Source organism: Citrobacter sp. Cpo126 (assembly GCF_030332445.1).
Lineage (GTDB): Bacteria > Pseudomonadota > Gammaproteobacteria > Enterobacterales > Enterobacteriaceae > Citrobacter > Citrobacter portucalensis.
Map to the genome: position 1 here is coordinate 115,344 of NZ_JAOWHT010000026.1, position 57,076 is coordinate 172,419.

Here is a 57,076-nt window from a genome sequence, read left to right on the forward strand (position 1 = left end):
TTGCGTCGCGATACTCAACCGTGTAGTCAAGGTTTGCGGTGGGATTCATGGCTGATTTCGCAAACTGATTTACTGTGGCCTGTGGAGTATTACCCGGTAGCTGATTGATAAAGCTTGCGAAAATATAATCGTTAATGCGTTTTGCAACGTTGGGGTTATCCGTCGAGGAAAACCATGGCACGCGATACTGCATTTCAGTGCTTCCGGGATAGCGATATTCAATACTCTTTATTTCGAGTTGCGTCGCAGTGGCATAACCGGAAAGGAGCAGTAAAGCCACTCCACTCAGATATCCTTTCATTATGATTCCTTATAAGGGAGTGGCTCGAAGATTTACTCGTAGTAGTTATAGATTCCCGCGGCCATCACCAGTTGTGACGCCACCTCGTGAGCTTTTTCGCGACTCACCAGAAGATCAATGATTTTCAAACCGAAATCAATGGAAGTCCCCGGTCCCTGGCTGGTTAACAGGTTGACGCGAGGATCCCATACGACGCGCTTGTCCTGCCACTGGTCAGCGGGAATTTGGTCTTTCAGCGCCGGAAAACCGGTCATGTTACCGATGGGGAAAATATCGTGTGGGACGAGTACGGTGGCGGCCGCGGCGCAAATTGCCGCGACAATGCGCCCGGAACGATGAAACTGTTTCACGGTTTCGATAAGCAGCGGGCTGTCGCGAAAACACTCGGCGCCTTTAATACCGCCCGGCAGCACGATAATGTCGAAATCGCCGTCAGCAACTTCGACTAATGGCGCATCCGCTAGCAGCTTCACTCCGCGTGAGCACACGATCGCCAGGTCGCCATCGCTGGCGACGCTGGCGGTCGTGACCTTAATTCCGCCGCGCACCAGCAGATCGATAGTGGTGACCGCTTCGGTCTCTTCACTACCAGGGGCGAGACATACCAGTGCTTGAGCGCTCATACTCACTTTCCTTTCTCTTTACCATTTCAAACAGTTGGGCGTTTTCCGGGACGGCGATGCCGTGCGCGCGGGCGCGTTTTAACAAATAACCGGTAATGTAGTCGATCTCAGTATGGCGCAGGGCACGAATGTCTTGCAGCATTGATGAGATATTTTCCGCCGTACTGTCAATCACTTGCTCGACATAATAGCGTAAATCGTCCACAGATGTATGGTGGCCTTCGCGTTCAATGACCGCGGCCACTTCCTCGCAGATGAGTGCTATTTTTTCAGGATGATGGCGTAACTCGCCGTTTGGGCAATTCCATAATGCGGTCAGCGGGTTAATGACGCAGTTGACGGCCAGCTTTCGCCACAGCTCGGCGCGAATAGTGTCGTGCCAGGCGACGTCCGGTAGCACCTCTTGCAGGACTTCAGCCAGATAACTGAAATCACCGTCTTGTTCACGTGCCGGACCAATGCGTGTTGTTCCCTGAGCGACATGAATGATGACGTTGCCGTCACGGCGTGCCGCGTGGGTGGTGGTGCCTATCAGCAGAGGTTGCTTAATGTTATGCAGCTCTTCAATTGTCCCCATGCCGTTGTGAATCAGCAGAATGGGAGTAGTTTCAGGCAGAATTGCGGCCAGGCTTTTTACCGCATCAGAAACCTGCCAGGCTTTCAGGGTGACCAGTAGCAGGTCACTTTTTGCCAAAAAGTCGGGGTCGTTTGCCGTCAGGGATTCATTAAAAACTGACCCATCCGTGTCGATCAGGTTTACGCTGCAATAGGGTTGCGGTACGCGTAGCCACCCTTGCACCTCATGTCCATGTTTGCATAGCGCGGTAAGCCAAAGCTGTCCTAGCGCTCCACATCCCAGTACGGTAATTTTCATTCTTCCTCCTCACCTGCAACAGCACCAGGTGTTAATCCATATCGGCCGTACCCCATTATTGTTCGCAGGTATCAGTACCACGTACAATTAAAGGATACAGCCTAGTATAGCGCTGTCTGTTGGGTAACTTTGCAGGTATTATGCTTCGCATCAAAAATGAAGGGAGAGGAAAAGATGCCATCTTTCGATATTGTCTCTGAAGTTGATCTTCAGGAAGCCCGTAACGCGGTAGATAACGCCAGCCGCGAAGTGGAGTCACGCTTTGATTTTCGTGGCGTTGAAGCGACTTTTGAGCTGAATGAGTCAAATAAGACGATTAAGGTGCTGAGCGAGTCTGATTTTCAGGTCAATCAGTTACTGGATATTCTGCGTGCCAAGCTGCTCAAACGCGGTATTGAAGGCACGTCGCTGGACGTACCAGAAACCTTCGTGCACAGCGGTAAAACCTGGTTTGTTGAAGCTAAGCTGAAACAAGGCATTGAAAGCGCAGTGCAAAAGAAAATCGTTAAGCTGATCAAAGACAGCAAACTGAAGGTGCAGGCGCAGATTCAGGGCGAAGAAATCCGTGTAACCGGCAAGGCGCGTGACGACCTGCAATCCGTCATGGCACTGGTTCGCGGCGGCGACCTCGGTCAACCGTTCCAGTTCAAGAACTTCCGCGATTAAGTCGTTATGTCAGATGGCGTAAGCCGCCATCTGACAAATCTCATCTTCACGCCTGGCTGATGGCCTGCTCAACCTCAAATCGATTGGTGACTTTGCTGTCGATTTTCACGTAGGCCGAATGCTCTTTCGCCACAATTAACACTTCGCTTATTCCTTCTTTAGCCAGCAGACGCTGCTTCAGGGTGTCATCCGCAGCAATTTCAGGTGGGATTTCCACCCGCAGGCTGCTGACATACGGCGGCTCTTTCATTGTACTTGCCACCAATAACCACACCGCCGCCAGAAGCGCACCGGCCAGGAATACGGCCTGACCATCGAACATTTCGACCACCCAACCGCCGAGCGAACCGCCAATCGCCACGCCAAGAAACTGGCTGGTGGAGTAAACGCCCATCGCCGTGCCTTTATAGCCAGCCGGAGACTCTTTACTGATAAGAGAGGGGAGGAGGGCTTCCATCAGGTTAAAGGCGAGGAAGAATATCTGCACACCCGCAATCAACCCCCAGAAACGCACGTTAGCGCTCCACAATACAATCTCTGCAATAAGTATCAGTAACACGCAGGCGAGGAACACGCGTTTCATCTTGCGCTTCACTTCGGCGTAAATGATGAACGGCACCACGGAAACAAAGGACAGCAGCATCGTCACCAGATAAATTTTCCAGTGCTCTGCTGCAGGGAAGCCTGCTTTCGCCAGTTGGCCTGGTAAAGCGACGAAGGTGGACATCAGCAATATGTGCAGACACATGATGCCAAAGTTGAGCTTCAGCAGTTTGGGTTCTGCCAGCACTTTGCTGAAGCTGCCTTTTACCATGCCCGACTCGCGGTTCAGCACGTGGGTAGTGCTATTGGGAACGACCCAAATGGTCAGCACGATACCCGTGGTAGCAAGGGCTGCAATCATCCAGAACAGCGCGTGTAGCCCCAGCGCATGGGTAACGATTGGTCCCAGCACCATCGCAATGGCGAAGGTGATACCAAAGCTGACGCCGATAAACGCCATCGCTTTGGTACGGTTTTGCTCACGGGTTAAGTCGGAAAGCAGCGCCATTACGGCAGCCGCAATGGCGCCAGAGCCTTGTAAAGCCCGACCAAGAATAATGCCCCAGATTGAATCGGAGAGAGCAGCAATTATGCTGCCGAGAACGAATACCGCCAGCCCGCCGACAATAAGCGGCTTACGGCCGATGCGGTCTGACAGCAGACCAAAAGGGATCTGGAAGATGGCTTGCGCCAGGCCATAAATACCGATAGCAAGGCCTATCAAGGCTTCGCTGGCACCCTGTAGCGCCATACCGTACGTGGTCAGAACCGGCAGGACCATAAACATGCCAAGCATGCGCAACGAGAATACGGTCCCTAAACCCCAGGTGGCGCGCAACTCACCGGGCGTCATTTTGTAATCGTTCATTCCCACCTCTGTATTAATTTCGCGCCTAGTGTAAAGCGCTAAGCAGGCTGGGTAAATATGCGCTTTATTAACAAATGTTGGGGTTGTGAGGGGCGTCGGCTGGAGACGAAAATGCCGGATAGCGATCTGAACGTAACTTATCCGGCCTACAAGCTATATGCTTTTTGGTAGGCCGGATAAGGCGTCAGCCGCCATCCGGCATAGAAGGTGTTACGATTAACTTACCAGACGTAAGTCAGCAGGTTCTGCGAGTTTGGCACCATAAAGTCGACGGACATCATCACGCTGAGCGCGGTAATGGCGATGATGGAGAAGCCGAACAGCTTGCGCGCCCAGACTCTGTCATCTTCCACTTTATAACCGCGCAGCGCCATGCCCAACCACCAGACGCTCACCGCCGCCGCAACAATCAGGTATTTATAACCTGCATAACCGCCCAGGGTTAGCATCAGCGTGGCGATAGCAAATGCCACGATATACAGCGTGATATGGTTCTTCGCGACCGAAATGCCTTTTACCACTGGCAGTACAGGGATGTTGGCAGCCTGATAATCCTTGAAGCGGAAAATCGCAATCGCGTAAGAGTGCGGCATTTGCCACAGGCTGAAAATAGCCAGCAGAATCAACGCACCGCTATCGAACTCACCGGTTACGGCACAGTAGCCAATCACCGGCGGCGCAGCGCCGGAAAGTGAGCCAATCAGCGTGCCATAAACGGAATGACGCTTCATGTACAGGCTATAAACGCCCACATAGACCACGAAGCCCATTACCCCCAGCCAGCAGGCCAGAGGGTTCGCGCCAAACCACAGTAGCATAAAGCCAGCAATACCCAGCAGGGTGGCGTATACCAGCGAGACCGCAGGGGAAATCAGACCTTTAACCAGCACGCGGTTTTTGGTCCTCTCCATCTTCCTGTCGATATCCCTGTCGATATAGTTGTTAAATACACAACCCGACGCCACAACCAGTGACACCCCAACCAGCGTGTAGATAAACAGGGGATAATCAATGCTGCCTTTCGAGGCCAGCAGGAATCCCCCAATCACCGAGATCAGGTTGCCAAAGATGATGCCTGGTTTCGTTACTTGCAGGTATTGCTTAAACATCATAATCGCCGCTCTTAGTGCATCATCATGTTGTAGTTAAGGTTCCACATAATCCAGATGGAGCCCACAACCAGGATGGCGATGATTAGCACAGTAAAGACAAAGGCCGTCATGTTCCAACCTTCATCAGATTTGCTATTCATGTGCAGGAAGCACACCAGGTGCACCAGAATCTGTACCACTGCCATTGCCAGAATAGTTCCCAGAATGACGGCCGGTGAGGCAGAACCTGTCATCACCATCCAGAACGGAATGACCGTCAGGATGATCGACAGGATAAAACCTGTCATGTAGGTTTTTACGCTGCCATGGGATGCGCCGCCGCTCTCGTTAGAATGACTCATTACATCGCCCCCATCAGATAAACAACAGTGAACACACAGATCCACACCACATCCAGGAAGTGCCAGAATAGGCTCAGGCACATGATGCGGGTACGGTTAGTACTGGTCAGACCGCGACGAGCAACTTGCACCATCAGCACCGCCATCCAGATAAGACCGGAGGTGACGTGCAGACCGTGCGTACCGACCAGCGCGAAGAACGCAGACAGGAAGCCGCTGCGATCCGGGCCCATACCGTTAACAATCAGGTGATGGAATTCATAGAGTTCCATCCCGATGAATCCGGCACCGAACAAGAAGGTCAACGCCAGCCAGGAGATAACCTGGCTCTTGTTGTTCTTGTACATGGCAATCGCTGCCATGCCGTAAGTAATGGAGCTGAATAACAGCAGGAATGTTTCAACCAGAACGAACGGCAGTTCAAAAATGTCCTTACCTGTCGGGCCACCTGCGGTGCCGTTCACCAGAACGGCATAGGTTGCAAACAGAATAGAGAACAGAATGCAGTCGCTCATCAGGTAGACCCAGAATCCGAAGATCTTGGTCTGGCCTGCATCGTGGTGCCCGTGTTCGTGCGCGTGGGCAGTCGCGTGCGTTAAAGTATCAGTTGCCATTTTTCAGCCCTGCCTTAGTAATCTCATCGAAATGCTGGTTTTCCAGTTTTTCGACTTCCGGGACCGGCACGTAGTAATCCACGTCTTCATCAAAGCTTTTCACAATCCAGCTGATGATCATGCCTGCGAAGCTTGCAATCGCCAGCCACCAGATATGCCAGATCATGGCGAAACCAAACAGTGTTGCGAAGGCGGTAATGACGATACCGGCACCGCTGTTCTTCGGCATATGAATTTCTTCATAGTGCGCAGGCTGCTTGTACGCTTCACCTTTTTCTTTCATTTCCCAGAAGGCATCACGCTCGTGAACGTGCGGCACAACGGCAAAGTTATAGAACGGAGGCGGGGAAGAGGTTGCCCACTCCAGCGTACGACCACCCCATGGGTCACCGGTCAGGTCACGGTTCTGCTCGCGGTCGCGAATAGAAACGAAGATCTGAATCAGCTGGCACAGGATACCCAGTGCAATCAGCGCGGCGCCGCATGCGGCAACGACCAGCATCGGATGGAACTGTGGATCAATCTGCTGGCTGAGACGACGGGTCATACCCATGAAGCCCAGCACGTACAGTGGCATAAATGCTACGAAGAAGCCGATGATCCAGAACCAGAATGCGCGTTTACCCCAGGTTTCGTTCAGCGTGAAGCCAAACGCTTTTGGCCACCAGTAGGTCATACCAGCGAAGCATCCAAATACAACGCCGCCGATGATAACGTTATGGAAGTGCGCAATCAGGAACAGACTGTTGTGCAGAACGAAGTCCGCACCCGGCACCGCCAGCAGTACACCGGTCATGCCGCCGACTGAGAAGGTGACGATAAAGCCAATCGTCCACAGCATTGCTGAGTGGAATACGATACGGCCCTGATACATGGTGAACAGCCAGTTGAAGATCTTCACCCCGGTCGGGATGGCGATAATCATGGTGGTGATACCGAAGAAGGCGTTTACGTTAGCGCCTGCACCCATGGTGAAGAAGTGGTGCAGCCAAACAACGAACGACAGAACGGTGATACACACGGTTGCCCACACCAGCGAGGTGTAACCAAACAGACGTTTACGCGAGAAGGTTGCTGCGATTTCGGAGAACACGCCGAAGACTGGCAGAACCAGAATGTACACTTCCGGATGGCCCCAGGCCCAAATCAGGTTGATGTACATCATCATGTTGCCGCCCATATCGTTGGTAAAGAAATGGGTGCCCAGATAGCGATCCAGGGTCAGCAACGCGACGGTAACCGTCAGGATTGGGAAAGAAGCGATAATCAGGATGTTTGCACACAGAGATGCCCAGCTAAACACTGGCATCTTGAACATGGTCATTCCTGGTGCACGCATCTTAATGATGGTCACAAAGAAGTTGATACCGGTCAGAGTTGTACCAATACCGGACAACTGGACTGCCCATATCCAATAGTCGACCCCGACGCTTGGACTGTACTCTATTCCCGAAAGTGGCGGATACGCCAGCCAACCGGTCTGCGCGAATTCACCCACGCCCAGAGAAAGGTTAACCAGGATTACGCCGACAACGGTGAACCAGAAGCTCAGGTTGTTCAGGAACGGGAATGCAACGTCACGTGCGCCGATCTGCAGCGGAACCACCAGGTTCATCAGACCGATAACAAATGGCATTGCCACGAAGAAGATCATAATCACGCCGTGAGCCGTGAAGATCTGGTCGTAGTGGTGAGGTGGCAGGAAGCCCGCTTCACCTGCAGAAGCCAGCGCTTGCTGACTACGCATCATGATGGCGTCGGCAAAGCCACGAATCAACATGACGATTGCGACGATGACATACATGATGCCAAGGCGTTTGTGGTCAACAGAAGTCAGCCACTCTTTCCACAGGTAGGTCCACTTACCGAAGTAAGTGATAAGGCCCAGTAAGGCCGCACCACCGATGATAATGGCAGCAATCGTAACCATGACAATAGGTTCATGGAACGGAACTGCATCCAGCGTCAATTTTCCGAACATCGTATTCTTCCTCGGCCCCTTAGTGAGCGGATTCCGCGTGGCTCATGTCCATGCCTTCCATTCCTTCGTGTGCGCTGTGCTCACCTTCGGGTTGGGTCATGTCCATGCTCTTACCGTGAGCCATAAATTTGTTAATAACGTCTTTAAACAAATCCGGTTTCACGTTGGAGAAGTATTCCACCTGGTTGTATTCGCTTGGCGCAGCCACTTTCTCGAACGCTGCCATGTCGCTCATGGTGTTCGTGGACTGTTTAGCTTTAGCAACCCATTGGTCGAATTCGGCGCGGTCCTTTGTTGCGATAGCCTTGAACTTCATACCGGAGAAGCCTGGTCCGCTATAACTTGCGGAGATACCATCATAAGTACCGACTTCGTTGGCGATCAGATGCAGTCGAGTCTGCATACCTGCCATGGCATAAATCTGGCTACCCAGACGCGGGATAAAGAAGGAGTTCATCACGGAGTTGGAAGTCACTTTGAATTCAACCGGAGTATTCGCCGGGAAGGCGATTTCATTCACGGTAGCGATACCCTGTTCCGGATAGATGAAGAACCATTTCCAGTCCATGGAAACCACTTCGATGGTAATGGGCTTCTCGTCATGCGCCAGCGGTTTGCTTGGCTCAAGAGCGTGAGTGGTTTTCCAGGTCAGAACGGCAAGGAAAATGATGATTAAGATCGGCACCGTCCAGACCACAGCTTCCACTTTATTGGAGTGTGACCAGTTCGGGCTGTACTTCGCATCTTTATTGCTTGCACGATACTTCCAGGCAAAACCAACAGCCATCAAGATGGCGGGAATAACGACAATCAACATCAGGCCAAATGCCGTCAGTATCAATGACCGTTGTTCCAGTCCAATCTGTCCTTTAGGGTCAAGCAGCGCAGAATTACAGCCACTGAGTAATGCAGTGCCTGCAATTAATGACAACCATCCCAAACTTTTATTGTATTTCCTGAGTCTCATTTAACGACCTCAATTCCACGGGACCGGGTGGCGTTTAAAGTGTGAGGGCATTTTACGGGAAGGTTACATTACTGTAAACATCTCTAGATCTGTGTTACTGGGTTCTGCCGCGCATGTCACATATGTTGCAATATATGTCGCTTTGGCTTTAAGAACCTGTTGCAACATCACGTTATAACGAAAGCGGGCAGGTGGGGGGCGTACTGAGGGCAATTGGTATAACCAATACTAAAATAAAACAATTGCTTAACAATTGATTATCAATAAACGGACAATTGAGGAACAAAAAATAAATCTTTCGTGGCTGAATCGAGTAAGGGAAATAGTATATATAAAAGGCGTCAATAATTTCCAAATTCTTTGGCGCACAAAATAACAAATATTATTTTTAGCAGTTGTTGCTTATTTCGCCGTTATAATTACGCAGGGTGATTACAACGACCAAATATGCTCGTCATACTTCAAGCTACGGGTGTGTTGGCTTTCCTCGCTCACCCCAGTCACTTACTTATGTAAGCTCCTGGGGATTTGCTGCGTCGCCGCCTTCCCGTAACTCGAATTATTTAGAGCATAAATATGCAACATCATGCCAGACGGGTTTTGCGCAATGCCAGATAATCAAGCAATCCACCAAAAACGACCCCGCAGACAGCGACCACCACTGAGACTTCAAGCAGTTCCGGCAGGAAGGAGAAGTTGGTGTAATCCAGCGCGTTCATGGTTAACAGCAGCAGCCAAACCAGCAGCAGGCAGCAGCCCGCAACTAGCGTCATTAATGCCAGACTGTATGCTCCACGAAATTCCGTGCGCGGAATGAAGCTTTCATTTTGCCAGCTATGTTCCAGGGTCTGGCGACATACCAGCAGCAGTATCAGGCCGGGGATCGCGGCAAATACGGAGAACAGATAAAACGTCGGCCAGCCGTGTGCTTCGACAAACCAACCCGCTACCGGGCCAACGTAAACGCGACCAACGGCTGAAAGCGCGGAGAGCAGGGCGAACTGGGTCGCTGAGAAGGACTTATTGCACAGCGTCATTAATAAAGCGACAAATGCCGCCGTGCCCATTCCGCCGCACAGGTTTTCAAAGAAGACGGCCGCCGCCATGCTGAACATGTGTTTGTTAGTGATGGACAGTAGCCAGTAGCCCGCATTCGACGCCCCTTGCAGGATGCCGAAAATAAGCAATGCGCGGAACAGAGAGAGGCGCTGCATCAGGATCCCACCGTACAGCGCGCCAACAATGGTCGCCAGTAGCCCCAGCGTCTTATTCACCACGCCAACTTCACCCGCATCAAACCCAACGCCGCGGATTAAAAAGGTGGTGGTCAGGCTCATGGCGAAAGCATCCCCGAGCTTATACAGCACAATAAGCAGCAGGATCAGCCATGCGTTGTTACGACCAAAGAAGTCTCGCAGCGGAGCCGCAACTGCCTGTTCCAGCGTTTTAGGCACTGGAATGGTGTCAGTCGGTTCAGGTGCTAACAGGGTGGCGATGATACAGGGAATCAACAGCGCAGCCATCAGCCAGTACATCCCTTGCCAGCCCAGCCAGCGATCGGCCATCCACAAGGCCAATCCGCCTGAAACCAGCATCCCTAGTCGATAGCCCAGCACGCTGATAGCTGCGCCGGTGCCGCGGTCTTCTGCGGGCAATACGTCGGTTTTCCAGGCATCAAAGACGATATCCTGCGATGCCGAGCAAAAAGCGATCACTACTGCGAGTGCGGCCATCCAGCGTAACTGTGTGCCAGGCTCCAGAAAGCCCATCGCGGCGATAGAAATTAACAACAGCACCTGGGTCGCCAGCAGCCAGCCGCGACGTCGACCTAAAAACGGTGGCGTGTAACGGTCCATCAACGGGGACCAGAGAAATTTAAATACATAGGCCTGACCGACCAGGGAAAAGAAACCGATGGTTTTAAGATCGATATTCTCGACGGTCATCCACGCCTGAAGCGTACCGGAGGTGAGTGCGAGCGGTAAACCGGAGGCGAACCCCAGAATGAGCAGGATAGCTGAACGTGGTTGCTGAAAAATACGTAAGTATTGACTGGACATGGGCTTCTATAGGCCCGACGAACGCCGGGCCATATGGGCAGAAATTAACGAGCGTTCTGCTTGATGAAATCGTGAACGCTGGTGTCCTGAGACATATCAGCGATGGTGTCGGTCAGTACGCTGTTAACGGCGTTAGCGATATTTTTGTTAGAGGCCTGCAGGGCACCTTCAACAGAATAGCTTGCGCGGTAGTTTTTGGTCATCTTGTTGCCGTTGGCGGCGGTCGCGATGATGGCGATGTCTGCTTTGGTTGCGATGTTATAGCGCACGCTACCCTGAGACACGTCAGCATACAGCTGGTTAACAATGATTTGCAGGTTGACTGCACCGTTTGGTCCAATCATATAACCACGTGCGGTCATCTGTTTTTCCAGCACTTCTTGTAGCAGGAAACGCAGATCGCGGGACGCGGTCAGGGTTACCAGCTGGTTGTCACGGGTGACTTTTGCCAGCGCTTGATCCTGGCGCTGGTCGGCACCGTTGATGCTAACGGTCACACCCATCAGGCTCGGGTCCTGCTGCGGCAGGGTAATTTTCGGGGAGACTTCAATAGTAGTCGGCGGCGTTGCGCATCCAGCTAACATAAACAGTGCGACAAACGGGACGAGGATTTTTTTAAACATGCCAGGGCTCTCAGCGAATCTAAATTGTATGGTTAGAGAAAATTCCCGCCATCATAACATCGCCAACGATGAGGGGAAGTGGGTAACGCATGTAAATTCATTGTGTTGTCCGTTTTATGACTTTGTGGAGACTATAAACGGACTTTTTGCAATAAATTGGAGTGAGGAATCAGTGAACTTCATCCGTTTGAATGAGAAAATCAGACAAGCGCTAATTTTTTGTTGCTAAGGTGTAATGAAAACGGTAAAAGCGGCTAGTATTTAAAGGGATGGGTGACATCTCAGCGTTGTCGGAGGAAAAATTTCATGATGATTCGTGAGCAAATAGAAGAAAAATTAAGGGCAGCGTTCGAACCCGTGTTCCTCGAAGTTGTGGATGAAAGCTATCGTCACAATGTCCCGGCTGGTTCTGAAAGCCACTTTAAGGTTGTACTGGTTAGCGATCGCTTTACAGGTGAACGTTTTCTTAATCGTCATCGGATGATTTACAGCACGTTAACGGCGGAGCTTTCCACAACCGTTCATGCGCTTGCCCTGCATACCTACACTATTAAGGAGTGGGAAGCGTTGCAGGATACGATTTTTGCATCGCCTCCGTGTCGTGGAGCGGGAAGCATCGCGTAAAAACGGATTTGCAACAACCGACGCTTTTCCAGTATGTTGCTACAGATTATGTGAAAACGGCCTGCGGGCCGTTTTGTTTTGTCTGAATTCTGGGGCAGTCGTACAGTATTCAGACAAAAATTAGCCGGGAATTGTGAAAAAAGCCGCAGCAACGCGCGATAACCGTTCTCGACTCATAAAAGTGATGCCGCTATAATGCGCGTCTTATTTTTCGGAATGTCTTCGGGATGATTCTGACGACAGGGAATGTGATTGCTTATGAGAACATCCCAGTTCCGCGAAGCCAACAACCTGTGCTTGCGGAGAAGAGTTGACCGAGCACTGTGATTTTTTGAGGTAACAAGATGCAAGTTTCAGTTGAAACCACTCAAGGCCTTGGCCGCCGTGTAACGATTACTATCGCTGCTGACAGCATCGAGACCGCTGTGAAAAGCGAGCTGGTCAACGTAGCGAAGAAAGTGCGTATTGACGGTTTCCGCAAAGGAAAAGTACCGATGAATGTTGTTGCTCAGCGTTATGGCGCGTCTGTTCGCCAGGACGTTCTGGGTGACCTGATGAGCCGCAACTTCGTTGACGCGATCATCAAAGAAAAAATCAATCCGGCTGGCGCACCGAACTACGTTCCGGGCGAATACAAACTGGGTGAAGATTTTACTTACGCGGTAGAGTTTGAAGTTTACCCGGAAGTTGAGCTGACTGGCCTGGAAGCAATCGAAGTTGAAAAACCGGTTGTTGAAGTTACCGACGCTGACGTTGACGTAATGCTGGACACCCTGCGCAAGCAGCAGGCTACCTGGAAAGACAAAGACGGCGCTGCTGATGCAGAAGACCGTGTAACCATCGACTTCACCGGTTCTGTAGACGGCGAAGAGTTCGAAGGCGGCAAAGCGTCTGACTTCGTACTGGCGATGGGCCAGGGTCGTATGATCCCGGGCTTTGAAGAAGGCGTTAAAGGCCACAAAGCTGGCGAAGAGTTCACTATCGACGTGACCTTCCCGGAAGAGTACCACGCTGAAAACCTGAAAGGTAAAGCTGCGAAGTTCGTTATCAACCTGAAGAAAGTTGAAGAACGCGAACTGCCAGAACTGACTGAAGAATTCATCAAACGTTTCGGCGTTGAAGATGGTTCCGTAGCAGGTCTGCGCGCTGAAGTCCGTAAAAACATGGAACGCGAGCTGAAAGGCGCTGTGCGTAACCGCGTTAAGTCTCAGGCGATCGAAGGTCTGGTAAAAGCTAACGACATCGACGTTCCGGCTGCTCTGATCGACAGCGAAATCGACGTTCTGCGTCGTCAGGCTGCACAACGTTTCGGCGGCAACGAGAAACAAGCTCTGGAACTGCCGCGTGAACTGTTCGAAGAACAGGCTAAGCGTCGCGTAGTTGTTGGTCTGCTGCTGGGCGAAGTGATTCGTACCAACGAACTGAAAGCTGACGAAGATCGCGTTAAAGGCCTGATCGAAGAGATGGCTTCTGCTTACGAAGATCCGAAAGAAGTTGTTGAGTTCTACAGCAAAAACAAAGAGCTGATGGACAACATGCGTAACGTCGCTCTGGAAGAGCAGGCTGTTGAAGCCGTTCTGGCGAAAGCGAAAGTGACTGAAAAAGCCACTTCCTTCAACGAACTGATGAACCAGCAGGCGTAATTCGTCGCTTTTTTAGCTCGAATTTCGTACGCAAGCCCGTCACCTTTTGGTGGCGGGTTTTTTTTTGTCACGCATTTTGCATGGGAAGAGTGCGAAAACAGCGTTTCAGTGTTAGCGTTACAACAAAAGATTGTTATGCTTGAATTATGGCGATGTCGTACCCATTACTGAGGGACTAGCTGATAATCCGTCCATAAGGTTACAATCAGCACAGCAGGTTTTTTCAAATTTTATCCAGGAGACGGAAATGTCATACAGCGGCGAACGAGATAACTTTGCACCCCATATGGCGCTGGTGCCGATGGTCATTGAACAGACCTCACGTGGTGAGCGCTCTTTTGATATCTATTCTCGTCTACTTAAGGAACGCGTCATTTTTCTGACCGGCCAGGTCGAAGACCATATGGCTAACCTGATCGTGGCGCAGATGCTGTTCCTGGAAGCAGAAAACCCAGAAAAAGATATCTACCTGTACATCAACTCCCCTGGTGGAGTGATCACTGCCGGGATGTCTATCTATGACACCATGCAGTTTATTAAGCCGGACGTCAGCACCATTTGTATGGGCCAGGCGGCCTCAATGGGCGCGTTCCTGCTGACCGCCGGGGCGAAAGGCAAACGTTTTTGCCTGCCTAACTCTCGCGTCATGATCCACCAGCCTCTGGGCGGTTACCAGGGCCAGGCAACGGATATTGAAATTCATGCCCGTGAAATCCTGAAGGTAAAAGGGCGCATGAACGAACTTATGGCGCATCATACGGGTCAATCTCTTGAGCAGATTGAACGTGATACCGAGCGCGATCGCTTCCTCTCCGCTTCTGAAGCGGTAGAGTACGGTCTGGTTGACTCGATTTTGACCCATCGTAATTAATGCCCAGTGCGCAGGTGTGCCGCTATAATTACCTGGAGCGGCACAACGCTGACTAGCGTCTTGCGCCTGAGAATGGCATTTGCGTCGTCGTGTGCGGCACAAAGAACAAAGAAGAGGTTTTGACCCATGACAGATAAACGCAAAGATGGCTCGGGCAAATTGTTGTACTGCTCTTTTTGCGGCAAAAGCCAGCATGAAGTGCGTAAGCTGATTGCCGGTCCATCCGTGTATATCTGCGACGAATGTGTTGATTTATGCAACGACATCATTCGCGAAGAGATTAAGGAAGTAGCACCGCACCGTGAACGCAGTGCGCTGCCGACGCCACATGAAATTCGCAACCACCTGGACGATTACGTTATCGGTCAGGAGCAGGCGAAGAAAGTGCTGGCGGTCGCGGTATACAACCATTACAAACGTCTGCGCAATGGCGACACCAGCAATGGCGTCGAGTTGGGCAAAAGTAACATCCTGCTGATTGGCCCGACGGGTTCCGGTAAAACGCTGCTGGCTGAAACGCTGGCGCGCCTGCTGGACGTTCCGTTCACCATGGCTGATGCCACCACGCTGACCGAAGCCGGTTATGTGGGTGAAGATGTTGAAAATATTATTCAGAAACTGTTGCAGAAGTGCGATTACGACGTGCAGAAAGCACAGCGTGGGATCGTCTATATCGATGAGATCGACAAGATTTCTCGTAAGTCTGATAACCCATCTATTACCCGTGACGTTTCCGGCGAAGGCGTACAGCAGGCGCTGTTGAAACTGATCGAAGGGACGGTTGCTGCCGTTCCGCCACAGGGTGGTCGTAAACATCCTCAGCAGGAATTCCTGCAGGTTGATACCTCCAAGATCCTGTTTATCTGCGGTGGTGCATTTGCCGGTCTGGATAAAGTGATTGCTAACCGTGTTGAAACCGGCTCCGGCATTGGTTTTGGCGCAACGGTAAAAGCACAGTCTGATAAAGCCAGCGAAGGTGAACTGCTGTCGCAGGTCGAACCGGAAGATCTGATCAAATTTGGTCTGATCCCTGAGTTCATCGGTCGTCTGCCGGTTGTGGCAACACTGAGCGAGCTGAGCGAAGAAGCGTTGATCCAGATCCTCAAAGAGCCGAAAAACGCCCTGACCAAGCAGTACCAGGCGCTGTTCAATCTTGAAGGTGTCGATCTGGAATTCCGTGAGGAAGCGCTGGATGCGATCGCTAAGAAAGCGATGGCGCGTAAAACCGGTGCTCGTGGTCTGCGTTCTATCGTCGAAGCCGCGCTGCTCGACACCATGTACGATCTGCCTTCTATGGAAGACGTCGAAAAAGTGGTGATCGATGAGTCGGTGATTGGCGGTCAGAGCAAGCCATTGCTGATTTACGGTAAGCCGGAAGCGCAGCAGGCATCTGGCGAATAATTCATCAATTCATACAGACATTTAATTAAAAAGGGGGGATTTTATCTCCCCTTTTATTTTTCCGTAAACATGGCGTTGAATGTGTGGGAAACATCCCCATATACTGACATACATGTTAAAGGTGGTGTGAAGCACAGTCGTACCATCTGATTACCTGGCGGAAACTAAACTAAGAGAGAGCTCTATGAATCCTGAGCGTTCTGAACGCATTGAAATCCCCGTATTGCCGTTGCGCGATGTGGTGGTTTATCCGCACATGGTCATACCCTTATTTGTAGGGCGGGAAAAATCTATCCGTTGTCTGGAAGCGGCTATGGACCATGATAAAAAAATCATGCTGGTCGCACAGAAAGAAGCGTCAACGGATGAGCCGGGTGTAAACGATCTTTTCACCGTCGGGACCGTGGCCTCTATTTTGCAGATGCTGAAACTGCCTGACGGCACCGTAAAAGTGCTGGTCGAGGGGTTACAGCGTGCGCGTATTTCTGCGCTGTCTGACAACGGCGAGCATTTCTCTGCGAAAGCAGAGTACCTTGACTCGCCTGCTATTGATGAGCGCGAACAGGAAGTGCTGGTGCGTACCGCTATCAGCCAGTTCGAAGGCTATATCAAGCTGAACAAGAAAATCCCACCAGAAGTGCTGACGTCGCTGAACAGCATTGACGATCCTGCACGTCTGGCGGATACCATCGCTGCACACATGCCGCTGAAGCTGGCTGACAAGCAGTCCGTGCTGGAGATGTCCGACGTTAACGAACGTCTGGAATATCTGATGGCGATGATGGAGTCTGAAATCGATCTGCTGCAGGTTGAGAAACGCATTCGCAACCGTGTGAAAAAGCAGATGGAAAAATCTCAGCGTGAGTACTATCTGAACGAGCAGATGAAAGCTATTCAGAAAGAACTCGGTGAGATGGACGATGCACCGGACGAAAACGAAGCGTTGAAGCGTAAAATCGACGCGGCGAAAATGCCGAAAGAGGCAAAAGAGAAAGCGGAAGCAGAACTGCAGAAGCTGAAAATGATGTCTCCTATGTCGGCGGAAGCGACCGTGGTGCGTGGCTACATCGACTGGATGGTACAGGTGCCGTGGAATGCGCGTAGCAAGGTCAAAAAAGACCTGCGTCAGGCGCAGGAAATCCTCGATACCGACCATTATGGTCTGGAGCGCGTCAAAGACCGTATCCTTGAGTACCTCGCGGTTCAAAGCCGTGTAAATAAAATCAAGGGGCCGATCCTGTGTCTGGTTGGACCGCCGGGGGTAGGTAAAACCTCTCTGGGGCAGTCCATCGCTAAGGCAACTGGGCGTAAATACATCCGTATGGCGCTGGGCGGCGTGCGTGATGAAGCCGAAATTCGCGGTCACCGCCGGACCTATATCGGTTCTATGCCGGGTAAACTGATCCAGAAAATGGCCAAAGTGGGCGTTAAAAACCCGCTGTTCCTGCTTGATGAGATCGACAAAATGTCTTCCGACATGCGTGGCGATCCGGCTTCCGCACTGCTTGAAGTGCTGGATCCAGAGCAGAACGTGGCGTTCAGCGATCACTACCTGGAAGTGGACTACGATCTCAGCGACGTAATGTTTGTTGCGACCTCTAACTCCATGAATATTCCAGCACCGTTGCTGGATCGTATGGAAGTGATCCGTCTGTCCGGTTATACCGAAGACGAAAAGCTGAACATTGCCAAACGTCACCTGTTGCCGAAACAGATTGAGCGTAATGCGCTGAAAAAAGGTGAGCTGACGGTCGACGATAGCGCCATTGTGGGCATTATTCGTTACTACACCCGTGAAGCAGGCGTGCGTAGTCTGGAACGTGAAATCTCTAAACTGTGCCGTAAAGCGGTGAAACAGCTGCTGCTGGATAAATCGCTGAAACATATTGAGATCAATGGCGACAACCTGCACGACTATCTGGGTGTACAGCGCTTTGACTATGGCCGCGCGGACAACGAAAACCGCGTTGGTCAGGTGACGGGTCTGGCGTGGACGGAAGTGGGCGGCGATCTGCTGACTATCGAAACCGCCTGCGTACCGGGTAAAGGTAAGTTGACCTACACCGGTTCTCTGGGTGAAGTCATGCAGGAGTCGATTCAGGCTGCGCTGACCGTGGTGCGTGCGCGTGCGGAAAAACTGGGTATTAACCCGGACTTTTACGAAAAACGCGACATCCACGTTCACGTACCTGAAGGGGCTACGCCGAAAGACGGTCCAAGTGCGGGTATTGCTATGTGTACTGCGCTGGTTTCTTGTCTTACCGGTAACCCAGTTCGCGCCGACGTGGCGATGACGGGTGAGATCACCCTGCGTGGTCAGGTTCTGCCTATCGGTGGTTTGAAAGAAAAACTGCTGGCGGCACACCGTGGCGGCATTAAGACGGTCTTAATTCCCGATGAGAACAAACGTGACCTGGAAGAGATTCCGGACAACGTAATTGCCGATCTTAATATTCACCCGGTGAAACGTATTGAGGAAGTTCTGACTCTTGCATTGCAAAATGAACCCTCTGGAATGCAGGTTGTGACGGCAAAATAGTGACCTCGCGCAAAGAGCATTAATAAAAACAGGGCTGGCAGGCCATTTCGGGCTTGCCAGCCTTTTTTTGTATAGCTAATTTAGATAACGGATTAGGCTTGCCATCATTAACGGGTGTTGTAAGGGCATGGCAGGCCTGATATAACTGCTGCGCGGTCGCACTTTGAAGGATTCAGGTGCGATATAAATTATAAAGAGGAAGAGAAGAGTGAATAAATCTCAACTGATCGACAAAATTGCTGCAGGGGCTGATATCTCTAAAGCTGCGGCTGGACGTGCGTTAGATGCAATTATTGCTTCTGTTACCGAATCTCTGAAAGAAGGTGATGACGTAGCGCTGGTAGGTTTTGGTACTTTTGCCGTTAAAGAGCGTGCTGCCCGTACTGGTCGCAACCCGCAAACAGGTAAAGAGATCACCATCGCCGCGGCTAAAGTACCGGGCTTCCGTGCAGGTAAAGCACTGAAAGACGCGGTAAACTAAGTGATTTCCCCTTTGGGGATGTGACGAAGTACAAGGGCGCATCGACTGATGTGCCTTTTTTATTTGTAATTCCGGTACTTTCTACGCGTTGTGGGCTGACAATTGCCCCTGTTTCTTGTCACAATAGACCTTTGTGCGCAGCGTTCAGGAAACGCTATGCTGCGTGAAGCATATATACTCAAAATCCTTGTTGCCGTTGTTGTCATCAACGCGGGAGCAGCAGAGAGGATAACGCGTATAGTCATCTACAGCGGAGTGTGGTTACACCATGATGGACAGCTTACGCACGGCTGCTAACAGTCTCGTGCTCAAGATTATTTTCGGTATCATTATCGTGTCGTTCATTTTGACCGGCGTGAGTGGTTACCTGATTGGCGGAGGCAATAACTTCGCCGCCAAAGTGAATGGCCAGGAGATCAGCCGCGGGCAGTTCGAGAATGCGTTCAACAGCGAACGTAACCGCATGCAGCAACAGCTGGGCGATCAATACTCCGAGCTGGCCGCGAACGAAGGTTATATGAAAACGCTGCGTCAGCAGGTGCTGAATCGTCTTGTTGACGAAGCACTGCTGGATCAGTATTCCCGCGAGCTTAAGCTCAATATCAGCGACGATCAGGTTAAACAGGCCATTTTCGCCACGCCTGCGTTCCAGGTGGACGGCAAGTTTGATAACAACCGCTACAACGCGATTGTCAATCAAATGGGAATGACTGCAGACCAGTACGCTCAGGCATTACGTAATCAGCTTACGACACAGCAGCTGATTAACGGTGTTGCCGGTACGGACTTCATGCTGAAAGGTGAAACGGACGAACTGGCGGCGCTGGTCGCACAGCAGCGTATCGTGCGCGAGGCGACGATTGACGTTAACGCACTGGCCGCGAAGCAGTCTGTTACCGAGCAGGAAGTTGCCAGCTACTACGAGCAGAATAAAAACAACTTTATGACGCCGGAACAGTTCCGCGTGAGCTACATCAAGCTGGACGCTGCTGCAATGCAGGAGACGGCCAGCGATGCTGATATTCAGTCTTACTATGACCAGCATCAGGATCAGTTCACTCAGCCGCAGCGTAACCGCTACAGCATCATTCAGACCAAAACGGAAGATGAAGCCAAAGCGGTACTGGACGAGCTGAACAAAGGTGGTGATTTTGCTGCGCTGGCGAAAGAAAAATCTGCCGATATCATCTCTGCCCGTAAAGGCGGCGATATGGGATGGCTGGAAGATTCCACCACCCCGGATGAGCTGAAAAATGCCGGTCTGAAAGAAAAAGGCCAACTGTCTGGCGTAATTAAGTCTTCCGTTGGTTTCCTCGTTGCGCGTCTTGACGACGTACAGCCTGCGCAAGTTAAACCGCTGAGCGAAGCCCGTGACGAGATTGCGGCAAAAGTGAAGCAGGAAAAAGCGCTGGATGCGTACTATGCGCTGCAGCAGAAAGTCAGCGACGCGGCCAGCAATGATAACGAATCTCTGGCGGGTGCAGAGCAGGCTGCGGGTATGAAAGCGGTTGAAACGGGCTGGTTTAGCCGTGACAGCCTGCCGGAAGAACTGAATTTCAAACCAGTCGCTGACATCATTTTCAATGGTGGTCTGGTTGGTGAGAACGGTACGCCTGGCAGTAACTCCGATATCATCACCGTGGACGGCGATCGTGCGTTCGTGCTGCGTATTGCAGAGCACAAAGCCGAAGCCGTGAAGCCACTGGCTGAAGTGAAAGAGCAGGTAACTGCGCTCGTTAAGCACAATAAAGCAGAGCAGCAGGCGAAGCTTGATGCCGATAAACTGCTGGCGGATCTGAAAGCCGGTAAAGGCGATGAAGCGATGAAAGCGGCGGGTCTGAGCTTTGGCGAGGCGAAAACGCTGAGCCGTACGGGTCAGGATCCGCTGAGCCAGGCTGCCTTTGGTCTGAGCCTGCCGGCGAAAGACAAACCGAGCTACGGCGTCGCGAACGACATGCAGGGTAACGTTGTTCTGTTGGCGTTGGACGAGGTGAAAGCCGGTTCTATGCCTGAAGCGCAGAAGAAAGCGATGGTTCAGGGGATCACTCAGAACAACGCGCAGATTGTCTTCGAAGCGCTGATGAGCAACCTGCGTAAAGCCGCAAAAATTAAAATCGGTGATGCGCTGGAACAGCAGCAATAACCGAGGCAGTTCGCAAAAAATTGCAAAAAGTTGTATCTACCAAAGGCCGCTTTCGCGGCCTTTTCCATTTCTGATATTTGCCGTTTGTCTGCCGTTCTGCACCTCGCTATCGTGATTCCACTGTTAACAAACAAGGAGAAAACAGTATGAAACATGGAATCAAAGCTCTGCTTATCACTCTTTCATTGACCTGCGCTGGTATGGCCCAAACCGCATTGGCGGCTGAGCCTGTCGCCAAAAGCCTGGCGACTCAAACCAAAGCGGAAAACTCAGGGGCGGCACAAAGCAAAGCCACACTGCCCGCTAAAGCAAGTGACGATGAAGGCACCAGGGTAAGCATCAACAGCGCTTCTGCGGAGGATTTAGCGCGAGTTATGAATGGCGTGGGTCTAAAGAAAGCGCAGGCGATTGTGAGCTATCGTGAGGAGTACGGGCCGTTTAAAACGGTGGACGATTTAAAGCAGGTGCCGGGCATGGGTAGTTCGCTGGTTGAGCGTAATCTGGCAGTTTTAACACTTTAATAACTTGCAGAGCGCTGAAAGTTTGCCAGACTGTAGAGGTCATACCAGTTATGACCTCTTTACCCTAAAGTCTGTTCCTATAAAAACAACGTAAGGCTCCTGCGCTATGCAAACACAAATCAAAGTTCGTGGTTTTCATCTTGATGTCTATCAGCACGTTAACAATGCCCGCTATCTGGAGTTTCTGGAAGAGGCCCGCTGGGATGGTCTGGAAAACAGCGACAGCTTTCAGTGGATGACCGCACACAACATCGCTTTTGTGGTCGTGAATATTAATATCAACTACCGCCGTCCTGCGGTGCTGAGCGACCTGCTGACTATCACCAGTCAGGTTCAACAGTTAAATGGCAAAAGTGGTGTGTTAAATCAGACCATTACCCTGGAGCCGGAAGGGCAGGTGGTGGCTGATGCGCTGATTACGTTCGTCTGCATTGATTTGAAGACGCAAAAAGCGCTGCCGCTGGAAGGGGAGTTGCGCGAAAAACTGGAGCAGATGGTGCAGTAGTGGCTGCGACTGCCGGAAGGCGACGCTCAAGCGTCTTATCCGGCCTACAAGAGTTGCTGCAACTGCATGTAGGCCGGATAAGCAAAGCGCCATCCGGCAATACAATCACTTTAACCCGGTTTTCTGCTTCATTGCCGCCATCACTGCCGATTTATCCGCCAGATAATGGTTCAGGCCGTTGGCACGCAGATTACACGCCGCACAGTGACCGCAACCGTCACCTTTGATGCCGTTATAGCAGGTCAGCGTTTCTTCGCGTACCAGGTCCAGCTTGCCCCAATAATCGGCCAGTGCCCAGGTTTCGGCTTTATCGATCCACATCAGTGGGGTTTCAAAGCGAATATCTTTCGCCATCCCCAAGCTTACAGCATGGTTCAGGGCTTTAACGAACTCATCGCGACAGTCCGGATAGCCGGAGAAATCGGTCTCACAAACGCCGGTAATGACCGCCTCTGCCTGCACCTGGTACGCGTAAATTGCTGCCAGCGTTAAGAACAGAATATTGCGTCCTGGCACAAAGGTATTGGGAATGCCGTTCGCATCCGGTTCGTAATCGGGTACCGGAATGTTATCGCGGGTCAGGCTGCTGACAGCCAGTTCACTGAGCAATGTGACATCAAGCACTTTGTGCGCGCGCGCGCCAAGTTTTAAGGCCAGGTCACGTGCGACATCAATCTCAGCGCGATGGCGCTGACCATAATCAAAGGTCACGCAGTGCACTTCATCATACTGATGCAGCGCTTGCGCCAGACAAGTCGTGGAGTCCTGACCTCCACTGAATACAACAACGGCACGTTTCATGGCTTTTCCTGACAAAATAACGAAGCCCTTATGGTAGCGCCTGGGCGTGCCGTCGACCAGCTTCTTCACGCGGAAGGAGGTGGCAGCCAGGCTTCGGTAAACTCGAACCAGCCACGAGGATTCAGGCGTACGCCGTTCACGCCCGGTGGCGCGCTGATGCGATAGTGATAATTGAACAGTGGCGTCAGGGTAGCGTTATGCATTAGCGTGGCGAAAACTTGTTGTAAAGCCGCGTGGCGATCGTCCTCATCGGCCTGAATTTGAAGGGCATCCAGGGTCGTTTGCAAATGTGTGTATGTTGGCGCATTCAATACATGTGACCAGAGCTGATCGCAGCGCAACCACTGTTCGAGAGTATATTCAGGTGCCTCACCAATCAGCCTGTCGCCCATCATCAGGTCGGCCTGGGCTAAGGGATGATCGCCATCCCAGTTTTTAGCATTATGAAAAATAAGCGTTAATTCACAGCCGAGCAGCGCCAACGCCTGGCGAAGCTGTTCAGCCATAGCGTGAAGTTCTACCGGCAGGTGATAAGCCAGCGTCAGCTTTTCCGGCAGCGCTACCTCGTCGAGTTCATCCCATTGCGGGATAGTCCATCCGGGGAGCAGTGCATTGCTTGGCGTGATCAGATTTTCATCCACTTCAAGCGTTTGTAGCAGGGAAGAACGGTGGATGATATTGATCAGTCTACGGGCCTGCTGCGTATTCAGGCGCGCGCTTTTTCTGAGCGTGAGATAGCAAAAACCAAGACTGATCCCGCTGCTTACCTGGCTTAGCATAGGCAACTCTTCGGGTTTACCAATCGCAATTTGCACCGGATGGCGACAGCTGGTGCCCAAATCCTGGGAGAAGAGCTGCGGGGTTATCCAGTATTCAATGGCTTTTAGCAGCGGATGACTCAGATGGTAGTGATCGTGGCTCTCGATACGCACCAGCTCAGGAGTAAACAGCGTCAGCCGGAACGGGCCGGTACCCACAAACGGGTGCTCAGGATGCGCCAGGTGACTGCTGTAGCTTGCCAGACGGTGCGCCAGCCAGAAGTCGGGACGATGCAGAATAAAGGTCAGACACTGGGGATGCGTCACCTCAATGCGCTTTACGCTGATAAACAGCTTATTCAGCGCGGGGAGTTCTAACAGCTTCAGCAACTGCTGATGTAGCTGTGTGCTGCTGACCGCATCGCCGTTATGCCAGTACAGGGTGGAACGAATATAGAAATCCCAGCGCAGGCCGTCAGCGGAGATATTCCAGTGGTGGGCTAAGTCTCCACAGGGACGTTGCGTAGTGCTGTCAAACCGGGTCAGGCCAGAGAAAACTTGTCCAGCGAGGTGTTGCTCCGCGCGACCGGGGAGAAACCCGGGGTGCAAGGGGTCGAGCGGGCGGTAATAGGGTATACGCAGGGTTGGCGTGTCGTTTTGCCACTGACCGCCCATAAACGGTTGTAACAGTGTTCTTAATTCACCCGGCGCCAGCTGAGCCAGTTCCAGTACGCTAAGCTGCTCGCCCTTTTGCAGCGCCTGTTCCATCATGGTGTTGCGCAGTGAATCTGGCGTCACTAAAAACCGCAGCTGCCCGCGTTTCCCGCGCCCCGACTGGGCATGCCACTCCAGCCAGCCTGCATCCTGCGCTTGCTTTAGCAGGGTACGCACATGGCGTTCGCTACAAAAACAGCGTTCGGCCAGTTCCCCGACGGTCACCGACTGCGGTTCGCCGTTCGAGGGCAGCCACAGGCGTTGGTACTGGTTCAGGCGATTAAGCAGACGCATTGATACTTTTTCCTTCAGGATGTTCGTTAACGGTTTATGCGTAGAGAAACCCGGAACAATTCATTTTATCTATTCACTATTACTTCCGTATATCTCAGGTGATACTGGATCACAAGTTAACCGCGTCACAGTGTGGAGAAAGAAATGGCTCGTCTGGCTGCATTTGATATGGATGGCACCCTTTTGATGCCGAATCACCATTTAGGTGACGAAACGCTTTCAACGCTGTCGCGCCTGCGTGAACGCGATATTACTCTGACATTTGCTACCGGTCGCCATGTGCTTGAGATGCGCCATATTTTAGGCTCGATCTCGCTGGACGCCTTTTTGATCACGGGTAATGGCACGCGCATTCACTCTCTTGAGGGCGATGTGTTACACCGTCAGGATCTGGATCCGAATGTCGCGGACATTGTGTTGCATCAGAAGTGGGACACTACCGCCAGCATGCATGTCTTTAATGACAATGGCTGGTTCACCGGACAAGAGATCCCCTCGCTGCTGCAGGCGCATGTATATAGCGGATTTCGCTATCAGATCGTCGATGTGAAACGTATTCCGGCGCATCAGGTCACCAAAGTCTGCTTCTGCGGCGATCATGACTCTCTTATCCAGTTGCGCATTCAACTGAATGAAGCGCTGGGTGAACAGGCGAATCTCTGTTTTTCCGCGTTTGATTGCCTTGAGGTGCTGCCGCTGGGCTGTAATAAAGGATCGGCATTGGCGGTGTTGAGCGACCATTTAGGTTATTCACTGGCCGAGTGTATGGCGTTTGGCGATGCCATGAACGATCGTGAAATGTTAGGCAGCGTTGGGCGCGGCCTGATTATGGGTAACGCGATGCCGCAACTGATTGCTGAACTGCCTCATTTATCGGTGATTGGGCATTGCCGTAATCAGGCAGTGTCACACTTTTTGACGCATTGGCTGGACAATCCACATCTACCTTATTCCCCCGAATGAGAGATCCCTTCCAGCAAGCCAGACTTCGCGTCTGGCTTTTTTTTATCCCATTAATGGGTGTTCAGTAGTTGGGCAAGCTCCGCTTTCCACGGCGTTAAATCACCGATGTGCGCGTCGACCCACTGTGGGTTGTAGTAGGTTTCCAGATAGCGTTCGCCGCTGTCACACAACAGTGTCACCAGCGAACCGGTAACGCCTGCATCGCGCATACGGGCGGCAAGTTGTAGCGTTCCCCACATGTTTGTGCCGGTAGAGGCGCCGACCTTGCGGCCCAACTGCGTTTCCAGCCAGTGTGCGGTGGCCACGCTTGCGGCATCCGGCACGCGCAGCATTTCATCGACCACGTCAGGAATGAAAGACGGTTCGACACGCGGGCGGCCAATGCCTTCAATTTTACTTCCTACCGGACTGCGTAACGTGGCATCGCGATCCTGCCAGAAGGGCAGAAAGACCGAGTTTTCCGGGTCTACCACCATCAGTTGAGTATCGTAGCCCTGACAGCGAATATAGCGGCCAATGGTTGCTGAGGTGCCACCGGTTCCGGCGCTCATCACAATATGGCGGGGAACGGGGTTGGGCTCGCACTGCATCTGACGAAAGATGCTGTCGGCGATATTATTATTGCCGCGCCAGTCGGTGGCGCGCTCAGCGTAAGTGAACTGGTCCATGTAATGACCGTTCAGCTCACGCGCCAGTTGCTCAGAGGCTGCATAGATTTCGCAGGCGCTTTCCACGAAATGACAGCGACCGCCGTAAAATTCAATCTGTTCAACTTTACGTTTTGCCGTACAGGAAGGCATGACGGCAATAAATGGCAACCCTAACAGTCGAGCGAAATAAGCCTCAGAGACCGCCGTTGAACCGGACGATGATTCAATGATGGTGGTGCCTTCTTTGACCCAGCCATTGCACAATCCGTACAGAAACAGTGAGCGCGCCAGACGATGCTTCAGACTCCCGGTCGGATGCGTGCTCTCATCTTTTAAATAGAGCTGAATGCCCGGGAACGCCGGTAGCGACAGGCGAATGAGATGCGTATCCGCAGAACGCTGATAATCCGCGTTGATTTCATTGATGGCGTTTTTAACCCAGGAGCTATTCATCATTAATAGATATCCATTTGTCATTTTGTGCCCAGAATAGCGAAAAGCACGGAAAAAATTGTTGCCATTTAGCCTTTAAAATAGAATGTAAGGAGAAAATTCTTCTCTGTGGAGTGGATATGTTAGACAAAATTGACCGCAAGCTACTCGGCTTACTGCAACAGGACTGCACCCTTTCTTTGCAGGCATTAGCAGATGCCGTTAATCTGACTACCACCCCTTGCTGGAAACGTCTCAAACGACTCGAGGATGACGGTATCCTGCTGGGCAGAGTCGCCCTGTTGGATCCAGAAAAACTGGGGCTGGGCTTAACGGCGTTTGTGCTGATCAAAACTCAGCATCACAGTAGCGAATGGTATTGCCGCTTTGTCACTGAAGTGACCGGAATGCCCGAGGTTCTGGGGTTCTGGCGTATGGCAGGGGAGTATGACTACCTGATGCGAGTGCAGGTTGCTGATATGAAAAGCTATGATGAATTCTATAAGCGCCTGGTGAACAGCGTACCGGGCCTGTCTGACGTCACCTCCAGCTTTGCCATGGAACAGATTAAATACACAACTGCTCTACCTATTGAATAATTCTCCCGGCGCTTATTGCCGGAAATCTTGTCAGGATATAACGCGTGCGATTATTTGCTCAATTAAGCTGGTACTTCCGCCGGGAGTGGCGTCGCTACCTCGGGGCAGTGGCCTTGCTTATCATCATCGCTATCCTTCAGCTTATTCCGCCGAAAGTGGTCGGGATCATTGTGGATGGCGTGACGACTCAACGCTTCACCACCGAGCGGCTGCTGATGTGGGTGGGGACAATTGCCCTGATTGCCGTGGTGGTTTATTTGCTGCGTTATGTCTGGCGCGTGCTGCTGTTTGGCGCATCCTACCAACTGGCGGTTGAACTGCGGGAAGATTATTACCGTCAGTTGAGTCGCCAGCATCCAGAATTTTATCTGCGTCACCGTACGGGCGATCTGATGGCGCGGGCAACCAACGATGTCGATCGCGTCGTATTTGCCGCCGGAGAAGGGGTGCTGACGCTGGTGGATTCGCTGGTAATGGGGTGTGCGGTGCTGATCGTGATGTCAACGCAGATAAGCTGGCAACTGACGCTCATTGCGCTGCTGCCGATGCCGGTGATGGCGTTGATGATCAAACGTTACGGCGATCGACTCCATAACCGTTTTAAGCTGGCGCAGGCGGCGTTTTCCAGTCTCAACGATCGTACTCAGGAAAGCCTGACCAGTATTCGTATGATCAAGGCCTTTGGGCTGGAGGATCGGCAGTCGGCATTATTTGCCGCTGATGCTGAAGATACCGGTAAGAAAAACCTGCGTGTGGCGCGCATTGACGCCCGCTTTGATCCTACGATTTATATCGCCATTGGTATGGCTAACCTGCTGGCGATTGCTGGGGGAAGCTGGATGGTGGTTCACGGCTCGCTGACGCTCGGGCAGCTCACCAGCTTTATGATGTATCTCGGTCTGATGATTTGGCCGATGCTGGCGCTGGCCTGGATGTTTAATATCGTCGAACGCGGCAGCGCCGCGTATAGCCGAATTCGCGCCATGCTGGCAGAAGCGCCGGTAGTGGATGACGGTACTGAACCGGTGCCGGAAGGACGCGGCGAGCTGGCGGTAGCGATTCGCGAATTTTGTTACCCGCAAACCACCCACCCGGCGCTGGAAAATGTGAATTTCCAGCTCAAACCTGGACAGATGCTGGGCATCTGTGGTCCGACCGGCGCGGGAAAAAGTACGGTGCTGTCGCTGATCCAGCGTCATTTTGATATCACCCAAGGCGATGTGCGCTTTCATGATATCCCATTAACGCGCTTACAGCTGGATAGCTGGCGCAGCCGACTGGCGGTTGTCAGCCAGACGCCATTCCTGTTTTCCGATACCGTCGGTAATAACATCGCCTTAGGACGTCCGCAGGCCACGCAGGAAGAGATCGAGCATGTGGCGCGCCTTGCCAGCGTTCATGAGGATATTTTACGTCTTCCTCAGGGCTACGACACCGAAGTGGGCGAACGCGGGGTGATGCTGTCTGGCGGGCAAAAACAGCGTATTTCTATCGCTCGAGCGTTATTGCTGAACGCTGAAATTCTGATTCTGGATGATGCGCTGTCGGCGGTGGATGGTCGTACCGAACATCAGATCCTACATAACCTGCGCCAGTGGGGCGAAGGCAGAACCGTGATTATCAGCGCACACCGTTTATCGGCTCTGACGGAAGCCAGCGAGATTATCGTGATGCAGCATGGGCATATTGCTCAGCGCGGTGAGCATGAATCTTTAGTGCAACAGCCCGGTTGGTATCGCGACATGTACCGCTATCAGCAACTTGAAGCGGCGCTGTCTGATGCACCAGAGATAAACGAGGAGGCGGCTAATGCGTAGTTTCGGGCAATTATGGCCAACTCTGAAAAGACTGCTGGCGTATGGTTCCCCATGGCGAAAACAGCTGGCGATTGCGGTAGTTATGCTGTGGGTGGCGGCTGCGGCGGAAGTCAGCGGTCCGCTGCTGATTAGCTATTTTATCGATAACATGGTGGCGAAGAACAATCTGCCATTGGCGATGGTTGCCGGGCTGGTTGCGGCCTATGTCGGTCTGCAACTGCTGGCGGCAGGTCTGCATTACGCTCAGTCATTGCTGTTTAACCAGGCGGCGGTTGGCGTAGTACAACAGTTACGCACCGACGTAATGGACGCTGCGCTGCGTCAGCCGCTCAGCGCTTTTGATACTCAGCCCGTCGGGCAGCTTATCTCCCGCGTGACCAATGATACTGAAGTTATTCGCGACTTGTACGTGACGGTGGTCGCAACGGTCCTGCGCAGCGCGGCCTTAATCGGCGCGATGTTGGTGGCAATGTTCAGCCTGGAATGGCGCATGGCGCTGGTGGCAATGGCCATTTTCCCAGCCGTGCTGGTGGTGATGGTGATTTACCAACGCTACAGCACCCCGATTGTGCGCCGGGTGCGCGCTTATCTGGCGGATATTAACGATGGCTTTAACGAAGTCATCAACGGCATGAGCGTTATCCAGCAGTTCCGCCAGCAGGCAAGGTTTGGCGAGAGAATGGGTGAGGCCAGCCGCTCGCACTATATGGCGCGTATGCAAACCCTGCGACTGGATGGTTTTTTGCTGCGTCCGCTGCTGAGCCTGTTCTCGGCACTGATCCTCTGCGGTTTGCTGATGCTGTTCAGTTTTACCTCTGGCACCTCCATCGAGGTTGGCGTGCTGTACGCGTTCATCAGCTACCTCGGCCGTTTGAACGAACCGCTGATCGAGCTGACCACCCAGCAATCAATGCTGCAGCAGGCGGTTGTCGCTGGTGAGCGAGTGTTCGAACTGATGGACGGGCCTCGTCAGCGCTATGGTGAAGACGATCGCCCGCTCAAAAGCGGAGACATTGAGGTGGATAACGTTTCATTTGCCTATCGCGACGACAATCTGGTGCTGCAAAACATCAGTCTGTCCGTGCCTTCGCGCAGCTTTGTGGCTTTGGTCGGACACACAGGCAGCGGCAAAAGCACGCTGGCCAGCCTGCTGATGGGATATTACCCGCTGACGCAGGGGGAAATCCGCCTTGACGGACGTCCGTTGTCTTCTCTGAGCCACGGTGCGTTACGTCAGGGCATCGCGATGGTGCAGCAGGATCCGGTGGTGATGGCGGATACCTTCCTGGCAAACGTCACGCTGGGTCGCGATATCTCAGAAGAGCGGGTCTGGCAGGCGCTGGAGACTGTGCAACTGGCAGAACTGGCTCGGGGTTTGAGCGAGGGGATTCATACCCGGCTGGGCGAGCAGGGCAATAATCTCTCCGTTGGGCAGAAACAGCTGCTGGCGCTGGCGCGGGTATTGGTTGAAACGCCGCAGGTGCTGATTCTCGATGAAGCCACGGCCAGTATTGATTCCGGTACTGAACAGGCCATTCAGCACGCGCTGGCGGCGGTCCGTGAACACACTACGCTGGTGGTGATTGCGCATCGGTTATCGACGATTGTCGATGCGGATACCATTCTGGTGCTGCATCGCGGTCAGGCGGTTGAGCGTGGTACGCACCAGCAATTACTGGCGGCGCAAGGCCGTTACTGGCAGATGTATCAGCTGCAACTGGCGGGGGAAGAGTTAGCCGCCAGCACACAAGAGGATTCTGTTATCGCCTGACGGCGCAGTGCTTATCCGGCCACGCGGTATCGTAGGCCGGGTAAGGCGTTTACGCCGCCATCCGGCAATCAACAATCTGGTGCAAAAATGTAACGCACTATGCACCGTTATAGTGCGTTTTTTCTTTTTCTCTCCCGGCAGTACCCGGCGAACCTGAATCATTCCGCGTTTTTCATTCCTGGCACACCCCTTGCAATATTCCTCTCGTGTATCTGCAGCCACTACTGAATTCTGACTGGAGGGGATCTATGAAGCTGGTTACCGTGGTAATCAAACCGTTCAAACTGGAAGACGTCCGTGAAGCACTGTCGTCTATTGGTATTCAGGGGCTGACCGTCACCGAAGTGAAGGGGTTTGGCCGACAGAAAGGTCATGCTGAGCTGTACCGTGGGGCTGAATATAGCGTCAATTTTCTGCCAAAGGTGAAGATTGATGTGGCGATTGCCGACGACCAACTGGATGGCGTGATTGATGTCATCAGTAAGGCGGCATACACCGGAAAAATTGGCGACGGCAAAATCTTCGTCGCCGAGCTGCAACGTGTGATTCGTATTCGTACCGGCGAAGCCGACGAAGCCGCACTGTAACTTCTGGCACACAGTGATAGGAAACCAAAAAATGAAGATAGCAACGATGAAAACGGGTATTGCTTCACTGGCGCTACTGCCGGGACTGGCAATGGCGGCACCGGCGGTTGCGGATAAAGCAGATAACGCTTTTATGATGATCTGTACCGCGCTGGTGCTGTTTATGACTATCCCTGGCATTGCGTTGTTCTACGGCGGTTTGATTCGCGGTAAGAACGTGCTGTCGATGCTGACTCAGGTGACGGTGACATTCGCTCTGGTTTGTATTCTATGGGTGGTTTATGGCTACTCACTGGCCTTTGGCGAAGGGAATAATTTCTTCGGCAACTTCAACTGGGTATTGCTGAAGAACATCGCGCTGACGGCGGTCACGGGGAGCTTCTACCAGTACATTCACGTTGCTTTTCAGGGGTCTTTTGCCTGCATCACCGTTGGGCTGATTGTTGGGGCGCTGGCTGAGCGTATTCGTTTCTCTGCGGTGCTGATTTTTGTGGTGGTGTGGTTAACGCTGTCGTACATCCCCATTGCACATATGGTCTGGGGCGGCGGATTGCTGGCTTCTCACGGCGCACTGGATTTTGCGGGCGGGACGGTCGTGCACATCAACGCAGCGATTGCCGGTCTGGTTGGCGCGTATCTGATTGGCAAACGCGTCGGTTTTGGCAAAGAAGCCTTTAAACCGCATAACCTGCCGATGGTCTTCACCGGTACCGCTATTCTCTACATTGGTTGGTTTGGCTTTAACGCCGGTTCAGCGGGAACGGCGAATGAAATTGCTGCACTGGCCTTCGTCAATACCGTGGTCGCCACCGCTGCCGCCATCCTCGGATGGATCTTCGGTGAATGGGCGCTGCGTGGTAAACCGTCTCTGCTGGGCGCCTGTTCCGGTGCTATTGCAGGTCTGGTGGGCGTAACACCTGCATGTGGCTACATCGGTGTCGGCGGGGCGCTGATTATCGGTGTCGTTGCGGGGCTGGCTGGCCTGTGGGGTGTAACCATGCTGAAGCGTTTTCTGCGCGTGGACGATCCGTGTGACGTGTTTGGCGTGCACGGCGTGTGCGGTATTGTTGGCTGCATCCTGACCGGGGTTTTCGCTGCCAGCTCACTGGGCGGCGTGGGCTTTGCTGAGGGCGTGACCATGGGGCATCAGCTGCTGGTGCAACTGGAAAGCGTGGCGATCACCATCGTCTGGTCCGGCGTGGTGGCCTTCATTGGCTATAAGCTGGCGGATATGACGGTGGGTCTGCGCGTACCGGAAGAGCAAGAACGCGAAGGTCTGGATGTGAACAGTCACGGCGAGAACGCTTACAACGCTTGATGTTTCAATCTGCCGGATGGCAACGCTTTTGCGCCACCATCCGGTAATTCTCAATTGCGATTACGCATTACCCCTTCCTGCACGGTAGAGGCGACCAGCACGCCGTCCTGCGTATAAAACTCCCCGCGTACAAAACCTCTGGCACCGGAGGCAGAAGTACTCTCGACGTTATACAACAACCACTCATTAATATTGAACGGACGGTGGAACCACATTGAATGGTCAATGGTGGCGATCTGAATCCCTTTTTCCAGAAAACCAATCCCGTACGGTTGCAGCGCTACAGGTAGGAAGTTCAGGTCTGAGGCATAACCCAGCAGATATTGATGGACGCGCAGATCGTCCTGCAGCTCGCCGTTTGCACGGATCCATACCTGGCGCGCCGGAGGTGCGACGTGACCTTTTAAGGGGTTATGAAATTCAACCGGGCGCACTTCCAACGGACGATCGTTGATAAATTTTTCTTTCAACAGCGGCGGCAGCAAATGCGCCACTGAGCGGGCAATTTCTGTTTCTGATTTCAGCTCATCGGGACCCGGCGCATCCGGCATGGTTTTCTGATGCTCAAATCCGTCTTCCGGTGCCTGGAAAGAGGCGGTCATGTAAAAAATGGGTTTACCATTCTGAATTGCGGCAACGCGGCGCGCGCTGAAGCTGTTACCATCACGCAAGACTTCTACATCATAGATGATGGGTTTTTGGCTATCGCCGGGGCGTAAAAAGTAGCTGTGGAAGGAGTGCACCAGACGCTCTTCCGGTACGGTTTCTTTGGCGGCATACAGCGCCTGACCAACAACCTGTCCCCCAAAAACCTGACGTAACCCTAAGTCTTCACTTTGGCCCCGAAAGAGTCCTTCTTCAATTTTTTCCAGATTTAACAATGTCAGCAAATTTTTCAGCGCCAGACTCATACGTGCTCTCCAGGTTATATCGATCTCGCAGCGAGGTAGGCAGAGTATAACGCAATTTTGAAAGTGGTCCGATGGGTGCAATTGTCTGAATTAAAGGCCTATTACAGGCAAAAACAGCTGTCTTGTGCCACACTTAGTCACGTTATGTTTTTGTTAACCACTCTTCTGGCGAGGAAAGTTCTCGCTGGTGCATAGATGATAAGGAGAATTTAATGAAACTCGTGCACATGGTAAGTGGTTTAGCGGTTGCGGTCGCTCTGGCGGCCTGTGCTGATAAAAGTGCAGATATTCAGACACCTGCGCCAAGCCCTAATACGTCAATTGCTGACACACAGTCTAAAATTCAACAGCCAAATGTTTCTGGTACGGTATGGATCCGCCAGAAAGTGGCCTTGCCACCCGATGCGGTGCTGACCGTCACGCTGTCAGATGCGTCGCTGGCCGATGCACCGTCAAAAGTGCTGTCGCAAAAAGCAGTCCGTACTGAAGGTAAGCAGGCGCCATTCAGCTTTGTATTACCATTTAACCCGGCAGATATTCAGCCTAACGCCCGTATTCTGCTGAGTGCGGCAATTACGGTTAATGACAAACTGGTCTTTATTACTGATACCGTTCAGACGGTCATTAATCAGGGTGGTACGAAAGCCGATCTGACGCTGGTTCCTGTACAGCAAACAGCAGTACCGGTTCAGGCAAGCGGTGGGGCAGCCACCACGGTGCCGTCAACGTCACCAACCCAGGTGAATCCTTCTTCTGCCGTTCCTGCTCCCACGCAGTACTAAGGCAGTCGTAACCCTCTCCGCCTGGAGAGGGTTAGTACACCCAGCGATAGCGCTGTAAATCGATCTGCCCGCTTCCTGAAACCACTATTCCTTCTGCCAGCAACGCCTGACGCTGCCGTTGTAAGTCGGGGCCGGTCAGCGAAATGGCACCATGACGATTAACCACCCGATGCCAGGGCAAAGTGCTGCCTTCGGGGAGACGCTTAAGCACGCCGCCGACCTGGCGCGCAGCGCGCGGCGAACCGGCAAGCCTGGCAACATCGCCATACGTGGTGACGAAACCTTCGGGGATTGACGCGACGATTTGCCAGACGCGTTGGGGGAAAGTGTCTTGTATATCCATTATTTATTCCTGCGCTAATCCTCCAGCATAATGCCGAATGGCGAGGGAGTGAAGCCGCATTGCACAAGAAAACAGCATCCGATGCTGGATGGGTTGCAATTACAGGGTGCAGCAGTGATAATGCGCCTGCGCGTTGGTTAACAACGCTCTCAATGGGGGCTCTGTTGGTTCTCCCGCAACACTACTCTGTTTACCAGGTCAGGTCCGGAAGGAAGCAGCCAAGGCAGATGACGTGTGTGCCGGGATGTAGCTGGCAGGGCCCCCACCCAATTCTGCCGTCCGGCAATTTCCCTTCTTCTTATCTTCTTTTCTTTGTCATCGTATTGTCATTTTATTGTCATCAAATGCTGTCAATGTGTTTCGGGGATGTTATTTGTTGCTTTTGCCGCCGCCATCGCGCTGTAACGACAGGGTCTTACATCCGGTGTGTTTTGGCTGACCACAAGGATTTTCTACGATGTCGACCGCTGTATTGAATGTCAAAATTGATGAGGCGCTAAAAGAAAAGCTTCGCCATTACGCTGAAGTGCATAACGAAAATTTAAGTGTTGCGACGGAAAAACTGCTGCTGATTGCGTTTACCGCCGTTGAAGAGGCAGGAGTCTCCGCTGAGGATATCGATAGCCAGCATACGGAAGAGTCCGTAGTTGAAGCACTGACTCCTAAAGAAATCAAAGCATTGCGCAGACTACTGAAGAAGAAAAAATGAAACAACAACCGCTCTCAACCGCCAGTAATTACGGCGAAGCTTGTGATTTACTACGCTCCGGTTATGTGAAACATGTCCGCCTGAGCTGGAATGTCGGCAGCGATGAGTTCTTCCGTATTGCCTCAGACTGGTGTGATGCTGGGGCAAAAATTAAGAAAGACGGTGAAAATTTCGTGATTTCACTGAAGGGTTTTCCGGTTCCCCCTCAGCGGTAATATCACCGGGACTCTCTCATCCATCCCGGCTTATAAGGGCGAGTCCTTTGACTCGTCGCTTAGATTATTTTGCGTACTTTCCCGCTGCTGGCCTGCAAACGCAGGTTATCCCAAATGGGTTGTAACACCCTGAAGGCGGCACGCGCTGTGTCATCCGGCAACGTGAAAGGCATACGCAAAAAACGATCGAATGCGCCATCAAGCCCAAACCGCGTACCGGTTCCTAATTGAATGCCTACGCTTTCGGCGCGCGTAGCGAATAGCGTTGCCAGCGTATCGGGCAGTTCAACCCAAAAAGAGAGTCCTCCCTGTGGCTGGGTAAACTGCCACTCCGGGAAATGTGCGTTCATCAGGCTTGAGCACAGATCGCGCTGCGATGTGAGTAGCCGTCTTCTGTCAGGAAGAAAGTCGGCGGCGTTATCCAGCAGCCAGCTGGTGGCAAGTTGTTCAAGCACGGGGGAGCCTAAATCGAAGGTGTCGCGGGTTTGTACCAGCGCCGCAATGGTTCGCGCCGACGCCCGGATCCAGCCCAGACGTAATCCCCCCCAAAAGCTTTTCCCGGCCGAACCCAATAGAATGATCGGCGCGTCGCGATTGAATGTGGCAAGCGGCGGCGGCGGCGGGGCGTCATACCACAGGTTCACCATCGTCTCATCGACCACCAGGGTAGTGCGGGTTCGTTCGGTAATATCCGCCACGACCTGGCGAGTTGCAGCGTCCATGCAACGCCCGGTCGGATTGTGAAAGTCCGGCATCAGGTAGGCCATTCTCGGTGCGGTTTGCGCGATGGTGGCGACCAGACCCGCGGTATCCCAACCGTGCTCGGGTAGCGACACGCCGACGGGGCGACAGGATGCGCCTTGAATCGCGGCAATCGCCAGCGGATAAGTGGGGTGATCTACCACTACGCGATCGCCGGGGCCGGTGAGCAAACGCAGGATCAGCGCCAGGCCGCTGACTGCACCATTCACGACCATGATTTCATCGGGCTGCGTCGGGAGCCCGCGATCGCAATAATGCCGGGCGATGGATTCACGTAATACCGACAACCCCTGCGGCAGATACCCGGAGCTCAGCAAATGCTGTGGCATAGCAAACAGCGCCTGCTGGTAAGCCTGATGAATTTCGGGACCGGCACTTAGAGCCGCCGTGGACAAATCAAGTGCTGTGCCGGTACTGGTCCGGGTTGGCACATGGCGAATATGTTCCGGCAGGATCACCCGTGAACCGCTACCATGACGGCTTTCCAGATATCCCTCTTCACGCAGTTGCGCCATAGCGCTGGCGACGGTAGTTCGACTTACTTGCAGGACGACGGCGAGCTCGCGTTCACCCGGTAAGCGGCTATCCAGCGCCAGTCGACCATCGAGAATAAGCAGACGTAACGCTTCTGCCAGCTGTCGCCAGATGGGCGTTCGCGAGGGGCTTTCCAGCCAGTGTCCGAGCAGGCGTTGCAAAGACTGACTTCCATAACGGCGAGATGACATAGCAGTCCACTTTTTGAAAACTGGACATTAATCATAGTGCCAATTGCGGTGAAGATGAAAGTTATCCGAGAGTGAGAGGGGAAAAGCATGCTGCGTCGTTTACTTCAGCTGTTTATCGGGCTGACGCTGTACGGTGTGTCGACGGCGATGTTTGTCCGTGCTGATTTAGGGGCCGATCCGTGGAACGTGTTTCACCTGGGTGTAGCCAATTTATTGTCGATGAATATCGGCGTGGTGATTATTGCCGTTGGCGTGTTGGTGTTGCTGGCGTGGATACCGCTGCGCCAGCGTCCAGGCTTTGGCACGCTGAGCAACGTGATTATGATCGGGCTGGCGGCAGATGCCGCGCTGCTGGTGATTCCTGGATTTGAATCTCTGCTGGCGCGCAGCGGGCTGCTGGTGTCAGCGGTAATATTGAATGCGTTAGCAACCAGCCTGTACATTGGCGCAGGTTTTGGCGCCGGTCCGCGTGATGGTCTGATGACAGGTATCCACGCGCGTACCGGCTGGCCAGTACGACGAATTCGAACCGCAATCGAAGTGTCGGTGCTGCTTATCGGTTGGCTGCTGGGGGGAACCGTGGGGGTTGGTACGGTGCTGTATGCCTTGGCAATCGGGCCGCTCATTCAGCTTTGCCTGCCGTGGTTTCGGCATCAGCCGCAGTCATGTACGCGTATCAGGAATGCACCTGGGGCGCGATCGCCTACTGGCGACTAAACTTAACCTCGACTGACGCGGCCGGAATCGGCTTGCCGCGCAGTACACTTCGGAGGTTTTTCTCATGAAGTATGTTGATGGCTTTGTGGTTGCCGTACCCGCTGAAAACAAGGAGGCGTACATTGCGATGGCGGCAAAAGCAGCTCCGCTTTTCAAGGAGTTCGGTGCATTGCGCATAGTGGAGTGCTGGGCAGATGATGTCCCCGACGGCAAACTGACCGATTTTCGCATGGCTGTGAAAGCACAGGAGCATGAAGAAGTGGTATTCAGCTGGATTGAATACCCTTCCAAAGAGGTCCGCGATGCGGCGAATCAGAAGATGATGTCCGATCCCCGTATGAAGGAGTTCGGTGAATCTATGCCATTTGACGGCAAGCGAATGATCTACGGTGGATTTGCGCCCATTATGGAAGAGTGATGTGACTGGCTGTGCGGCGTGCCGCCAGCCATCTCAACATCAACAGCAATGTTAAAGCCGTTTTTCTGCCCACAGAATAAATTCCGCCTTCGGCAGCGCTTTGCTGTAAAGCCAGCCCTGACCGTACTGCACGCCATGCTGGCGTAGCCAGGCTTCCTGATTCTCGGTTTCGATACCTTCCGCCACCATCTCAAGTTTCAGCGTTTTTGCTATCTCGATGATATGCGGCGTCACGTTGTTGTATTCCAGTGCATCAACGAACGATTTGTCTATCTTCAGGATGTCGACATCCAGATCCTGTAAATAGCTCAGGCTGGAATAGCCGGTGCCAAAGTCATCAATATAGATTGAATGACCTGCCTGACGGTATTTGGCAATAAACGGCGCGCTGTTTTTCGGGTCGGCAAACTCGCGTTCGGTTAGTTCCAGCGCGATTTGCGTAGGCTTAAGTTGCCAGTGGTTCACTTTCTGACTTAACAGAGCAGGAAGCGTTTCGGAGGCCAGATCGGCTGACTCAAGATTGATGGATATATGCTGGTCTGGATGCTGACGCAGCCATTTACCTAAATCTTCAAATGCGCTTTCAATAATCAACCGTGTGAGAGGCTCTGTCAGCCCGGTTTCATGCGCCAGCGCGACGAAAACTTCCGGCGACAGATAGCTTCCGTCGGCCTGCTGCCAGCGAGCCAGCGCCTCTGCTCCAACCACTTTCCCCGTTTTGAGCGAGATAATTGGTTGGTAGTGGACTTTGATGTCCCGATGCTGGATAGCGTCCTGTAATTGGTGATGGGGCGACTGTAAGCGGCGCAAAATACGCAAAACAAAGGCGGCGGTGAGCAAGCCTATAAGAATGCCTGCCGGGAGCCAGATCAGTGCCTGCCGGTGCCAGGTTTTTTGCAATGGCAGGGTAGATGCCCAGGTTACGATCGTAATACCCAACTCAGGAAAGGGGCGGGCGTTATAAATGCTGCCATCTTTTTTAAAATGAGTAATCGATTTTTCTTGCTGTACATGCTGTAAAACGTCCGATGGCAGGTTGGCGCTACTGGCAACAACAACGTTGCGCACGGTGCCAATGATAGTCACTTCAATCGGCCATGAGCCAAAAGGGATGACGTCAATGAAAGAACCCGGATCGACCATCACAACATAATGTTCGCTCCCTAATGCTGCCATAAAGCGCTTGATGCCCAAATCATTTTGCGTGGTAAGCCATGCGCGATATCCATCAGGCGTGACTTTCATTGCGGGTGGAAATGCGTCTGCCTGGCTTCTTTTTTCCAGAGATGAGCATTGCGGAACATTATCTTTGAGGTACAGCACTTCCTGAATATAGCGGTAGCTATAGGACAAACGACGCATTTCCAGCAAATGCTCGTCACTGCAAGGCACCCCCTGAAATGCTTCAATATGGCGTAATGCTTTTTTCGCCTGCTCGCCTACGCGTTCCGTACGTAGTGCGACTCGTGTTGAGAACATGTCGAGTTCATCGATAAATTTCGTTTCGACCTGTCGATGTGCCAGCCACAGGCTTAAACCTACAGGCGCGAGGATGGAAAGGAACAGTACCCCAGTCACCAGGCTTATCAAATGTCGTGTTGTCACAGTGATATCCTTATTTACACAGTGTAGGGAAAGTATATCCGAAACCCCAAAAAGCTATTCGATTGGCATCATATATTTACGGCCATTTATCATCCCGTTTGACTCCCTGTAGCGTAAATCAGGTTGTGGTTTATACAAGAGTGGTGTATTTTAATGGTTATGTTATAACGTATCAAATTGAGGTTGCCATGAAACCGGATATTCATCCTTTTTACCGTACCGTAGTGTTTCACGATACCAGTGCCAATGAATTCTTTAAGGTCGGTTCGACCATCAAGACTGAGCGTGAAATTGAGTTTGAGGGGAAAATGTACCCGTACGTGACCCTCGATATCTCTTCTAAATCACATCCGTACTATACCGGGAAACAAAAAACCTTTGATAATGAAGGTAGTGCAGCACGTTTCCAAAAACGTTTTGGTCATTTTATTGGCGTTAAGCGGGGTTAAAATGCAGGTACTCAATTCACTTCGCAGCGCAAAACAGCGCCATCCTGACTGCCAGATAGTAAAACGCAAAGGGCGTTTGTACGTTATCTGCAAAACGAATCCGCGCTTTAAAGCAGTACAGGGGCGTAAAAAAAGACGTTAGTTTCTTTGCCAGCATTTCAGGGATTAAAGTGCGTTACCTTCGCAGGAACGCACTTTTTTTATCTGTGCTGAGATGCCGTTACTGGCTGGTCTGGGCGCGGGTAAGCGTAAAGATATCGTAAAACGAGAGTTCGCCTTTTCGCGATATCATCTTTTGCAGCTGTGCTTTATGTTCGCTATCCACGGACGGTGAGTGCAGGATAGTATCGATGAGAGAGGAGGGGACAAAGCGAGTGTTGTACCATTCTCCGTTATAGCAAACTCTAAAATCCAGAACGTCGATATCTTCAAAGCGGTATCGTGGCGCAACGTCGAAAAAGAAAAAGCCGTTGAGTACAACGAACAGTACCACCAGCAGCCATACCGAATCGACTAACGTTTCTGACTGTAGCATCACCGCCAACGTGGCAAACCACGCAACATACATGCCGATAAACAGCCCAGGGTGTTTGCGAATAAAGCTGATGCTAAAGCGCGGTTTGTTGTCGCGCTTCTCGCGAATATTTAAGTCGTCGATTGTTTCAGTAAGCAGGCGCTGTATTTCTGTCATCTCTTGCCTTCGTGATATCTGCAAAATTCAGGAGGGATCGCCCTATTTTAAAAGGGGATACCCTTTGAAGAAAGTAACAGATTAACCGCAATTTAGCATAACAGTTACATTTAAGATCACAGCGTTTTGATGATCCTTGCGGGATTGCCCCCAACCACGGTGTTTGCCGGAACGCTTTTAGTGACCACTGCGCCTGATGCCACAACCACGTTATCGCCCAGCGTGACGCCGGGATTGATCACTGCACGGCCACCTATCCAGACATTATTGCCGATAGTCACGGGCTTTCCGAACTCCAGGCCACTGTTGCGCTCGGTAGCATCCAGCGGATGGGTCGCGGTATAGATATGAACGCCTGGTGCCAGCATGCAGTTGTCGCCAATATGAATTGGACAGACGTCGAGCATAACGCAGTCGAAGTTGGCGTAAAAGTCTTTACCAAGATAGATGTTATAACCGTAATCACAACGGAAAGAGGGTTCAATATAGGCTCCCTCACTCTGACCTAACAGATCGTGCAGGATTGCCTGACGCTCATTTTTTTCATCGGGAGCGGTGAGATTGTAGCGATGGATCAACTGACGAGCGCGTAGTCGGTCACTGCGCAGCATTTCATCTGCCGGGCGATAGTATTCGCCGGCGATCATTTTTTGCTTTTCATTACGCATTACGAATTCCCTGTGTACTGAAGGTTATTTCAGCACAGTAAAACGTAATGCAAACAAGGGGAACGTTCCCGCTCCTTTGCTGTGATCATAGTCACGCGATTTGAATTAAATAACCATTGTAAATACGAAAATGGTCAGCCAGACAACGGTACCGCTATACCTGACTTAACCTTGAGTGCAATTAGCGAATGAATTTCCAAACAGAAGTTGGAATCTTGTCGTAAAGCTTATTCATGGTCAATTCAGCAAGGCGATGATCTGCTGCTGAGTAAAATACAGCCAGTTCGTTGTCGGACAATTCATATTTATTTTTTTCAATAACGCGCTCTAGCGTATCAATTGTCTGGCAACGTCGCAGGCGCATCAAATAATCTGTTTTAGTTAATGGTTTATCGGACATAACTCTTACCTATGATTGTAATAATTTTTAACAAGACAAACTAACAGGATTAGCCCTGGTGGCATTGACAAAACAGCGAAACAGTCGATTACCTGACTTCCGCCATTTCTGCAGATCCTGCGTATTAATACCATAACTGCTGAACAACATAAAAGTGTCATCCAGGTATTCATCTATCTGCGCGATCAGCTTATTGTCCTCATTGTACTTAATTTTATAATTAAGTGCGAAGGTTGCAATATGCTCTATCAGTTCATTGAGCTGCAAGCTGGTTGCAGAGGTAGGGTCATTAACCCAGCCATGGTTACTTTGTTCAAGGTTTGCAAGACAGTCATGATACAGAGTTTCGCAGAGAAATTTAAGCTGCGCGATATCATGTCTTTTGGGTGAGTATTCATCCATAACGCATCCCCTTCTTAGTGGCTTAAACTAACCGAACACCTTTCGGGATGGATACAACAACTACCTGGAACTTGCCCGCGACTCCTGATGATTTAACTATAATCTACTCTAAAAAAGATTTCATCGTCATATCACGAAAAATTACAATTATGTAAAATTATGATGCTACGTCATTTTTACATTTTAACAGATAAATGCCGCTATTCGAAATGGGACAATTTCTTTATTCTTCGGGCAATCATCGGGTTATCTTGTTTAGGTTTAGCAACGAAAGGCAACAACCGACAATGTGAACCAGTGGATAGGATTAATCTTAATATTTATTAAAGTAAATAAGAACTCTCGCTGTTTTTTTAAGAATAGCCTTTAAGGCTGCAAGGATTATATCGCTTATTTATCCGATAGAAAATAAACGGAATGGCAATAAGTGATTTTTATGATTTTTCCAGAAAAAAGGCCGCTTGCGCGGCCTTATCTTTAGAGATGTATCAATGATGCTCTACTGAGTGGCTATGCTCAATATCTTCATTTTTGCGGCTAAAGCGGCGGCGTACCACCACAAAGAACACCGGAACAAAGAAGATCGCCAACACGGTTGCCGTCACCATCCCGCCCATTACGCCAGTACCAACGGCGTTCTGTGCACCGGAACCTGCGCCGGAGCTGATGACCAGCGGCATTACGCCCAGAATAAAGGCCAGTGACGTCATCAGGATTGGACGTAAACGCATGCGTACTGCGTCCAGCGTCGCCTCTATCAGACCTTTACCTTCTTTATCCATCAAGTCTTTGGCGAATTCGACGATAAGTATCGCGTTCTTCGCCGACAACCCAATGGTTGTGAGCAGGCCTACCTGGAAGTAAACGTCGTTGGTCAGGCCGCGGAACGTTGCTGCCAGCAATGCACCGATAACACCCAGCGGTACAACCAGCATTACGGAGAACGGAATTGACCAGCTCTCGTACAGCGCTGCCAGACACAAGAACACGACAATCAGTGAAATGGCATACAGGGCAGGGGCCTGGTTGCCGGACAGTCGTTCCTGGTAGGACATACCGGTCCAGTCATAACCGATACCGGATGGCAGTTTGCTGGCCAGTTGCTCCATCATGGCCATGGCTTCACCGGTACTTTTACCCGGAGCGGCCTGGCCTAAGATTTCCATGGACGGCAGACCGTTATAGCGTTCCAGACGCGGTGAACCGTATTCCCAACGTGAGGTAGAGAAGGCGGAGAACGGTACCATCTGTCCATCGCTGCCGCGGACATACCAGTTTCCAATATCTTCCGGCAACATACGGTATTTCGCTTCAGACATGACGTAAACTTTCTTCACACGACCACGGTCGATGAAGTCATTCACGTAGCTTCCGCCCCATGCTGCACCCAGCGTTGTATTAATATCACTAATGGAAACGCCCAGAGCCTGCGCTTTTTCCTGATCGATATCGATCTTGAACTGCGGCGTATCTTCCAGACCGTTAGGACGAACACCGACCAACAGATCAGGATGCTTCGCGACTTCACCAAACAGTTGGTTACGCGCCTGAGTCAGCTTCTCATGGCCCAGACCTGCCTGGTCAATCAACTGGAAGTCAAAACCGGTTGCGGTCCCTAACTCCACAATCGCTGGCAGGTTAAAGGCAAAGACCATCGCGTCTTTGATCTGCGAGAATGCGCCCATTGCACGTTGAGTAATCGCTTCAACTTTGTTCTCTTTACCTGGACGTTCACTCCAGTCTTTCAAAGAGACGAATGCGATACCGGTGTTCTGACCACGACCTGCAAAACCGAAGCCGTTAACGGCAAACACCGATTCAACGTTCGCTTTTTCTTTGGTCAGATAGTAATCCGTCATTTCGTCCAGCACCTTCTGGGTACGCTCTTGCGTTGCACCCGCTGGCAGCTGAGCCATAGACAGGAATACCCCCTGGTCTTCGTCTGGCAGGAACGAACTTGGCAGACGAACGAACAGATAGGCCATGCCCACGACGATGATCAGATACAGCGCCAGATAACGACCGGTGCTGCGCAGAATACCGCCTACGCTATCGGTGTAATGGTGCGTACTCTTATCGAACATGCGGTTAAACCAGCCGAAGAAGCCTTTTTTGCCTTCTCCGTGATCGCCTTTAGCAATCGGTTTGAGCATGGTCGCACACAGGGCAGGGGTCAGAATCAATGCCACCAGTACAGACAACGCCATCGCGGAAACAATGGTGATGGAGAACTGACGGTAAATTGCACCGGTAGACCCCCCGAAGAACGCCATTGGGATAAATACCGCTGACAGTACCATCGCGATACCCACCAGTGCGCCCTGAATCTGGCCCATTGATTTACGCGTTGCTTCCTTCGGCGGTAGTCCTTCCTCAGCCATTACACGTTCAACGTTCTCGACCACAACGATGGCGTCATCCACCAGCAGGCCGATGGCGAGCACCATCCCGAACATCGTCAGGGTGTTTATCGAGAAGCCGAAAATCGCAAGGACGGCAAACGTACCCAAGAGCACCACCGGCACGGCGATAGTCGGAATCAGCGTCGCGCGGAAGTTCTGCAGGAACAGATACATTACCAGGAACACGAGGATGATTGCTTCCGCCAGCGTTTTCACTACTTCGTGAATAGATATTTTCACGAACGGCGTGGTGTCATACGGGTAAACGATCTTCAGACCTGACGGGAAGAACGGTTCCATCTTCTTCAGTTCATCGCGGATAGCGTTTGCTGTATCCAGGGCGTTAGCACCTGTCGCCAGCTTGATACCCAGACCGGATGCCGGTTTACCGTTGAACTTCGCAATGATGTCGTAGTTCTCACCGCCCAGTTCCACTTTCGCCACGTCACGCAGACGAACCTGGGAACCATCCTGATTCACTTTCAGCAGAATTTTGCTGAACTCATCAGCGGAGGTCAGACGGGTTTGCGCGATGATTGACGCGTTAAGCTGCTGGCCTTTCACCGGTGGTGTACCACCTAACTGACCGGCTGCAACCTGGGCGTTCTGCGCTTTGATGGCGCTGATTACATCAACCGGCGTCAGCTGGAAGTTGTTCAGTTTGTTCGGATCCATCCAGATACGCATCGCGTACTGAGAACCGAACAGCTGAACATCACCCACACCTGAAGTACGGCTGATGGCATCCTTCATGTTGGCGCCAACGTAGTCGGAAATATCCTCCTGCGTCATGGTGCCGTTGGTGTTGATAACACCGACAACCATCAGGAAGCTGCTGGATGACTTCTCAACGCTAACCCCTTGTTGCTGTACTTCCTGAGGCAGCAACGGCATGGCCAGCTGCAGTTTGTTCTGCACCTGTACCTGCGCGATATCCGCATCAGTACCAGACTGGAAGGTTAGGGTGATCTGCACGGTACCCGTGGAGTCACTGTTAGAGGACATGTACATCAGGTTATCGATACCGTTCATGTTCTGTTCGATAACCTGCGTAACAGTATCCTGTACTGTTTTGGCATCAGCGCCAGGGTAGGTCGCGGAGATCGTCACTGCTGGCGGTGCAATAGTCGGATATTGCGCTACCGGCAATTTGAGGATCGCGAGCCCCCCTGCCAACATGATGATAATGGCGATCACCCACGCAAATATTGGGCGATCGATAAAGAAATTAGGCATGTCTTAACGGCTCCTGTTTAAGTTAAGACTTGGACTGTTCAGGCTGGCTACCGCTTTGGCCTTGCTGGTTGTTATCAGCGGTGATTTCCTGCGCTTTTACCTGCGCGCCAGGACGTACTTTCTGCAGCCCAGTGACAATCACTCGGTCGCCCGGCTTAAGTCCATCAGTGACTAACCATTTGTCGCCAATCGCTTGTGCCGCGACAATTTGACGAGTTTCAACTTTGTTGTCTGCACCGATAACCAATGCACTGGCATCGCCACGCGGTGTACGGGTAACGCCTTGCTGTGGAACCAGTAATGCCGTTGGGTTAATCCCTTCTTCCAGACGTGCGCGAACGAACATACCCGGCAGTAAGGTGTGATCCGGGTTAGGGAAGATGGCGCGTAACGTAATCGACCCGGTAGTTTGATCAACCGTCACATCAGAAAATTCCAGCGTGCCGGACTGCGGGAATTTAATGCCGTCATTGGTTACCAGTTCGACTTTCGCTTTGCCGTTCTCTTGCTTCAGCGTGCCGTTGGCCAGCTCTTGCTTCAGGCGCAGGAAGTCGTTGCTTGACTGCGTCACGTCCACGTAGATCGGGTCCAACTGTTGAACGGTCGCCAGCGCGGTCGCTTGACCGTTTTGCACCAGAGCACCTTCCGTAACGGATGATTTACCAATGCGGCCGCTGATCGGCGACGTCACTTTGGTATAGGCCAGATTGATGCGTGCAGTTTCTACCGCGGCTTTCGCGGCGACAACGGCGGCGTTTGCCTGCTGTGCGTCTGCCAGCGCGCTATCATAGTCCTGTTGACTGATGTACTTGGTACCCAACAGTTTCTGATAACGTTTAACCGTCAGTTGAGCGATATTTGCTGCGGCTTGTGCTTTGGCCAGATCGCCTTTTGCGCTTTCATAAGCGGCCTGGTAAGTTGCAGGATCAATCTGATAGAGAGATACACCCGCTTCGATATCGCCACCTTCCGTGAAATTACGCTTCAGGATAATACCGCTAACCTGAGGACGAACTTCTGCAATGCGAAACGCACTGGTGCGACCCGGAAGCTCAGTTGTTATCTGTAGAGGTTCAGTTTTGAGCGTAACAACTCCAACCTCTGGCATCTGCTGGCCCCCTTGTTGGGCCTGTTTGTCGTCACATCCTGTTAGCGCTAAGCTGCCTGAGAGCATCAGAACGACTGCCAGAGGCGTTAACCCTCTGTTTTTGTTCATATGTAAACCTCGAGTGTCCGATTTCAAATTGATCAATGGCTTAAAGCCCATAAACCCATTGCTGCGTTTATATTATCGTCGTGCTATGGTACATACATTCACAAATGTATGTAAATCTAACGCCTGTAAATTCACTGACATATGGCACGAAAAACCAAACAACAAGCACAGGAAACACGACAGCATATTCTCGATGTTGCTCTGCATTTGTTTTCGCAACAAGGGGTATCATCCACCTCGCTTGCGGAGATCGCAAAAGCCGCTGGTGTCACGCGCGGCGCAATCTATTGGCATTTCAAAAACAAGTCGGATTTATTCAGTGAAATCTGGGAGCTAGCAAAACCTAACATTGATGAGTTAGAGACTGAGTATCAGGCAAAATTCCCCGACGATCCACTATCAGTATTAAGAGAAATTTTAATTTACGTTCTTGAAGCTACCGTGACAGAAGAACGCCGACGTTTGTTGCTGGAAATTATATTCCACAAATGCGAATTTGTCGGGGAAATGGCCTCTGTTCAGTTAGCTCAACGCCATCTTTGTATTGAAAATTACGATCGTATCGAACAAACATTGCGACACTGTATGGATGCCAATATGCTGCCGGAAAACCTGAACACCCGTCGCGTGGCGGTCCTGTTGCGCAGCTATATTACCGGAATCATAGAAAACTGGTTATTTGCCCCCGAATCGTTTGATCTGAAAAAAGAAGCTCGGGAATACGTCGCTGTGCTGCTGGAGATGTGCCTTATGTGCCCAACTCTGCGGCTTGGCGTGGCGGAAATCCACTAAACGTTTTGGGCCTGTACCAGGAATTCTCCTGGTCGTTTTGCCTGCTGCTATTCTGCCGGTCACAGCCGTGATATTCTTGCCGCTTGACTATTTTCGGTCACTTTTCCGGTTCAGAAACGTTCATTCTCATGACTATGTTGCAGCTCTATAAACGTTCACAGCATCTTATTGCTATTACCATTCTTTTCTTCATTCTCTTGCTATCTTGCCAGTCGTCTGCTTTTGCGCGGGCGCAACAGAGTGGTGAACTGCCGACGAAAGCGGATATTCAGAGCCAACTGGACGCGCTGAGTAAACAAAAAGATCTCTCCGCGCAGGATAAGCTGGTCCAACAGGATCTCATCGATACCATCGCCACGTTGGATAAAATCGATCGCGTGAAAGATGAGACCGTACAGCTTCGCCAGAAAGTTGCCCAGGCACCGGAGAAAATGCGTCAGGCGACGGATGCGTTAAATTCGCTCAGCGATGTCGATAACGACGATGAAACGCGAAAAACGCTGAGTACACTCTCCTTGCGACAGCTTGAGTCGCGCGTGGCACAGGTTTTGGATGACCTGCAAAGTGCGCAAAACGATCTTGCCGCTTACAACAGCCAACTGGTGTCGCTCCAGACGCAGCCAGAGCGTGTGCAGAATGCGATGTACACCGCGTCGCAGCAAATGCAGCAAATTCGTAATCGACTCGATGGCAACAATGTGGGAGAGGCTGCGTTACGCCCCAGCCAGCAGGTGTTGCTGCAGGCACAGCAGGCGCTGCTGAGTGCGCAGATCGACCAACAGCGTAAGAGCCTCGAAGGTAATACTGTTTTGCAGGATACCTTGCAAAAACAACGTGATTACGTAACAGCTAACAGTAACCGGCTTGAACATCAGCTCCAGCTTCTGCAAGAAGCGGTGAACAGCAAACGACTGACGTTAACCGAAAAGACGGCTCAGGAAGCGGTAACGCCGGATGAAGCCGAACGTATTCAGTCAAACCCGTTAGTGAAGCAGGAACTGGACGTTAACCATCAGCTCAGCCAGCGTCTGATTGCCGCGACCGAAAACGGCAACAACCTGATGCAGCAGAATATCAAAGTCAAAAACTGGCTTGACCGCGCGCTGCAATCCGAACGCAATATTAAAGAACAGATCGCCGTCCTGAAAGGCAGTCTGCTGCTGTCGCGTATTCTGTATCAGCAACAACAAACACTGCCGTCGGCGGATGAACTTGCCGATATGACCAACCGGATCGCCGATTTGCGTCTGGAGCAGTTTGAAATCAACCAGCAGCGTGATGCGCTATTCCAGAACGATGCGTTTGTCGCCAAACTGGAAGAAGGGCACAGCAACGAAGTGAATGGTGAAGTCCATGATGCCCTGCTGCAGGTTGTGGATATGCGCCGTGAACTGTTGGATCAGCTGAACAAGCAGCTGGGCAACCAGTTGATGATGGCAATTAACCTGCAAATCAATCAACAGCAGCTAATGAGCGTGTCGAAGAACCTGAAAGGGATCCTCACGCAGCAAATCTTCTGGGTTAATAGTAACCGTCCGATGGACTGGGACTGGATCAAAGCCTTCCCGCAAACGCTAAAAGACCAGTTTAAGTCGATGAAAATCACAGTGAACTGGGAAAAAGCCTGGCCCGCCGTCTTTATTGCGTTCCTGGCGGGGCTGCCACTGCTGCTTATTGCCGGGTTAATCCGCTGGCGTTTGAAATGGTTGAAAGAGTATCAGGCGAAATTAGCCGCCGCAGTAGGGAATCTGCGTAATGACAGTCAGCTCAATACACCAAAAGCGATTCTGATCGATCTGATCCGAGCGTTACCTGCGTGCCTGATTATCCTCGCCTTGGGCCTGATTCTGCTTACCATGCAGTTGAATATCAGCGATCTGCTGTGGGCGTTCAGTAAGAAGATGACAGTCTTCTGGCTGGTGTTTGGTCTGTGCTGGAAGGTGCTGGAAAAAGATGGCGTGGCAATTCGTCATTTTGGTATGCCAGCGAAACAGACAAGCCACTGGCGCCGCCAGATCGTGCGTATTAGCCTGGCGCTGTTACCGCTCAACTTCTGGTCGGTCATTGCTGAGCTGTCGCCGCTTAATTTGATGGACGATGTGCTGGGTCAGGTAGTTATTTTCCTCAACCTGCTGCTGATCGCCTTCCTGGTATGGCCAATGTGTCGTGAAAGCTGGCGCGACAAAGAGTCGCATGGCTTGCGTCTGGTTACCATTACTGTCCTCTCAATTATCCCGATTGCATTAATGGTGCTGACGGCGACAGGGTATTTCTACACCACGTTGCGCCTGGCCGGTCGTTGGATTGAAACGGTCTATCTGGTTATCCTTTGGAACCTGCTGTATCAGACGGTACTGCGTGGATTGAGTGTGGCGGCACGTCGTATCGCCTGGCGCCGTGCCTTAGCGCGTCGTCAGAACCTGGTGAAAGAAGGGGCGGAAGGAGCCGAGCCGCAGGAAGAACCGACCATTGCGCTTGAGCAGGTTAACCAGCAAACGCTGCGTATAACAATGCTGGTGATGGTTGCCCTGTTTGGTATTCTGTTCTGGGCAATTTGGTCCGATCTAATCACCGTGTTCAGTTATCTCGATAGCATTACGCTCTGGCATTACAACGGCACCGAAGCGGGAGCTGCGGTGGTGAAAGACGTCACCATGGGCAGCCTGCTGTTTGCGATTATTGCCTCAATGGTCGCGTGGGCGCTGATCCGTAACTTACCCGGCCTGCTGGAAGTGCTGGTGCTGTCGCGACTGAAGATGCGTCAGGGCGCTTCGTATGCGATCACCACGATCCTTAACTACGCGATCATCGCCATCGGCGCGATGACGGTCTTCGGATCGCTCGGTGTTTCATGGGATAAGCTACAGTGGCTGGCAGCAGCCCTGTCGGTTGGTCTTGGTTTTGGCTTGCAGGAAATCTTCGGTAACTTTGTTTCGGGTCTGATTATTCTGTTTGAACGCCCGGTCCGCATCGGCGATACCGTGACTATCGGTACGTTCTCAGGAACGGTCAGCAAGATCCGTATCCGTGCCACCACTATTACCGACTTCGATCGCAAAGAGGTGATCATCCCGAACAAAGCATTTGTGACGGAGCGTTTGATCAACTGGTCGCTTTCCGATACCACCACGCGTCTGGTGATCCGCATCGGCGTGGCCTACGGTTCGGATCTGGATAAAGTGAAGAAAGTGCTGCTGCAGGCGGCGATGGAACACCCGAAAGTGATGCACGATCCAGAGCCTGCGGTGTTCTTTACCGCCTTCGGTGCCAGCACGCTGGATCATGAACTGCGTTTATACGTGCGTGAACTGCGCGATCGTAGCCACACGGTTGATGAACTGAACCGTGCGGTCGATCGTTTGTGCCGTGAAAACGACATTGATATCGCCTTTAACCAGCTCGAAGTGCATCTGCATAACGCGAAAGGTGATACCGTGACTGAGGTTAAGCGTGACATTATTAAAGGTGATGATCCGACGCCTTCAGTAGGTTAAGTTGCAATCAGGGCGGCATATTTGCCGCCCTGATTGCATTTAGTGCGCCAGCGCGACCAGTTCTTCCTGCGTCAGGCCTGTAAGGTGCGTAATCAGCTCCAGTTCCAGGCCGCGGGCGAGCATTTTTTGTGCGATATTACGCGCTTCAACCTGCCGACCTTCTTCTAACCCTTTTTCCAGCCCTTGTTGTATGCCTTCCACTCTGCCTTTTTCTTCCAACCATTCGGCAATCGTCATCAGCTGTTCCTTGTACTGTGGCGCACTCTGCGCCAGATGGCGGACAAGTACGCCGGGTTCCGTGGTATTTCCTGCTTTAAGCATGTAATTAATCAAAACGTCGATTTGATATTCTGTCAGATGCTCTTGTGTTAAGAGTGTGACCAGTTGATCCAATAGCTCACTCAGATCCCGTCGACGAATATGTTTTTGCAGGAGTTCCAGCATCGCTACCCGTTGATGCTGCAAGATCTGATTATCTGGCATTACGGTCAGGTCTACCAGTGTAAATTCATTGCCGTAAAGCGCTTTCGCAAGCTTTGGTTCGCTAAACAGGTGATGCCAGTTAAGGGTATAAGGCCACGGACTTTCCATACCATGGTAAAACAGGATAGGAACGACCAGAGGTAATGTCTTATGCCCGGCGTTAAGATGGTGTTGCATGGCGGCAATTGCGTAGCGCATCAGGCGAAAGGCCATGAATTTATCGGGCTTACTCTGATGTTCAATCAGTGCGTAAACGTAGCTGGGTCCATGTGTTGTTTGCAGGGAATAGAGGATATCTGAATAGCTGGTATGTAAATCGTCCTCAATAAAGCTGCCTGATTCCAGCGTTAATGTATCCATATCGCATATATTGAGAAATGCTTCAGGCAAATGGATCTGCAAAAAATCTCGGGCAACTTCCTTTTGCGTCAGCATTTGCCGAAAGACCGCGTCGTGGGGTGTGGTGGGGAGTCGTTCCATGATCTGTCCGTTATCGTCGTGATGTTGCGACGACTCTGACACCGAAGCCAATGGCAGACCAGAGGGCAATTAATCAGTTTGCGAGGTGCCTTCCGCAGTTTTAAGTTTGTTTTCATAATCACGCATGACGATCTCCAGCGCGCGTAGCACCGTTCGTGCTGGTAGCTGATTTTCCTCAAGTAAAACAATCAAATCGACGGCCAGTTTGACCTCGTCCGGGGCGTTCTCTAATGACATAAATTCTCCGGGGATTAACGGGTTAAACGCGCCAGCACGTTTTCTATTCTTGCCAGAGCATGGCGACAACGCGCCAGTCGCGCCTCGAATGCTTCTACTTCACGATGCAGTTTTTGCTGTTCTTCAAAGCCGGTAGCCTGAGCCAGACGCTCTTTGCGTTCACGCGTCATTTCAACCAGACGGCGTTCAAATTCCTGATGTTGGACCCGCTTGCGCTGCCAGCGCGCCAGACCTGGAGAAGCGCTGTCCCACTCTCGAAGGGACCAACTGGCGGTTTCACGTGAAATCGCCTCTAACTGTGAGGCAAGGTGTTCCGCAAGCCAGGTGATTTGTGGGAGTTGTTGCTGCTCAACGGCGCGACGCAGGGCAGTAAGATTATCGTCAGCCTCATCCAGACAGGCCTGCAGCAACGTGCTGCGCGTGTGAAACAGATGCCTGTCAAAGCGGGCGCTAAGCGTTGTGTGGTGCGCCAGCGGGGCGCAGTGTTGTCGCAAGCGGTTAAGCTGGTTTTCGAGCGTCTGTAACAGCATGGCGGTTTTCACAACAACACTCCGATGAAAATGAGAACCGTTATGCTAAAGTAGCGATTCTCTGTGTTAAGTACTCATATTATGCAACGCATTATTCTAATCATCATTGGCTGGATAGCGGTAGTGCTAGGTACGCTGGGCGTTGTATTGCCTCTGTTGCCGACGACGCCGTTTATACTGCTGGCTGCCTGGTGTTTTGCCCGCTCATCGCCGCGTTTTCACGACTGGTTGCTTTACCGTTCGTGGTTCGGCGGGTATTTGCGCCACTGGCAAAAACACCGTGCGATGCCGCCGGGAGCAAAACCGCGCGCTATTTTGTTGATCCTGGTGACGTTTGGTATTTCACTGTGGCTGGTCAATATGATGTGGGTACGCGGCCTGCTGCTGGTTATTCTCGCCTGTTTACTGATTTTTATGTGGCGGATCCCGGTGATTGATGAAAAACAACAAAAGCAGTAAAGCGTAATAATCGCTGTTGCAATTGTCTCTCACAGCCAGTAAATTCGACCGTTTTCGAGCACAGGCGCAGGTGGTCAAAGGTTAAGCAAGTGTAACCTTGGCTCTTATATAGACACAAAATCATTCAAGATACGTCGAGGATGAAGTGTTTAGTGCGCCGTGAAGTAATACTGTATTAATCAGGCACAAACTTATGACCGCGACAGCACAGCAGCTTGAGTTTCTCAAAAATAGCATCAAAAGCATCCACGACTACCCAAAACCGGGCATTCTATTTCGTGATGTCACCAGTTTACTGGAAGACCCGAAAGCCTACGCCCTCAGCATTGAATTGCTGGTTGAACGCTACAAAAATGCGGGTATCACTAAAGTGGTTGGCACCGAAGCGCGTGGCTTCCTGTTTGGCGCGCCGGTAGCGTTGGGTCTGGGCGTCGGCTTTGTTCCGGTACGCAAACCCCGTAAGCTTCCGCGTGAAGTTATTGCTGAGACCTATGAGCTGGAGTACGGCACCGATCAGCTGGAAATCCACGTTGATGCCATCAAACCTGGCGATAAAGTGCTGGTTGTGGACGACCTGCTGGCAACTGGCGGCACGATTGAAGCGACCGTAAAGCTGATCCGCCGTCTGGGTGGTGAAGTTACCGATGCTGCTTTTATCATTAACCTGTTTGATCTGGGCGGCGAACAGCGTCTGGAAAAACAGGGGCTTACCTGTTATAGCCTGGTTCCATTCCCGGGCCACTAATTTAGGGCTATCTTTTTTGCCATTTTGGCCCCGGTCAGTGCTCGAAATCCTCACGTACTGCGTGTACGCTCCGGTTTCTGTGCGCTGCCCGAAACCAAACTGACTGCAACGATAACGCCCGAATATAACGTGTCAACCTCGCCGTCGCTGCGAGGTTGTGTTAGCATTATCCCCCTGTGAATCCACCCTCCAGCCTTTCAGAGCCTGCCAATGAGTTATCAGGTCTTAGCCCGAAAATGGCGCCCACAAACCTTTGCTGACGTCGTCGGCCAGGAACATGTGCTGACGGCACTGGCGAACGGCTTGTCGCTAGGGCGTATTCATCATGCTTATTTGTTTTCCGGCACCCGTGGCGTCGGGAAAACCTCTATCGCCCGCTTGCTGGCGAAGGGATTAAACTGTGAAACCGGCATCACCGCCACGCCGTGTGGCGTGTGCGATAACTGCCGGGAAATCGAGCAGGGGCGTTTTGTCGATCTGATTGAAATCGATGCCGCCTCACGCACCAAAGTCGAAGACACCCGTGACCTGCTGGATAACGTCCAGTATGCGCCTGCGCGCGGTCGCTTTAAGGTCTACTTGATCGACGAAGTGCACATGCTGTCGCGCCACAGTTTTAATGCCTTGCTGAAAACGCTCGAAGAGCCGCCCGCGCACGTTAAGTTCCTGCTGGCGACTACCGATCCGCAGAAGCTGCCGGTGACTATCCTGTCGCGCTGTCTGCAATTCCACCTTAAAGCGTTGGATGTCGAACAGATTCGCCATCAGCTTGAGCATATCCTCAAAGAAGAGCATATCGCCCATGAACCACGTGCACTGCAACTGCTGGCTCGCGCCGCGGACGGTAGCCTGCGTGATGCGCTGAGCCTGACCGATCAGGCGATCGCCAGCGGCGATGGTCAGGTCTCGACCGAGGCGGTCAGCACCATGCTCGGCACGCTGGACGACGACCAGGCGCTCTCGCTCGTTGAAGCGGTTGTGGCTGCGGACGGCGAACGCGTTATGGCGCTGGTAAACGACGCCGCCGCGCGCGGTATCGAATGGGAAGCGCTGCTGGTTGAGATGTCGGCTTTGCTGCATCGTATTGCCATGGTTCAGCTTTCGCCTGCCGCGCTCGGCAGCGATATGGCCGCCATTGAACAGCGTATGCGTGAACTGGCGCGAATTGTTCCGCCAACCGATGTGCAGCTTTACTACCAGACTTTGTTAATCGGCCGCAAAGAACTGCCGTATGCACCGGACAGGCGAATGGGCGTCGAAATGACGCTGCTGCGTGCGCTGGCTTTTCATCCGCGCATGCCGCTCCCGGAACCTGAAGTTCCACGACAGTCGTTTGCCCCGGTCGCACCCACGGCGGTGATGACCCCGACGCAGGTGCAGCAGCAGCCCGCGCCTGCACAACAGCAACAGAATGTGCCGCTCTCCGATGCCACCAGTCAGGTGTTGGCGGCGCGTAACCAGCTGCAACGCGCTCAGGGAGCAACCAAAGCAAAAAAGAGTGAACCGGCAGCCGCTTCCCGCGCGCGGCCGGTGAATAATGCTGCGCTGGAAAGACTGGCTTCGGTGTCGGAACGTGTTCAGGCGCGTCCGGCGGTCTCTGCGCTGGAAAAAGCACCGGCGAAGAAAGAAGCGTATCGCTGGAAAGCGACCAATCCTGTTGCAGAAGTTAAAGAAGTCGTTGCCACGCCGAAAGCGCTGAAAAAAGCGCTTGAGCATGAAAAAACGCCGGAACTGGCGGCAAAGCTTGCGGCTGAAGCCATTGAACGCGACCCGTGGGCCGCCCAGGTGAGTCAGCTCTCGCTGCCTAAACTGGTGGAGCAGGTGGCGCTTAATGCGTGGAAAGAAGAGAATGGCAACGTGGTTTGCCTGCACCTGCGTTCCACGCAGCGACACCTTAATTCCAGCGGCGCGCAGCAAAAACTGGCTGAAGCACTGAGTTCCTTAACGGGGTCAACGGTTGAATTGACCATCGTTGAAGATGATAATCCAGCGGTGCGTACGCCGCTGGAGTGGCGTCAGGCCATTTATGAAGAGAAGCTCGCGCAGGCGCGTGAGTCGATTATTGCGGATAATAACATCCAGACGCTGCGTCGTTTTTTCGATGCGGAGCTGGACGAAGAGAGTATTCGCCCCATTTGATCGTGAGCCTAATGGTTTGACGGTCGTCATCCCTTAACGTGATTGAGAGAGAAGCCTATGT

The 57,076-nt window shown here is 52.1% G+C and carries 55 protein-coding genes, 1 other RNA gene, 1 pseudogene and 1 other annotated feature (2 of these 58 only partly in view); of the genes and pseudogenes, 30 read left to right on the forward strand and 27 right to left on the reverse strand.

What is annotated here, in order from left to right; genetic code table 11:
• The 3 genes in view from OGY17_RS04690 to panE are tightly spaced (at most 32 nt apart) and all read right to left on the reverse strand, a layout consistent with a single transcriptional unit that may run on beyond the window.
• A protein-coding gene (locus OGY17_RS04690) for a hypothetical protein (RefSeq protein ID WP_286606510.1) crosses the window boundary here: on the reverse strand, positions 1-301 show its 5' portion. The gene continues 782 nt to the left of window position 1, outside the view; the window shows 301 of its 1,083 coding nt (coding positions 1-301); the start codon lies at positions 299-301; the stop codon falls past the left edge of the window.
• A 32-nt stretch (positions 302-333) separates the two neighbouring features.
• On the reverse strand, positions 334-924 hold the full coding sequence (gene yajL, locus OGY17_RS04695; protein WP_032942530.1) for a protein deglycase YajL: 591 nt from the start codon (positions 922-924) through the stop codon (positions 334-336).
• A complete protein-coding gene (panE, locus tag OGY17_RS04700; protein ID WP_060682658.1) occupies positions 887-1,798 on the reverse strand; it encodes a 2-dehydropantoate 2-reductase in 912 nt (303 codons plus the stop codon). Before panE ends, yajL begins: the two co-directional genes overlap by 38 nt.
• 174 nt (positions 1,799-1,972) lie before the next feature.
• Between panE and OGY17_RS04705 the strand changes: the two genes are divergently transcribed.
• A complete protein-coding gene (locus OGY17_RS04705; RefSeq protein ID WP_003831002.1) occupies positions 1,973-2,464 on the forward strand; it encodes a YajQ family cyclic di-GMP-binding protein in 492 nt (163 codons plus the stop codon).
• 46 nt (positions 2,465-2,510) lie between these two features.
• Here the strand turns inward: OGY17_RS04705 and OGY17_RS04710 are convergent, their stop codons facing one another.
• From OGY17_RS04710 to OGY17_RS04745, 8 genes are all read right to left on the reverse strand, one after another.
• Positions 2,511-3,875: an MFS transporter gene (locus tag OGY17_RS04710; RefSeq protein WP_234103281.1), complete on the reverse strand. Its 1,365-nt coding sequence runs from the start codon at positions 3,873-3,875 to the stop codon at positions 2,511-2,513.
• Positions 3,876-4,096: 221 nt separating this feature from the next.
• Positions 4,097-4,987 carry a heme o synthase gene (gene cyoE / locus OGY17_RS04715; RefSeq protein WP_003831005.1) on the reverse strand — a complete coding sequence of 297 codons (891 nt, stop codon included), beginning with the start codon at positions 4,985-4,987 and terminating at the stop codon, positions 4,097-4,099.
• Between the two features lie 11 nt (positions 4,988-4,998).
• A complete protein-coding gene (locus OGY17_RS04720; RefSeq protein WP_003831006.1) occupies positions 4,999-5,328 on the reverse strand; it encodes a cytochrome o ubiquinol oxidase subunit IV in 330 nt (109 codons plus the stop codon).
• On the reverse strand, positions 5,328-5,942 hold the full coding sequence (locus OGY17_RS04725) for a cytochrome o ubiquinol oxidase subunit III (protein ID WP_003831007.1): 615 nt from the start codon (positions 5,940-5,942) through the stop codon (positions 5,328-5,330). The genes OGY17_RS04720 and OGY17_RS04725 overlap by 1 nt, the downstream gene beginning before the upstream one ends.
• Complete coding sequence (gene cyoB / locus OGY17_RS04730; RefSeq protein ID WP_003831008.1) at positions 5,932-7,923, reverse strand: cytochrome o ubiquinol oxidase subunit I; 1,992 nt, start codon at positions 7,921-7,923, stop codon at positions 5,932-5,934. The genes OGY17_RS04725 and cyoB overlap by 11 nt, the downstream gene beginning before the upstream one ends.
• A 19-nt stretch (positions 7,924-7,942) precedes the next feature.
• On the reverse strand, positions 7,943-8,890 hold the full coding sequence (cyoA, locus tag OGY17_RS04735; RefSeq protein WP_032942534.1) for a cytochrome o ubiquinol oxidase subunit II: 948 nt from the start codon (positions 8,888-8,890) through the stop codon (positions 7,943-7,945).
• Positions 8,891-9,474: 584 nt separating this feature from the next.
• On the reverse strand, positions 9,475-10,950 hold the full coding sequence (gene ampG / locus OGY17_RS04740; RefSeq protein ID WP_204557172.1) for a muropeptide MFS transporter AmpG: 1,476 nt from the start codon (positions 10,948-10,950) through the stop codon (positions 9,475-9,477).
• A 44-nt stretch (positions 10,951-10,994) separates the two neighbouring features.
• Complete coding sequence (locus OGY17_RS04745; RefSeq protein WP_032941838.1) at positions 10,995-11,573, reverse strand: lipoprotein; 579 nt, start codon at positions 11,571-11,573, stop codon at positions 10,995-10,997.
• A gap of 306 nt (positions 11,574-11,879) precedes the next feature.
• Here OGY17_RS04745 and bolA point away from each other — a divergent pair, with 306 nt between their 5' ends.
• The 9 genes from bolA to fadM all read left to right on the forward strand — a co-directional run bounded on the left by bolA (position 11,880) and on the right by fadM (position 22,301).
• A complete protein-coding gene (gene bolA, locus OGY17_RS04750; protein WP_003021619.1) occupies positions 11,880-12,197 on the forward strand; it encodes a transcriptional regulator BolA in 318 nt (105 codons plus the stop codon).
• Between the two features lie 344 nt (positions 12,198-12,541).
• A complete protein-coding gene (gene tig, locus OGY17_RS04755) occupies positions 12,542-13,840 on the forward strand; it encodes a trigger factor (protein ID WP_003021622.1) in 1,299 nt (432 codons plus the stop codon).
• A gap of 247 nt (positions 13,841-14,087) precedes the next feature.
• Positions 14,088-14,711 carry an ATP-dependent Clp endopeptidase proteolytic subunit ClpP gene (gene clpP / locus OGY17_RS04760; protein WP_003021624.1) on the forward strand — a complete coding sequence of 208 codons (624 nt, stop codon included), beginning with the start codon at positions 14,088-14,090 and terminating at the stop codon, positions 14,709-14,711.
• 126 nt (positions 14,712-14,837) lie between these two features.
• Entirely contained in the window at positions 14,838-16,112 is a 1,275-nt protein-coding gene (gene clpX / locus OGY17_RS04765; RefSeq protein ID WP_003831013.1) for an ATP-dependent protease ATP-binding subunit ClpX, read from the forward strand.
• 184 nt (positions 16,113-16,296) lie between these two features.
• Positions 16,297-18,651, forward strand: a complete 2,355-nt coding sequence (gene lon / locus OGY17_RS04770) for an endopeptidase La (RefSeq protein WP_003831014.1) — start codon at positions 16,297-16,299, stop codon at positions 18,649-18,651.
• Positions 18,652-18,841: 190 nt separating this feature from the next.
• Positions 18,842-19,132 carry a nucleoid-associated protein HU-beta gene (gene hupB, locus OGY17_RS04775; RefSeq protein WP_219352570.1) on the forward strand — a complete coding sequence of 97 codons (291 nt, stop codon included), beginning with the start codon at positions 18,842-18,844 and terminating at the stop codon, positions 19,130-19,132.
• A gap of 268 nt (positions 19,133-19,400) precedes the next feature.
• On the forward strand, positions 19,401-21,275 hold the full coding sequence (gene ppiD, locus OGY17_RS04780) for a peptidylprolyl isomerase (protein WP_003831016.1): 1,875 nt from the start codon (positions 19,401-19,403) through the stop codon (positions 21,273-21,275).
• Between the two features lie 146 nt (positions 21,276-21,421).
• A complete protein-coding gene (locus tag OGY17_RS04785) occupies positions 21,422-21,796 on the forward strand; it encodes a helix-hairpin-helix domain-containing protein (RefSeq protein WP_048226287.1) in 375 nt (124 codons plus the stop codon).
• 106 nt (positions 21,797-21,902) lie between these two features.
• Positions 21,903-22,301 (forward strand): long-chain acyl-CoA thioesterase FadM, encoded by a 399-nt coding sequence (fadM, locus tag OGY17_RS04790; RefSeq protein ID WP_003021636.1) that lies wholly within the window; start codon positions 21,903-21,905, stop codon positions 22,299-22,301.
• 105 nt (positions 22,302-22,406) lie between these two features.
• Here the strand turns inward: fadM and queC are convergent, their stop codons facing one another.
• A complete protein-coding gene (queC, locus tag OGY17_RS04795; RefSeq protein ID WP_043015404.1) occupies positions 22,407-23,102 on the reverse strand; it encodes a 7-cyano-7-deazaguanine synthase QueC in 696 nt (231 codons plus the stop codon).
• 65 nt (positions 23,103-23,167) lie between these two features.
• Complete coding sequence (locus tag OGY17_RS04800) at positions 23,168-24,868, reverse strand: SgrR family transcriptional regulator (RefSeq protein WP_286606514.1); 1,701 nt, start codon at positions 24,866-24,868, stop codon at positions 23,168-23,170.
• Positions 24,869-25,012: 144 nt separating this feature from the next.
• Here OGY17_RS04800 and cof point away from each other — a divergent pair, with 144 nt between their 5' ends.
• On the forward strand, positions 25,013-25,831 hold the full coding sequence (gene cof, locus OGY17_RS04805) for an HMP-PP phosphatase (protein WP_128612072.1): 819 nt from the start codon (positions 25,013-25,015) through the stop codon (positions 25,829-25,831).
• A 50-nt stretch (positions 25,832-25,881) separates the two neighbouring features.
• Here cof and OGY17_RS04810 read toward each other — a convergent pair whose 3' ends face one another.
• Entirely contained in the window at positions 25,882-26,937 is a 1,056-nt protein-coding gene (locus OGY17_RS04810; protein WP_286606518.1) for a PLP-dependent cysteine synthase family protein, read from the reverse strand.
• Between the two features lie 116 nt (positions 26,938-27,053).
• Here OGY17_RS04810 and decR point away from each other — a divergent pair, with 116 nt between their 5' ends.
• The 5 genes from decR to amtB all read left to right on the forward strand — a co-directional run bounded on the left by decR (position 27,054) and on the right by amtB (position 33,005).
• Positions 27,054-27,512, forward strand: coding sequence for a DNA-binding transcriptional regulator DecR (gene decR / locus OGY17_RS04815; RefSeq protein ID WP_003831023.1), 459 nt, complete (start codon positions 27,054-27,056; stop codon positions 27,510-27,512).
• A 44-nt stretch (positions 27,513-27,556) separates the two neighbouring features.
• Entirely contained in the window at positions 27,557-29,329 is a 1,773-nt protein-coding gene (locus OGY17_RS04820) for a SmdA family multidrug ABC transporter permease/ATP-binding protein (protein WP_020996575.1), read from the forward strand.
• Positions 29,322-31,100 (forward strand): SmdB family multidrug efflux ABC transporter permease/ATP-binding protein, encoded by a 1,779-nt coding sequence (locus OGY17_RS04825; protein WP_008783952.1) that lies wholly within the window; start codon positions 29,322-29,324, stop codon positions 31,098-31,100. Before OGY17_RS04820 ends, OGY17_RS04825 begins: the two co-directional genes overlap by 8 nt.
• 248 nt (positions 31,101-31,348) lie before the next feature.
• Entirely contained in the window at positions 31,349-31,687 is a 339-nt protein-coding gene (glnK, locus tag OGY17_RS04830) for a P-II family nitrogen regulator (protein WP_003021657.1), read from the forward strand.
• Positions 31,688-31,718: 31 nt separating this feature from the next.
• Entirely contained in the window at positions 31,719-33,005 is a 1,287-nt protein-coding gene (amtB, locus tag OGY17_RS04835; RefSeq protein WP_008783954.1) for an ammonium transporter AmtB, read from the forward strand.
• A gap of 50 nt (positions 33,006-33,055) precedes the next feature.
• Here the strand turns inward: amtB and tesB are convergent, their stop codons facing one another.
• Positions 33,056-33,916 (reverse strand): acyl-CoA thioesterase II, encoded by an 861-nt coding sequence (tesB, locus tag OGY17_RS04840; protein WP_003831027.1) that lies wholly within the window; start codon positions 33,914-33,916, stop codon positions 33,056-33,058.
• Positions 33,917-34,128: 212 nt separating this feature from the next.
• On the opposite strand from tesB, the gene OGY17_RS04845 reads away from it, so the two are divergent.
• Positions 34,129-34,698 (forward strand): YbaY family lipoprotein, encoded by a 570-nt coding sequence (locus tag OGY17_RS04845; protein WP_003021666.1) that lies wholly within the window; start codon positions 34,129-34,131, stop codon positions 34,696-34,698.
• A 31-nt stretch (positions 34,699-34,729) separates the two neighbouring features.
• On the opposite strand, the pseudogene OGY17_RS04850 reads toward OGY17_RS04845, so the two are convergent.
• Positions 34,730-35,119: pseudogene (locus OGY17_RS04850) on the reverse strand (MGMT family protein).
• Between the two features lie 84 nt (positions 35,120-35,203).
• On the opposite strand from OGY17_RS04850, the gene ffs reads away from it, so the two are divergent.
• From ffs to OGY17_RS04865, 3 genes are all read left to right on the forward strand, one after another.
• Positions 35,204-35,300: signal recognition particle sRNA small type (gene ffs / locus OGY17_RS04855), an RNA gene on the forward strand.
• 198 nt (positions 35,301-35,498) lie between these two features.
• Positions 35,499-35,750: a hypothetical protein gene (locus OGY17_RS04860; RefSeq protein WP_003831029.1), complete on the forward strand. Its 252-nt coding sequence runs from the start codon at positions 35,499-35,501 to the stop codon at positions 35,748-35,750.
• A complete protein-coding gene (locus OGY17_RS04865; protein WP_008783956.1) occupies positions 35,747-35,965 on the forward strand; it encodes a hypothetical protein in 219 nt (72 codons plus the stop codon). Before OGY17_RS04860 ends, OGY17_RS04865 begins: the two co-directional genes overlap by 4 nt.
• 59 nt (positions 35,966-36,024) lie before the next feature.
• Here OGY17_RS04865 and yczR read toward each other — a convergent pair whose 3' ends face one another.
• Positions 36,025-37,452 (reverse strand): MocR-like transcription factor YczR, encoded by a 1,428-nt coding sequence (gene yczR, locus OGY17_RS04870; RefSeq protein ID WP_111465984.1) that lies wholly within the window; start codon positions 37,450-37,452, stop codon positions 36,025-36,027.
• A gap of 87 nt (positions 37,453-37,539) precedes the next feature.
• Between yczR and yczE the strand changes: the two genes are divergently transcribed.
• Together yczE and OGY17_RS04880 are read left to right on the forward strand one after the other, a co-directional pair.
• Entirely contained in the window at positions 37,540-38,169 is a 630-nt protein-coding gene (yczE, locus tag OGY17_RS04875; RefSeq protein WP_071445860.1) for a membrane protein YczE, read from the forward strand.
• A gap of 64 nt (positions 38,170-38,233) precedes the next feature.
• Entirely contained in the window at positions 38,234-38,587 is a 354-nt protein-coding gene (locus OGY17_RS04880) for a DUF1428 domain-containing protein (protein ID WP_048226278.1), read from the forward strand.
• Positions 38,588-38,638: 51 nt separating this feature from the next.
• On the opposite strand, the gene pdeB is transcribed toward OGY17_RS04880, so the two are convergent.
• Entirely contained in the window at positions 38,639-40,192 is a 1,554-nt protein-coding gene (pdeB, locus tag OGY17_RS04885) for a cyclic di-3',5'-guanosine monophosphate phosphodiesterase PdeB (RefSeq protein ID WP_286606523.1), read from the reverse strand.
• A 188-nt stretch (positions 40,193-40,380) separates the two neighbouring features.
• Between pdeB and OGY17_RS04890 the strand changes: the two genes are divergently transcribed.
• Together OGY17_RS04890 and ykgO are read left to right on the forward strand one after the other, a co-directional pair.
• On the forward strand, positions 40,381-40,641 hold the full coding sequence (locus tag OGY17_RS04890) for a type B 50S ribosomal protein L31 (RefSeq protein ID WP_008783961.1): 261 nt from the start codon (positions 40,381-40,383) through the stop codon (positions 40,639-40,641).
• Between the two features lies 1 nt (position 40,642).
• Positions 40,643-40,783 (forward strand): type B 50S ribosomal protein L36, encoded by a 141-nt coding sequence (gene ykgO, locus OGY17_RS04895; RefSeq protein ID WP_005125190.1) that lies wholly within the window; start codon positions 40,643-40,645, stop codon positions 40,781-40,783.
• Positions 40,784-40,861: 78 nt separating this feature from the next.
• On the opposite strand, the gene OGY17_RS04900 is transcribed toward ykgO, so the two are convergent.
• The 6 genes from OGY17_RS04900 to acrA form a co-directional block, all read right to left on the reverse strand.
• Positions 40,862-41,332 carry a YlaC family protein gene (locus OGY17_RS04900; protein WP_060682648.1) on the reverse strand — a complete coding sequence of 157 codons (471 nt, stop codon included), beginning with the start codon at positions 41,330-41,332 and terminating at the stop codon, positions 40,862-40,864.
• A gap of 116 nt (positions 41,333-41,448) precedes the next feature.
• Positions 41,449-42,000: a maltose O-acetyltransferase gene (gene maa / locus OGY17_RS04905; protein ID WP_008783963.1), complete on the reverse strand. Its 552-nt coding sequence runs from the start codon at positions 41,998-42,000 to the stop codon at positions 41,449-41,451.
• A gap of 181 nt (positions 42,001-42,181) precedes the next feature.
• Positions 42,182-42,400 (reverse strand): hemolysin expression-modulating protein Hha, encoded by a 219-nt coding sequence (gene hha, locus OGY17_RS04910; protein WP_002892050.1) that lies wholly within the window; start codon positions 42,398-42,400, stop codon positions 42,182-42,184.
• A gap of 27 nt (positions 42,401-42,427) precedes the next feature.
• A complete protein-coding gene (tomB, locus tag OGY17_RS04915; RefSeq protein WP_003021733.1) occupies positions 42,428-42,802 on the reverse strand; it encodes an Hha toxicity modulator TomB in 375 nt (124 codons plus the stop codon).
• 488 nt (positions 42,803-43,290) lie between these two features.
• On the reverse strand, positions 43,291-46,440 hold the full coding sequence (gene acrB, locus OGY17_RS04920; RefSeq protein ID WP_008783964.1) for an efflux RND transporter permease AcrB: 3,150 nt from the start codon (positions 46,438-46,440) through the stop codon (positions 43,291-43,293).
• Between the two features lie 22 nt (positions 46,441-46,462).
• The gene (acrA, locus tag OGY17_RS04925; RefSeq protein ID WP_003831044.1) at positions 46,463-47,656 is read right to left on the reverse strand and encodes a multidrug efflux RND transporter periplasmic adaptor subunit AcrA; all 1,194 of its coding nucleotides are present in this window, start codon (positions 47,654-47,656) and stop codon (positions 46,463-46,465) included.
• Positions 47,657-47,797: 141 nt separating this feature from the next.
• Between acrA and acrR the strand changes: the two genes are divergently transcribed.
• Together acrR and mscK are read left to right on the forward strand one after the other, a co-directional pair.
• Positions 47,798-48,448, forward strand: coding sequence for a multidrug efflux transporter transcriptional repressor AcrR (acrR, locus tag OGY17_RS04930; RefSeq protein WP_003831045.1), 651 nt, complete (start codon positions 47,798-47,800; stop codon positions 48,446-48,448).
• A gap of 128 nt (positions 48,449-48,576) precedes the next feature.
• On the forward strand, positions 48,577-51,942 hold the full coding sequence (gene mscK, locus OGY17_RS04935; RefSeq protein ID WP_048235963.1) for a mechanosensitive channel MscK: 3,366 nt from the start codon (positions 48,577-48,579) through the stop codon (positions 51,940-51,942).
• Positions 51,943-51,981: 39 nt separating this feature from the next.
• Here mscK and OGY17_RS04940 read toward each other — a convergent pair whose 3' ends face one another.
• The 3 genes from OGY17_RS04940 to priC all read right to left on the reverse strand — a co-directional run bounded on the left by OGY17_RS04940 (position 51,982) and on the right by priC (position 53,684).
• Positions 51,982-52,905 (reverse strand): Rpn family recombination-promoting nuclease/putative transposase, encoded by a 924-nt coding sequence (locus tag OGY17_RS04940; protein WP_048214781.1) that lies wholly within the window; start codon positions 52,903-52,905, stop codon positions 51,982-51,984.
• Between the two features lie 69 nt (positions 52,906-52,974).
• Positions 52,975-53,142, reverse strand: coding sequence for a pleiotropic regulatory protein RsmS (gene rsmS, locus OGY17_RS04945; protein ID WP_065772037.1), 168 nt, complete (start codon positions 53,140-53,142; stop codon positions 52,975-52,977).
• A 14-nt stretch (positions 53,143-53,156) separates the two neighbouring features.
• Entirely contained in the window at positions 53,157-53,684 is a 528-nt protein-coding gene (gene priC / locus OGY17_RS04950) for a primosomal replication protein N'' (RefSeq protein ID WP_008783968.1), read from the reverse strand.
• A 69-nt stretch (positions 53,685-53,753) separates the two neighbouring features.
• Here priC and OGY17_RS04955 point away from each other — a divergent pair, with 69 nt between their 5' ends.
• From OGY17_RS04955 to OGY17_RS04970, 4 genes are all read left to right on the forward strand, one after another.
• Positions 53,754-54,131 (forward strand): DUF454 family protein, encoded by a 378-nt coding sequence (locus tag OGY17_RS04955; RefSeq protein WP_008783969.1) that lies wholly within the window; start codon positions 53,754-53,756, stop codon positions 54,129-54,131.
• A 193-nt stretch (positions 54,132-54,324) separates the two neighbouring features.
• On the forward strand, positions 54,325-54,876 hold the full coding sequence (apt, locus tag OGY17_RS04960; protein WP_003021759.1) for an adenine phosphoribosyltransferase: 552 nt from the start codon (positions 54,325-54,327) through the stop codon (positions 54,874-54,876).
• Between the two features lie 210 nt (positions 54,877-55,086).
• Positions 55,087-57,015: a DNA polymerase III subunit gamma/tau gene (gene dnaX, locus OGY17_RS04965; protein WP_032942552.1), complete on the forward strand. Its 1,929-nt coding sequence runs from the start codon at positions 55,087-55,089 to the stop codon at positions 57,013-57,015.
• Positions 56,348-56,412 (forward strand) — a sequence feature (DnaX frameshifting element). Its footprint overlaps the gene before it by 65 nt.
• Before the next feature lie 57 nt (positions 57,016-57,072).
• Positions 57,073-57,076: the start of a YbaB/EbfC family nucleoid-associated protein gene (locus tag OGY17_RS04970; protein WP_003021764.1), read on the forward strand. It continues 326 nt past the right edge of the window; the window shows 4 of its 330 coding nt (coding positions 1-4); it begins with the start codon at positions 57,073-57,075; its stop codon lies beyond the right edge, outside the window.

What these genes read in the sequence shown, in the direction of transcription:
- yajL (WP_032942530.1), bottom strand. Translation starts at nt 924, where the DNA reads ATGAGCGCTCAAGCACTGGTATGTCTCGCCCCTGGTAGTGAAGAGACC.
- panE (WP_060682658.1), bottom strand. Translation starts at nt 1,798, where the DNA reads ATGAAAATTACCGTACTGGGATGTGGAGCGCTAGGACAGCTTTGGCTT.
- OGY17_RS04705 (WP_003831002.1), top strand. Translation starts at nt 1,973, where the DNA reads ATGCCATCTTTCGATATTGTCTCTGAAGTTGATCTTCAGGAAGCCCGT.
- OGY17_RS04710 (WP_234103281.1), bottom strand. Translation starts at nt 3,875, where the DNA reads ATGAACGATTACAAAATGACGCCCGGTGAGTTGCGCGCCACCTGGGGT.
- cyoE (WP_003831005.1), bottom strand. Translation starts at nt 4,987, where the DNA reads ATGATGTTTAAGCAATACCTGCAAGTAACGAAACCAGGCATCATCTTT.
- OGY17_RS04720 (WP_003831006.1), bottom strand. Translation starts at nt 5,328, where the DNA reads ATGAGTCATTCTAACGAGAGCGGCGGCGCATCCCATGGCAGCGTAAAA.
- OGY17_RS04725 (WP_003831007.1), bottom strand. Translation starts at nt 5,942, where the DNA reads ATGGCAACTGATACTTTAACGCACGCGACTGCCCACGCGCACGAACAC.
- cyoB (WP_003831008.1), bottom strand. Translation starts at nt 7,923, where the DNA reads ATGTTCGGAAAATTGACGCTGGATGCAGTTCCGTTCCATGAACCTATT.
- cyoA (WP_032942534.1), bottom strand. Translation starts at nt 8,890, where the DNA reads ATGAGACTCAGGAAATACAATAAAAGTTTGGGATGGTTGTCATTAATT.
- ampG (WP_204557172.1), bottom strand. Translation starts at nt 10,950, where the DNA reads ATGTCCAGTCAATACTTACGTATTTTTCAGCAACCACGTTCAGCTATC.
- OGY17_RS04745 (WP_032941838.1), bottom strand. Translation starts at nt 11,573, where the DNA reads ATGTTTAAAAAAATCCTCGTCCCGTTTGTCGCACTGTTTATGTTAGCT.
- bolA (WP_003021619.1), top strand. Translation starts at nt 11,880, where the DNA reads ATGATGATTCGTGAGCAAATAGAAGAAAAATTAAGGGCAGCGTTCGAA.
- tig (WP_003021622.1), top strand. Translation starts at nt 12,542, where the DNA reads ATGCAAGTTTCAGTTGAAACCACTCAAGGCCTTGGCCGCCGTGTAACG.
- clpP (WP_003021624.1), top strand. Translation starts at nt 14,088, where the DNA reads ATGTCATACAGCGGCGAACGAGATAACTTTGCACCCCATATGGCGCTG.
- clpX (WP_003831013.1), top strand. Translation starts at nt 14,838, where the DNA reads ATGACAGATAAACGCAAAGATGGCTCGGGCAAATTGTTGTACTGCTCT.
- lon (WP_003831014.1), top strand. Translation starts at nt 16,297, where the DNA reads ATGAATCCTGAGCGTTCTGAACGCATTGAAATCCCCGTATTGCCGTTG.
- ppiD (WP_003831016.1), top strand. Translation starts at nt 19,401, where the DNA reads ATGATGGACAGCTTACGCACGGCTGCTAACAGTCTCGTGCTCAAGATT.
- OGY17_RS04785 (WP_048226287.1), top strand. Translation starts at nt 21,422, where the DNA reads ATGAAACATGGAATCAAAGCTCTGCTTATCACTCTTTCATTGACCTGC.
- fadM (WP_003021636.1), top strand. Translation starts at nt 21,903, where the DNA reads ATGCAAACACAAATCAAAGTTCGTGGTTTTCATCTTGATGTCTATCAG.
- queC (WP_043015404.1), bottom strand. Translation starts at nt 23,102, where the DNA reads ATGAAACGTGCCGTTGTTGTATTCAGTGGAGGTCAGGACTCCACGACT.
- OGY17_RS04800 (WP_286606514.1), bottom strand. Translation starts at nt 24,868, where the DNA reads ATGCGTCTGCTTAATCGCCTGAACCAGTACCAACGCCTGTGGCTGCCC.
- cof (WP_128612072.1), top strand. Translation starts at nt 25,013, where the DNA reads ATGGCTCGTCTGGCTGCATTTGATATGGATGGCACCCTTTTGATGCCG.
- OGY17_RS04810 (WP_286606518.1), bottom strand. Translation starts at nt 26,937, where the DNA reads ATGATGAATAGCTCCTGGGTTAAAAACGCCATCAATGAAATCAACGCG.
- decR (WP_003831023.1), top strand. Translation starts at nt 27,054, where the DNA reads ATGTTAGACAAAATTGACCGCAAGCTACTCGGCTTACTGCAACAGGAC.
- OGY17_RS04825 (WP_008783952.1), top strand. Translation starts at nt 29,322, where the DNA reads ATGCGTAGTTTCGGGCAATTATGGCCAACTCTGAAAAGACTGCTGGCG.
- glnK (WP_003021657.1), top strand. Translation starts at nt 31,349, where the DNA reads ATGAAGCTGGTTACCGTGGTAATCAAACCGTTCAAACTGGAAGACGTC.
- amtB (WP_008783954.1), top strand. Translation starts at nt 31,719, where the DNA reads ATGAAGATAGCAACGATGAAAACGGGTATTGCTTCACTGGCGCTACTG.
- tesB (WP_003831027.1), bottom strand. Translation starts at nt 33,916, where the DNA reads ATGAGTCTGGCGCTGAAAAATTTGCTGACATTGTTAAATCTGGAAAAA.
- OGY17_RS04845 (WP_003021666.1), top strand. Translation starts at nt 34,129, where the DNA reads ATGAAACTCGTGCACATGGTAAGTGGTTTAGCGGTTGCGGTCGCTCTG.
- OGY17_RS04860 (WP_003831029.1), top strand. Translation starts at nt 35,499, where the DNA reads ATGTCGACCGCTGTATTGAATGTCAAAATTGATGAGGCGCTAAAAGAA.
- OGY17_RS04865 (WP_008783956.1), top strand. Translation starts at nt 35,747, where the DNA reads ATGAAACAACAACCGCTCTCAACCGCCAGTAATTACGGCGAAGCTTGT.
- yczR (WP_111465984.1), bottom strand. Translation starts at nt 37,452, where the DNA reads ATGTCATCTCGCCGTTATGGAAGTCAGTCTTTGCAACGCCTGCTCGGA.
- yczE (WP_071445860.1), top strand. Translation starts at nt 37,540, where the DNA reads ATGCTGCGTCGTTTACTTCAGCTGTTTATCGGGCTGACGCTGTACGGT.
- OGY17_RS04880 (WP_048226278.1), top strand. Translation starts at nt 38,234, where the DNA reads ATGAAGTATGTTGATGGCTTTGTGGTTGCCGTACCCGCTGAAAACAAG.
- OGY17_RS04890 (WP_008783961.1), top strand. Translation starts at nt 40,381, where the DNA reads ATGAAACCGGATATTCATCCTTTTTACCGTACCGTAGTGTTTCACGAT.
- ykgO (WP_005125190.1), top strand. Translation starts at nt 40,643, where the DNA reads ATGCAGGTACTCAATTCACTTCGCAGCGCAAAACAGCGCCATCCTGAC.
- OGY17_RS04900 (WP_060682648.1), bottom strand. Translation starts at nt 41,332, where the DNA reads ATGACAGAAATACAGCGCCTGCTTACTGAAACAATCGACGACTTAAAT.
- maa (WP_008783963.1), bottom strand. Translation starts at nt 42,000, where the DNA reads ATGCGTAATGAAAAGCAAAAAATGATCGCCGGCGAATACTATCGCCCG.
- hha (WP_002892050.1), bottom strand. Translation starts at nt 42,400, where the DNA reads ATGTCCGATAAACCATTAACTAAAACAGATTATTTGATGCGCCTGCGA.
- tomB (WP_003021733.1), bottom strand. Translation starts at nt 42,802, where the DNA reads ATGGATGAATACTCACCCAAAAGACATGATATCGCGCAGCTTAAATTT.
- acrB (WP_008783964.1), bottom strand. Translation starts at nt 46,440, where the DNA reads ATGCCTAATTTCTTTATCGATCGCCCAATATTTGCGTGGGTGATCGCC.
- acrA (WP_003831044.1), bottom strand. Translation starts at nt 47,656, where the DNA reads ATGAACAAAAACAGAGGGTTAACGCCTCTGGCAGTCGTTCTGATGCTC.
- acrR (WP_003831045.1), top strand. Translation starts at nt 47,798, where the DNA reads ATGGCACGAAAAACCAAACAACAAGCACAGGAAACACGACAGCATATT.
- mscK (WP_048235963.1), top strand. Translation starts at nt 48,577, where the DNA reads ATGACTATGTTGCAGCTCTATAAACGTTCACAGCATCTTATTGCTATT.
- OGY17_RS04940 (WP_048214781.1), bottom strand. Translation starts at nt 52,905, where the DNA reads ATGGAACGACTCCCCACCACACCCCACGACGCGGTCTTTCGGCAAATG.
- rsmS (WP_065772037.1), bottom strand. Translation starts at nt 53,142, where the DNA reads ATGTCATTAGAGAACGCCCCGGACGAGGTCAAACTGGCCGTCGATTTG.
- OGY17_RS04955 (WP_008783969.1), top strand. Translation starts at nt 53,754, where the DNA reads ATGCAACGCATTATTCTAATCATCATTGGCTGGATAGCGGTAGTGCTA.
- apt (WP_003021759.1), top strand. Translation starts at nt 54,325, where the DNA reads ATGACCGCGACAGCACAGCAGCTTGAGTTTCTCAAAAATAGCATCAAA.
- dnaX (WP_032942552.1), top strand. Translation starts at nt 55,087, where the DNA reads ATGAGTTATCAGGTCTTAGCCCGAAAATGGCGCCCACAAACCTTTGCT.